This window comes from Bacillus sp. FSL W8-0223 (assembly GCF_038006805.1).
Classification (GTDB): domain Bacteria; phylum Bacillota; class Bacilli; order Bacillales; family DSM-4216; genus Bacillus_O; species Bacillus_O smithii.
On the sequence record NZ_JBBOVX010000001.1, the window covers coordinates 2,504,231 to 2,561,901 of the forward strand.

General features: G+C 41.9%; 64 protein-coding genes (2 of these 64 running past the window's edge). 7 read left to right on the top strand and 57 right to left on the bottom strand.

Annotated elements, in window-relative coordinates; all coding sequences use genetic code 11:
- The 15 genes from recO to NST81_RS12225 form a co-directional block, all read right to left on the bottom strand.
- Positions 1-150: the 5' portion of a DNA repair protein RecO gene (gene recO, locus NST81_RS12155; protein WP_156179249.1), read on the bottom strand. Its footprint begins 627 nt before the window's first position; only the first 150 of its 777 coding nucleotides appear in the window; it begins with the start codon at positions 148-150; its stop codon lies off the left edge, out of view.
- 37 nt (positions 151-187) lie between these two features.
- Complete coding sequence (locus NST81_RS12160) at positions 188-331, bottom strand: YqzL family protein (RefSeq protein ID WP_003355391.1); 144 nt, start codon at positions 329-331, stop codon at positions 188-190.
- A 118-nt stretch (positions 332-449) separates the two neighbouring features.
- Complete coding sequence (gene era / locus NST81_RS12165) at positions 450-1,364, bottom strand: GTPase Era (RefSeq protein ID WP_003355392.1); 915 nt, start codon at positions 1,362-1,364, stop codon at positions 450-452.
- Positions 1,365-1,807: 443 nt separating this feature from the next.
- Positions 1,808-2,206, bottom strand: a complete 399-nt coding sequence (locus tag NST81_RS12170; RefSeq protein ID WP_327796962.1) for a diacylglycerol kinase family protein — start codon at positions 2,204-2,206, stop codon at positions 1,808-1,810.
- On the bottom strand, positions 2,184-2,654 hold the full coding sequence (ybeY, locus tag NST81_RS12175; protein WP_341029990.1) for an rRNA maturation RNase YbeY: 471 nt from the start codon (positions 2,652-2,654) through the stop codon (positions 2,184-2,186). Before ybeY ends, NST81_RS12170 begins: the two co-directional genes overlap by 23 nt.
- Complete coding sequence (locus NST81_RS12180) at positions 2,651-4,777, bottom strand: HD family phosphohydrolase (protein ID WP_048623710.1); 2,127 nt, start codon at positions 4,775-4,777, stop codon at positions 2,651-2,653. Before NST81_RS12180 ends, ybeY begins: the two co-directional genes overlap by 4 nt.
- A 237-nt stretch (positions 4,778-5,014) precedes the next feature.
- Positions 5,015-5,977, bottom strand: coding sequence for a PhoH family protein (locus tag NST81_RS12185; protein ID WP_003355397.1), 963 nt, complete (start codon positions 5,975-5,977; stop codon positions 5,015-5,017).
- A complete protein-coding gene (gene yqfD / locus NST81_RS12190; RefSeq protein ID WP_341029991.1) occupies positions 5,928-7,172 on the bottom strand; it encodes a sporulation protein YqfD in 1,245 nt (414 codons plus the stop codon). The genes NST81_RS12185 and yqfD overlap by 50 nt, the downstream gene beginning before the upstream one ends.
- Positions 7,173-7,182: 10 nt before the next feature.
- Positions 7,183-7,467, bottom strand: a complete 285-nt coding sequence (gene yqfC, locus NST81_RS12195; protein WP_340402387.1) for a sporulation protein YqfC — start codon at positions 7,465-7,467, stop codon at positions 7,183-7,185.
- Between the two features lie 74 nt (positions 7,468-7,541).
- Positions 7,542-7,895: a hypothetical protein gene (locus NST81_RS12200; protein ID WP_048623712.1), complete on the bottom strand. Its 354-nt coding sequence runs from the start codon at positions 7,893-7,895 to the stop codon at positions 7,542-7,544.
- A gap of 20 nt (positions 7,896-7,915) precedes the next feature.
- Entirely contained in the window at positions 7,916-8,914 is a 999-nt protein-coding gene (gene floA / locus NST81_RS12205; protein ID WP_048623713.1) for a flotillin-like protein FloA, read from the bottom strand.
- 18 nt (positions 8,915-8,932) lie between these two features.
- The gene (locus NST81_RS12210; protein WP_003355403.1) at positions 8,933-9,607 is read right to left on the bottom strand and encodes an NfeD family protein; all 675 of its coding nucleotides are present in this window, start codon (positions 9,605-9,607) and stop codon (positions 8,933-8,935) included.
- Positions 9,608-9,916: 309 nt separating this feature from the next.
- Complete coding sequence (locus tag NST81_RS12215; protein ID WP_003355404.1) at positions 9,917-10,363, bottom strand: GatB/YqeY domain-containing protein; 447 nt, start codon at positions 10,361-10,363, stop codon at positions 9,917-9,919.
- A 15-nt stretch (positions 10,364-10,378) separates the two neighbouring features.
- A complete protein-coding gene (gene rpsU / locus NST81_RS12220; RefSeq protein ID WP_003355405.1) occupies positions 10,379-10,552 on the bottom strand; it encodes a 30S ribosomal protein S21 in 174 nt (57 codons plus the stop codon).
- Between the two features lie 260 nt (positions 10,553-10,812).
- The gene (locus tag NST81_RS12225; protein WP_003355652.1) at positions 10,813-12,180 is read right to left on the bottom strand and encodes an ISLre2 family transposase; all 1,368 of its coding nucleotides are present in this window, start codon (positions 12,178-12,180) and stop codon (positions 10,813-10,815) included.
- 470 nt (positions 12,181-12,650) lie between these two features.
- On the opposite strand from NST81_RS12225, the gene NST81_RS12230 reads away from it, so the two are divergent.
- Positions 12,651-13,619 (top strand): DMT family transporter, encoded by a 969-nt coding sequence (locus NST81_RS12230; RefSeq protein ID WP_341029994.1) that lies wholly within the window; start codon positions 12,651-12,653, stop codon positions 13,617-13,619.
- A gap of 68 nt (positions 13,620-13,687) precedes the next feature.
- Here the strand turns inward: NST81_RS12230 and mtaB are convergent, their stop codons facing one another.
- The 11 genes from mtaB to gpr form a co-directional block, all read right to left on the bottom strand.
- Positions 13,688-15,046 (bottom strand): tRNA (N(6)-L-threonylcarbamoyladenosine(37)-C(2))-methylthiotransferase MtaB, encoded by a 1,359-nt coding sequence (mtaB, locus tag NST81_RS12235; protein ID WP_003355410.1) that lies wholly within the window; start codon positions 15,044-15,046, stop codon positions 13,688-13,690.
- 5 nt (positions 15,047-15,051) lie between these two features.
- Positions 15,052-15,810: a 16S rRNA (uracil(1498)-N(3))-methyltransferase gene (locus tag NST81_RS12240; RefSeq protein ID WP_341029996.1), complete on the bottom strand. Its 759-nt coding sequence runs from the start codon at positions 15,808-15,810 to the stop codon at positions 15,052-15,054.
- Between the two features lie 18 nt (positions 15,811-15,828).
- Complete coding sequence (gene prmA / locus NST81_RS12245) at positions 15,829-16,767, bottom strand: 50S ribosomal protein L11 methyltransferase (protein ID WP_341029997.1); 939 nt, start codon at positions 16,765-16,767, stop codon at positions 15,829-15,831.
- A gap of 23 nt (positions 16,768-16,790) precedes the next feature.
- Positions 16,791-17,921, bottom strand: coding sequence for a molecular chaperone DnaJ (gene dnaJ / locus NST81_RS12250; protein WP_003355414.1), 1,131 nt, complete (start codon positions 17,919-17,921; stop codon positions 16,791-16,793).
- Positions 17,922-18,091: 170 nt separating this feature from the next.
- Positions 18,092-19,918, bottom strand: coding sequence for a molecular chaperone DnaK (dnaK, locus tag NST81_RS12255; protein ID WP_048623716.1), 1,827 nt, complete (start codon positions 19,916-19,918; stop codon positions 18,092-18,094).
- A 39-nt stretch (positions 19,919-19,957) separates the two neighbouring features.
- Positions 19,958-20,581, bottom strand: a complete 624-nt coding sequence (grpE, locus tag NST81_RS12260; protein ID WP_445662372.1) for a nucleotide exchange factor GrpE — start codon at positions 20,579-20,581, stop codon at positions 19,958-19,960.
- A 136-nt stretch (positions 20,582-20,717) separates the two neighbouring features.
- The gene (hrcA, locus tag NST81_RS12265) at positions 20,718-21,746 is read right to left on the bottom strand and encodes a heat-inducible transcriptional repressor HrcA (protein WP_048623717.1); all 1,029 of its coding nucleotides are present in this window, start codon (positions 21,744-21,746) and stop codon (positions 20,718-20,720) included.
- A gap of 86 nt (positions 21,747-21,832) precedes the next feature.
- Positions 21,833-22,969 carry a radical SAM family heme chaperone HemW gene (gene hemW / locus NST81_RS12270; protein ID WP_341029999.1) on the bottom strand — a complete coding sequence of 379 codons (1,137 nt, stop codon included), beginning with the start codon at positions 22,967-22,969 and terminating at the stop codon, positions 21,833-21,835.
- A 179-nt stretch (positions 22,970-23,148) separates the two neighbouring features.
- Positions 23,149-24,975 carry a translation elongation factor 4 gene (lepA, locus tag NST81_RS12275; protein ID WP_003355420.1) on the bottom strand — a complete coding sequence of 609 codons (1,827 nt, stop codon included), beginning with the start codon at positions 24,973-24,975 and terminating at the stop codon, positions 23,149-23,151.
- A 325-nt stretch (positions 24,976-25,300) separates the two neighbouring features.
- On the bottom strand, positions 25,301-26,491 hold the full coding sequence (spoIIP, locus tag NST81_RS12280; protein ID WP_003355421.1) for a stage II sporulation protein P: 1,191 nt from the start codon (positions 26,489-26,491) through the stop codon (positions 25,301-25,303).
- 128 nt (positions 26,492-26,619) lie between these two features.
- On the bottom strand, positions 26,620-27,729 hold the full coding sequence (gene gpr / locus NST81_RS12285; RefSeq protein WP_048624500.1) for a GPR endopeptidase: 1,110 nt from the start codon (positions 27,727-27,729) through the stop codon (positions 26,620-26,622).
- Between the two features lie 252 nt (positions 27,730-27,981).
- Between gpr and rpsT the strand changes: the two genes are divergently transcribed.
- Positions 27,982-28,242 (top strand): 30S ribosomal protein S20, encoded by a 261-nt coding sequence (gene rpsT / locus NST81_RS12290; RefSeq protein ID WP_003355423.1) that lies wholly within the window; start codon positions 27,982-27,984, stop codon positions 28,240-28,242.
- 147 nt (positions 28,243-28,389) lie between these two features.
- On the opposite strand, the gene holA is transcribed toward rpsT, so the two are convergent.
- Positions 28,390-29,412, bottom strand: a complete 1,023-nt coding sequence (gene holA, locus NST81_RS12295) for a DNA polymerase III subunit delta (protein ID WP_048623719.1) — start codon at positions 29,410-29,412, stop codon at positions 28,390-28,392.
- A 303-nt stretch (positions 29,413-29,715) separates the two neighbouring features.
- Here holA and NST81_RS12300 point away from each other — a divergent pair, with 303 nt between their 5' ends.
- Positions 29,716-29,847: a YqzM family protein gene (locus tag NST81_RS12300; protein WP_341030000.1), complete on the top strand. Its 132-nt coding sequence runs from the start codon at positions 29,716-29,718 to the stop codon at positions 29,845-29,847.
- A gap of 55 nt (positions 29,848-29,902) precedes the next feature.
- Here the strand turns inward: NST81_RS12300 and NST81_RS12305 are convergent, their stop codons facing one another.
- From NST81_RS12305 to NST81_RS12315, 3 genes are all read right to left on the bottom strand, one after another.
- Positions 29,903-32,200 carry a DNA internalization-related competence protein ComEC/Rec2 gene (locus NST81_RS12305; RefSeq protein ID WP_341030001.1) on the bottom strand — a complete coding sequence of 766 codons (2,298 nt, stop codon included), beginning with the start codon at positions 32,198-32,200 and terminating at the stop codon, positions 29,903-29,905.
- 17 nt (positions 32,201-32,217) lie between these two features.
- Positions 32,218-32,748, bottom strand: a complete 531-nt coding sequence (locus NST81_RS12310) for a ComE operon protein 2 (RefSeq protein WP_040341964.1) — start codon at positions 32,746-32,748, stop codon at positions 32,218-32,220.
- Positions 32,749-32,875: 127 nt separating this feature from the next.
- Positions 32,876-33,523, bottom strand: a complete 648-nt coding sequence (locus NST81_RS12315; protein ID WP_341030002.1) for a helix-hairpin-helix domain-containing protein — start codon at positions 33,521-33,523, stop codon at positions 32,876-32,878.
- An 83-nt stretch (positions 33,524-33,606) separates the two neighbouring features.
- Between NST81_RS12315 and comER the strand changes: the two genes are divergently transcribed.
- On the top strand, positions 33,607-34,428 hold the full coding sequence (gene comER, locus NST81_RS12320; protein ID WP_341030003.1) for a late competence protein ComER: 822 nt from the start codon (positions 33,607-33,609) through the stop codon (positions 34,426-34,428).
- Positions 34,429-34,546: 118 nt separating this feature from the next.
- Here comER and NST81_RS12325 read toward each other — a convergent pair whose 3' ends face one another.
- From NST81_RS12325 to NST81_RS12365, 9 genes are all read right to left on the bottom strand, one after another.
- Positions 34,547-35,299 carry a class I SAM-dependent DNA methyltransferase gene (locus tag NST81_RS12325; RefSeq protein ID WP_341030004.1) on the bottom strand — a complete coding sequence of 251 codons (753 nt, stop codon included), beginning with the start codon at positions 35,297-35,299 and terminating at the stop codon, positions 34,547-34,549.
- Positions 35,296-35,652 (bottom strand): ribosome silencing factor, encoded by a 357-nt coding sequence (rsfS, locus tag NST81_RS12330; RefSeq protein WP_048623722.1) that lies wholly within the window; start codon positions 35,650-35,652, stop codon positions 35,296-35,298. The genes NST81_RS12325 and rsfS overlap by 4 nt, the downstream gene beginning before the upstream one ends.
- Positions 35,645-36,220, bottom strand: a complete 576-nt coding sequence (gene yqeK, locus NST81_RS12335) for a bis(5'-nucleosyl)-tetraphosphatase (symmetrical) YqeK (protein WP_048623723.1) — start codon at positions 36,218-36,220, stop codon at positions 35,645-35,647. The genes rsfS and yqeK overlap by 8 nt, the downstream gene beginning before the upstream one ends.
- Positions 36,210-36,782 (bottom strand): nicotinate-nucleotide adenylyltransferase, encoded by a 573-nt coding sequence (locus NST81_RS12340; protein WP_327796947.1) that lies wholly within the window; start codon positions 36,780-36,782, stop codon positions 36,210-36,212. The genes yqeK and NST81_RS12340 overlap by 11 nt, the downstream gene beginning before the upstream one ends.
- Complete coding sequence (gene yhbY / locus NST81_RS12345; RefSeq protein ID WP_003355436.1) at positions 36,779-37,072, bottom strand: ribosome assembly RNA-binding protein YhbY; 294 nt, start codon at positions 37,070-37,072, stop codon at positions 36,779-36,781. Before yhbY ends, NST81_RS12340 begins: the two co-directional genes overlap by 4 nt.
- Positions 37,059-37,907 carry a shikimate dehydrogenase gene (aroE, locus tag NST81_RS12350; protein ID WP_048624502.1) on the bottom strand — a complete coding sequence of 283 codons (849 nt, stop codon included), beginning with the start codon at positions 37,905-37,907 and terminating at the stop codon, positions 37,059-37,061. Before aroE ends, yhbY begins: the two co-directional genes overlap by 14 nt.
- An 11-nt stretch (positions 37,908-37,918) precedes the next feature.
- Positions 37,919-39,025, bottom strand: a complete 1,107-nt coding sequence (gene yqeH / locus NST81_RS12355; protein WP_003355438.1) for a ribosome biogenesis GTPase YqeH — start codon at positions 39,023-39,025, stop codon at positions 37,919-37,921.
- A complete protein-coding gene (locus NST81_RS12360; RefSeq protein WP_003355439.1) occupies positions 39,022-39,543 on the bottom strand; it encodes a YqeG family HAD IIIA-type phosphatase in 522 nt (173 codons plus the stop codon). The genes yqeH and NST81_RS12360 overlap by 4 nt, the downstream gene beginning before the upstream one ends.
- A 146-nt stretch (positions 39,544-39,689) precedes the next feature.
- A complete protein-coding gene (locus NST81_RS12365) occupies positions 39,690-40,085 on the bottom strand; it encodes a hypothetical protein (RefSeq protein WP_003355440.1) in 396 nt (131 codons plus the stop codon).
- Positions 40,086-40,280: 195 nt separating this feature from the next.
- Here NST81_RS12365 and NST81_RS12370 point away from each other — a divergent pair, with 195 nt between their 5' ends.
- The 3 genes from NST81_RS12370 to sigK all read left to right on the top strand — a co-directional run bounded on the left by NST81_RS12370 (position 40,281) and on the right by sigK (position 41,784).
- Positions 40,281-40,421 carry a sporulation histidine kinase inhibitor Sda gene (locus NST81_RS12370; protein ID WP_340395896.1) on the top strand — a complete coding sequence of 47 codons (141 nt, stop codon included), beginning with the start codon at positions 40,281-40,283 and terminating at the stop codon, positions 40,419-40,421.
- Positions 40,422-40,578: 157 nt separating this feature from the next.
- A complete protein-coding gene (locus NST81_RS12375; protein WP_003355442.1) occupies positions 40,579-40,734 on the top strand; it encodes a hypothetical protein in 156 nt (51 codons plus the stop codon).
- Between the two features lie 327 nt (positions 40,735-41,061).
- The gene (gene sigK / locus NST81_RS12380; protein WP_340395895.1) at positions 41,062-41,784 is read left to right on the top strand and encodes an RNA polymerase sporulation sigma factor SigK; all 723 of its coding nucleotides are present in this window, start codon (positions 41,062-41,064) and stop codon (positions 41,782-41,784) included.
- 268 nt (positions 41,785-42,052) lie between these two features.
- On the opposite strand, the gene NST81_RS12385 is transcribed toward sigK, so the two are convergent.
- The 18 genes from NST81_RS12385 to recD2 all read right to left on the bottom strand — a co-directional run.
- Positions 42,053-42,295 carry a YrhC family protein gene (locus NST81_RS12385; protein ID WP_048623727.1) on the bottom strand — a complete coding sequence of 81 codons (243 nt, stop codon included), beginning with the start codon at positions 42,293-42,295 and terminating at the stop codon, positions 42,053-42,055.
- 269 nt (positions 42,296-42,564) lie between these two features.
- Complete coding sequence (gene mtnN, locus NST81_RS12390; RefSeq protein ID WP_048623728.1) at positions 42,565-43,260, bottom strand: 5'-methylthioadenosine/S-adenosylhomocysteine nucleosidase; 696 nt, start codon at positions 43,258-43,260, stop codon at positions 42,565-42,567.
- Between the two features lie 26 nt (positions 43,261-43,286).
- Complete coding sequence (locus NST81_RS12395) at positions 43,287-43,916, bottom strand: YrrS family protein (protein WP_003355446.1); 630 nt, start codon at positions 43,914-43,916, stop codon at positions 43,287-43,289.
- Between the two features lie 399 nt (positions 43,917-44,315).
- Positions 44,316-44,792, bottom strand: coding sequence for a transcription elongation factor GreA (gene greA, locus NST81_RS12400; protein ID WP_003355448.1), 477 nt, complete (start codon positions 44,790-44,792; stop codon positions 44,316-44,318).
- A gap of 101 nt (positions 44,793-44,893) precedes the next feature.
- Positions 44,894-45,529 (bottom strand): uridine kinase, encoded by a 636-nt coding sequence (gene udk, locus NST81_RS12405; RefSeq protein WP_003355449.1) that lies wholly within the window; start codon positions 45,527-45,529, stop codon positions 44,894-44,896.
- A gap of 4 nt (positions 45,530-45,533) precedes the next feature.
- Entirely contained in the window at positions 45,534-46,811 is a 1,278-nt protein-coding gene (locus NST81_RS12410; RefSeq protein WP_003355450.1) for a peptidase U32 family protein, read from the bottom strand.
- Between the two features lie 99 nt (positions 46,812-46,910).
- Positions 46,911-47,843: a peptidase U32 family protein gene (locus NST81_RS12415; protein WP_003355451.1), complete on the bottom strand. Its 933-nt coding sequence runs from the start codon at positions 47,841-47,843 to the stop codon at positions 46,911-46,913.
- Positions 47,833-48,486, bottom strand: coding sequence for an O-methyltransferase (locus NST81_RS12420; protein ID WP_270583164.1), 654 nt, complete (start codon positions 48,484-48,486; stop codon positions 47,833-47,835). Before NST81_RS12420 ends, NST81_RS12415 begins: the two co-directional genes overlap by 11 nt.
- Positions 48,487-48,692: 206 nt before the next feature.
- The gene (gene mltG, locus NST81_RS12425; protein WP_270583163.1) at positions 48,693-49,802 is read right to left on the bottom strand and encodes an endolytic transglycosylase MltG; all 1,110 of its coding nucleotides are present in this window, start codon (positions 49,800-49,802) and stop codon (positions 48,693-48,695) included.
- Positions 49,803-49,924: 122 nt separating this feature from the next.
- Positions 49,925-50,233 carry a DUF1292 domain-containing protein gene (locus NST81_RS12430; RefSeq protein WP_003355456.1) on the bottom strand — a complete coding sequence of 103 codons (309 nt, stop codon included), beginning with the start codon at positions 50,231-50,233 and terminating at the stop codon, positions 49,925-49,927.
- A gap of 49 nt (positions 50,234-50,282) precedes the next feature.
- Positions 50,283-50,699 carry a Holliday junction resolvase RuvX gene (ruvX, locus tag NST81_RS12435; protein ID WP_003355457.1) on the bottom strand — a complete coding sequence of 139 codons (417 nt, stop codon included), beginning with the start codon at positions 50,697-50,699 and terminating at the stop codon, positions 50,283-50,285.
- 4 nt (positions 50,700-50,703) lie between these two features.
- Positions 50,704-50,967, bottom strand: a complete 264-nt coding sequence (locus NST81_RS12440; protein ID WP_003355459.1) for an IreB family regulatory phosphoprotein — start codon at positions 50,965-50,967, stop codon at positions 50,704-50,706.
- Between the two features lie 62 nt (positions 50,968-51,029).
- Positions 51,030-53,672 carry an alanine--tRNA ligase gene (gene alaS / locus NST81_RS12445; protein ID WP_003355460.1) on the bottom strand — a complete coding sequence of 881 codons (2,643 nt, stop codon included), beginning with the start codon at positions 53,670-53,672 and terminating at the stop codon, positions 51,030-51,032.
- Positions 53,673-54,182: 510 nt separating this feature from the next.
- Positions 54,183-55,253, bottom strand: a complete 1,071-nt coding sequence (locus NST81_RS12450; protein WP_341030005.1) for an AI-2E family transporter — start codon at positions 55,251-55,253, stop codon at positions 54,183-54,185.
- A gap of 219 nt (positions 55,254-55,472) precedes the next feature.
- Positions 55,473-55,604: a YrzQ family protein gene (locus NST81_RS12455; protein ID WP_003355462.1), complete on the bottom strand. Its 132-nt coding sequence runs from the start codon at positions 55,602-55,604 to the stop codon at positions 55,473-55,475.
- A 15-nt stretch (positions 55,605-55,619) separates the two neighbouring features.
- The gene (locus tag NST81_RS12460; protein WP_003355463.1) at positions 55,620-55,808 is read right to left on the bottom strand and encodes a hypothetical protein; all 189 of its coding nucleotides are present in this window, start codon (positions 55,806-55,808) and stop codon (positions 55,620-55,622) included.
- The gene (locus NST81_RS12465) at positions 55,780-56,292 is read right to left on the bottom strand and encodes a PRC-barrel domain-containing protein (RefSeq protein WP_003355464.1); all 513 of its coding nucleotides are present in this window, start codon (positions 56,290-56,292) and stop codon (positions 55,780-55,782) included. Before NST81_RS12465 ends, NST81_RS12460 begins: the two co-directional genes overlap by 29 nt.
- Before the next feature lie 41 nt (positions 56,293-56,333).
- Positions 56,334-57,671, bottom strand: partial view of an SF1B family DNA helicase RecD2 gene (gene recD2 / locus NST81_RS12470; RefSeq protein WP_341030006.1) — the 3' portion only. It continues 1,065 nt past the right edge of the window; 1,338 of the gene's 2,403 nt are visible here — the last part of the coding sequence; its start codon lies off the right edge, out of view; the stop codon is at positions 56,334-56,336.

Sequence of the window (57,671 nt, forward strand, 5' to 3'; positions counted from 1 at the left end):
GGTAATGGCGGAGAGGCGGCTATTCGGTTTTCTAGCCCCTCTCGCCATTAAAGCCATTTTTCCAAATTCTCTTGTAAACAATGTGATGATTTTATTTGATTCGCCATACGGAGTCGATCGTATGACAATTCCTTCACACTTTTGAAACACGTTGAAGGCCATCCTTTCATTGCACCAACGGGCCTTTTCAAGACAACGGAAATTCGGCTTCTGCTAGTTCTTCCTCTTCTTCCAAGCGAGCAGATTGGCTTTCTTTTTCCAACTCTTTGTACAAGAGATACGTATCAATATTACCCGTTTTCGAAAACAGCTTCCAGGTAAAATCCAACATCATAACCCCGCCTTTCTTTGATTGAAACTAGCAAAAATGTTGTGATAATATTTTCCCCCGCCTATACCCGATTTATTAGGTGCAATTTTTTCAAGTACCTTGACAAAAACTCAAGATCTTAATATTCGTCTTCTCGAAAACCATATTCACGTAGAGCAGATATTTTATCACGCCAATCTTTTTGAACCTTTACCCATAATTCTAAAAAGACTTTGGAACCGAGAAGATTTTCAATGTCCATTCGAGCTCGTTTTCCTACTTCCTTCAGCATTCTCCCTTGTTTACCGATAATAATGCCTTTTTGGGAATCTCGTTCTACGATAATCGTGGCCATGATATGCACAAGATCCTTCTCTTCCTCGCGTTCCATTTTGTCAATCAGAACCGCAATCGAATGAGGAACCTCTTCTCTTGTCAAATGCAGAACTTTTTCCCGGATCAATTCCGAGACGATAAAACGTTCCGGATGGTCAGTCACTTGATCCGCCGGATAATATTGAGGACCTTCCGGCAAATATTCTTTAATGGCCGAAAGCAAGCGATCAACATTATTTCCATTAAGCGCGGAAATCGGAAATATTTCCTGGAAAGGATAAAGTTCTTTGTACTGTTCAATCATAGGAAAAAGCTCATCAGGATGTATTTGATCAATTTTATTTAATACTAAAAAAACGGGTGTTTGGATATCTTTGAGCATTTCGATGATATATTGTTCCCCCCGGCCGAGCCCTTCCGTCACATTCACCATAAATAAAATCAAATCTACTTCCTTAAGGGCGTTTACAGCCGTTTTTACCATAAAGTCGCCAAGTTTGTGCTTTGGCTTATGGATGCCGGGAGTGTCGATAAAAATCATTTGGGCATCGTCCGTTGTATAAACTCCCTGAATTCGGTTTCTTGTTGTTTGCGGTTTATCGCTCATAATAGCAATTTTTTGACCGATCACCCTGTTCAGAAAGGTTGATTTACCGACATTCGGTCTACCAATAATGGAAATAAATCCTGATTTATAATCTGCATTAATTGTCGCCATAGTTTTCGAAAATCCTCCACTGTTGTAAGATTCTTAGTATGATGATTTTGAGCAAATCCTTTGTGAAACCAAAGACTTTCGTTTGTAAGCGCTTTAAAAAGCCAAGTCCCCAACCGGATTGAATCACTATCTATATTTTACACCATTTTTTCTCCATATGGAGAGAGAGAAGTGAAAATTTCAGAAAAATTCGTCATTATTGCCTCGTTGATTCAAAAAACCATTTAATTCCACAAGGCTGTTTTTCATTGGCTTACGCTCTCATTTTAACCGACAAATGGCATGATTTCAAATTGGGTAAGTTAAAACTTGGTGTTTTCTCCCCATAACCATCATTTTCAACCAAATGCGTCGTATTTCATGGAAATTCCGTTTCGCTTCCTCTGAACTCCCCACAAATCGCATGATTTGAAAAAGAGCCGCCTTTAGGGCGACTCTTCCATTCATACAAAAAGTCGAAACCATTTCGGTAAAAAGATGATCATGCCGATCACAACAGCAAAAATAGCGTAGACGAGCACCGCCCCCGCCGCTAAATCTTTTGCCTCTTTTGCCAGCGGATGGTAGTCTTGTGTCGCTAAATCCACTATTTTTTCTATGGCGGTATTCACCATTTCCAGCGCGAACATTCCTGCGAATAAAAGTAAGAGGATCATCCACTCCCATTTTGAGAGTTGAAAAGCGAGACCGGCCGCCGTAGTTAAGAATGCCGCCATAACGTGAATTTTAAAGTTCGCTTCTTTCCATGCCGTACCTATTCCGCCAAAAGCGAACGAAAAGGACCGTTTTAATCGATGGACGCTGAAAACGTTCCGATCTTTATCTTTTGAGTCCATATTCATTTAAAATTTCCCTTTGCCGTGAAAACATGATTTTTTCTTCTTCCTCTGTCATGTGGTCATATCCGAGAAGATGAAGAAATCCATGCACCGCTAAAAATCCGAGTTCACGCTGAAAAGAATGGCCATAATCATGAGCCTGTTCACGTGCTTTAGGAACAGAGATAATAATATCCCCTAAAACTCTAGGCATATCTTCACCAATGATTTCCACTTCCTCCTCGTCAGTCTCTTCAAGAGCAAAGGAAATCACATCTGTCGGTTGATCTTTATGGCGATAATCCCTGTTAATTTCTTGGATGCGCTGATTATCGACAAAGGTTACAGACACTTCGCTTTCCTCCTGAATCCCTTCTTTTTCAGACGCAAATTGCAGCAGTTGCTCCACTAATTCCAAATCTTCTTGCTTTAATTCATTCGTTTCATCGATTAAATCAATCATTAAACTCATGTTGCTTCCTCCGTCTGTTTTTTCATTTCCGGATATTCGATCCGCGAGTGAAAAATACCATTTAATGCATCACAAATCGTTTGTTTGACAATTTCCAGTTCTTTTAAAGTAATATCACATTCACTAAACTGCCCGTCCCGCAAACGGTCTTGAATAATATTATGGACGAGGCTTTTTATTTGTTCAACAGTTGGCTGTTTCATCGATCGGACAGCCGCTTCCACACTATCGGCAATGCTGACGATGGCAATTTCTTTTGTCTGCGGCTTAGGACCCGGATATCGAAAATCTTCTTCATTCACTTCGTGGTTTTTTTCAATCGCTTTATAATAAAAATATTTTACCAAAGTGGTCCCATGATGCTGCTCGGCAAAATCCACAATTTCCTTCGGCAGCTTTTCTTTTCGCAGCATAGCCGCTCCGTCCACCACATGATCGATGATCATTTGTTTACTGACCTCAGGAGACAGATGTTGATGGGGATTTTCATGATCCATTTGGTTTTCAATAAAAAATTTTGGTCTTTTTGTTTTGCCGATATCATGGTAATAACATCCCACCCTTGCAAGCAAGCCATTCGCCCCTATCGCTTCACATGCCGCTTCTGAAAGGTTGGCCACCATGATGCTATGGTGGTAAGTACCCGGCGTTTCCATTAAAATCTTTTTCAATAAAGGATGGTTCGGATTCGATAGTTCAATCAGCTTCATCGTCGACAAAACGCCAAATCCACTTTCAATCATCGGCAATAAGCCTAGCGTCAGCACGGCAGACGCTATCCCGGATATAAAAGCAAACAAGGCAAAAAACAAATATTCCTTTCCAGAATACGATCCATTGCCGATTAATTTCAAAAATAAGATGACGAGCACATTGACAATGGACACATAAACTCCCGCCTGTAAAATATTCAAGCGGCGGCGATGCTTCAATAAAAACAAACTTCCCGTTAAACCGCTGAATAATAGATAAATAGCCATTTCGACATGAATGGTTTCACTCGTTCCATTATGAAACATAATGCTCCCGCAAGCCGCCAAAAGAATGGCGACGATTGCTGCTGTCCGCTCATTGATTAAAATGGTAATGAGCATGGAAGAAAGCGCTCCCGGATACAGGAAGCTCAACTGAGCATAGTCGTTATTTCCAATCCAGGCAATGATTTTCATTAACAAAAAAGAAAAAGTAAAAATCATGCCCACTAAAAGCAGATAGCTCTTTTTCTTTTCTGAAGGCAAAGAAGCGGTATGAAAAGAATAAATGAGCAAAAAAACGACAACCAAAACAAAAATAAGGAGTCCAAAAACAGGTTTATAAGAACGTTGGTGATTGATAAGACCCAGCAGTTTTAATTGCCGATAAATGTCCCTGTCAATTAAGTGACCTTCTTGGACGATGACTTGTCCTTGTAAAATCCTTACCGGTTCCACTTCTTCTTGGGCCTGTTCTTTCCGCTCGGAGGTCAACCGGCTGTCATACTCTTCAGTTGGCACGATGGCATAACGTCCAATTTCAACCGCAGCCCGTTTTAAATCTGGGGCCAATGGATTTTTTTCAATCGCTTGTTCGACTTGGTTTTGAAAATCAGTCAAATGTTCCTTGCGAATCCGCTGCTGCAACGTAAACTCCACATTGTCCACAATCGCATTCCGTGTTTTTTCTAGTTCTTCTTGATCGGCGGACAACAACGTTAAAAAAACATCATCGCTAATCGATTTCGTCACATCTTCTGTCACATTTTTCGTCAGTTTATCTTTCAGTTCGGCTAATGGCGCCCGTTCTTCCTTTTGACTTTCTTTTTTTACTTCTTGTATAAAATCAAATATGGAATTCACGAGAGAAACCCGATTGAGAGCAGTATCTTGATTATAGACATAGGCATCTTCCACTTCTTCAGCTGCCTTTTTTCGTTCCTCTTCCGTTTTTTCTTTATCAACGATCGTTTTCGGTGAACGGATTGTTTTATCCGCAACGGAAAACAATTCTACATCATACGTTTCGGGTTTTACATTCATATAAAGGACGACAAACAAAATAATTGTGAGGAGTGTATACATGAGCGCAGCCAACATCGAATAGCTGACAGCAGAGCGTATACGGGTTATCCACTTTTGTACAATCATCGTACATATCCCCCGATCAAGCATCAGGATCTTTTACGGACATCGTGTGATGACTCCTTTAAACGGCGATATCCGACACGTCCATCCACTACCCACCTGATATCAGTAGAATCCAACAATGAAAGCGATGATAGCTTTGTATCAATGAATTTTTAAAAAACCGTCATTCATCTGAAGCAAGGAAACGTTAACAGACGGAACTTGGATAAAGAATAAGCCCGGGTGTCGCCACCGGACTTATTCATCGAAACGATCATAGGCCTCAATAATTTTAGAAACTAATGGATGCCTTACAACATCCGTTTGTTCTAAGTATATAAAACCAATCCCCGGTACATCCCGCAAAATATGTTCAGCGCTAATAAGTCCGGAATGGACCCCTTTCGGGAGATCTATCTGAGTTCTGTCGCCAGTGATGACCATTTTCGATCCGAATCCAAGCCGGGTCAAAAACATTTTCATTTGGGCACGAGTGGTATTTTGAGCCTCATCCAATATAATAAAAGCATCATCCAATGTTCGGCCCCGCATATAGGCAAGCGGAGCAATTTCAATCGTTCCTCTCTCAATCAAGCGCTGCGTATGTTCAACGCCTAATACATCATGAAGCGCATCGTAGAGAGGCCGCAGATAGGGATCTACTTTTTCTTTTAAATCCCCGGGCAAGAATCCTAGGCTTTCCCCTGCTTCAACGGCAGGTCTTGTTAAAATGATGCGTTTTACGAATCCATTTTTGAGTGCATGCACCGCCATCACGACCGCTAAAAACGTTTTCCCCGTTCCCGCAGGTCCTATCCCAAATACAAGGTCATGTTGTCGAATGGCTGAAACATAATGCTGCTGGCCAATTGTCTTGACGCGAATGGATTTTCCTTTCGCATTTTTCGCAATTTCTTTGTCATACAATCCATCGAAGTAATCGATTGTCCCTTGTTTCGCCATTTGTACAGCGTACACAACATCTCTTTGGCTGATGTGGATCCCTTTCCTCATCACATTCAACAGCTGTTTTAAAATGTTGTGTACAATCTCGACTTCTTGTTCTTTCCCTGAAATAAGAATCGTTTCACCTCTTGTAATGAGAGAAACTTGAAATTCTTCTTCCAGCGTTTTTAAATTGCTGTCTGATATGCCGAACAAAGCTACTGCCTCATTCGGATCTTCCAGGATGATTTCCAGATTTTTGGTTTTTTCTGTCATTCGCTTTATCTCCTTGAATGATTGGTTGTCCTTTTGCAATATCTTCAATCACTTGGAAATATACTGTTATCCTAACTTTACCATTCTCTATTCTTCGATGCAAAATTTTTTCGCCCGTAATTTGTGCATCCGACTGAAGATGCTTTCTCAAATCCTTTCTTGCTAATTGATTCGCCTCTTGAACCGCCTGATTCACCGTATATCGGCGTTCCACGATTTTATATTCACGTTTGATCGACTGGCCCCATTCAACTGGAAGTTCCCAACGGAAAAACTTGATAGGATGGCTGCTTTCTTCCAAGGCCGTCAATTTAAATGTTTCCTTCTTCCACCATCCCCAGACAGGAATAGAAAACTTTCCTATTTTCAAAAAATAGCTTCTATTTTCCTTGCCGGTAAAAACTTGAAACGTCGTCTCAAGCGGCAGTTCAACGGATGATTTGTACCACGTTTCTCCCCAAACCTTTCCCTTGGAAGCCACGCTTTTTAGATGTTCTTCGTTGCCAACCCAACCGGAAACAAGCAATTGCCCTTTTTGAACAAACTGATTTCGCTTCACTACAGGCTGTCCTTTCTCAACAAACATTTTAACAATGACAGCTTTCTTTTTCGCTACTAAATTTTGCGGTCCTGTTGTCTTTTTTTCCTTTGGCTCGGTTTTTTCGACTACTTGAAAATGATAGGTTGTCCCGTTTAAATGTACACCAACCCATGTAATTCCTTCCACCCGACTTGTTAACTGGCGTTGAATCGAATCGACGTCATCTATGAAAAATTGCAGTTTTCCTTTTTGAATGCCCATGCTTTTTAATTCTTTCCGAATGGCATGTTCCATTTCCGGACTGGCGCCCGTTATTTCGATCCCCCATACCATATTGGAAAGCACCACCAATATAATGAGAAACGAGAGCACCCCCGCCAACAAGCCGCTGTTTTTCATAAGCTTCTTTCCTATAAACGGACCGCCGCTTCCTTCGAGAAACGTGATTTTTCCTTCGAAATGACGGGCAATTTTACGAAATTCAGAAAGATCCTCCAATTGAATATAGAATATCACCGATTTCGTCCCGGTTTTTTTGGCATTCCAGACAGAAAGGTTGGATCTTATCAAATGATTAAGGAATCGTTCCGTCCCTTGGCCTTCCGCTTTGACCAATACTTTTCCTTTCAAAAACATCGTCCACTGGTTTTTCATCACTATCCCCCTACTGTTCCAAATACAAAACTTGATCCACTCTACCTTCCAGCAAAATTTCTTCCGGCAAAATGGTTTTAATGACAAACGAACTTCCTTTTATTAATAACTGTCCTTGTTTCAGCAACAGCCTAACTTCTTTATCAGAAAAAGATAGCAACCCCCGATGGTTTTCCACGTATATATGGATTTGTCCGATCATCGTAATTCTTGGAAGGTCCATCATGACATCTTCAGGTAGGTCAAGTGTTTTAGCAAACCAGCTTTTTACTTGCTGCCGCCACTTTTTTGCCATAAAAAAAGAACCTCCTCTCATTTCATATGTATGAAATAAAAGGAAGTTTCAGCACTTCTTTTGATCTTTCCCGCCTAGGAAAAATAATTCCTTTTCGCTCTTGGAGGACCAAGAACTTCAGCTAAAATGATCCCCTTAACCAATTCCTTTTCTTGAATGGTCATGGCAGACTGTTCTTCCGCAGCCTCTTTGATTTCAAACGCTGCCCGGGCTTGATGATCTTCTCGTTCATTTCGTTTTGAATGTCGAATGAAATTCGGTTCAAGATCCTTCGCAGCCTTTGCCGACAAAGGATGCGTTTTTTCCGCCGTTCTTTCCTTTTTAATTCGATTGATGGAACGTTTTTGCTGGGGTTTCGCTTTTCTCATGAACATGTTATATAGATAGCTTCCGACAATGATAATCAAAAGTCCGATCATGGTTTCCATCGCGATTCTCCTTTCATCTTCTACGCTTTTCGTGTATCATTCTCTTTTGAATCCCCAGTCAGTTTGCCGATTGATTCTCTCATCCCTGTATCAGCTACGATATTACGAAGATTGAAATAATCCAAAACGCCTAGATTTCCTTTTCTAAGAGCCTCCGCAGTGGCCAACGGCACTTCTGCTTCTGCCTCTACAACTTTCGCTCTCATTTCTTGAACTTTAGCTTTCATTTCTTGTTCGGTCGCCACAGCAATGGCGCGACGTTCCTCCGCTTTAGCCTGAGCAATTTGTTTATCTGCTTCCGCCTGTTCTGTTTGCAGTTCGGCCCCTATATTTTTTCCAACGTCCACATCGGCAATATCGATCGAAAGAATTTCAAATGCAGTTCCAGAATCAAGCCCCTTCGCAAGTACTGTCTGCGAAATCATATCCGGGTTTTCTAATATTTTTTTATGGTCATCAGCTGAACCGATCGTCGAAACAATTCCTTCCCCGACACGGGCAATAACCGTTTCTTCCCCCGCTCCCCCGACAAGGCGGTCAATATTGGCTCTTACCGTAATTCGAGCTTTCGCTTTGACTTCTATCCCGTTCATCGCTACACCAGCAATAAAAGGAGTTTCAATGACTTTTGGATTGACGCTCATTTGCACTGCCTGCAAGACGTCACGGCCGGCAAGATCAATCGCAGCGGCGCGTTCGAAGGAAAGTTCGATATTCGCCCGGTGCGCTGCGATCAAAGCGTTGACGACACGATCGACATTCCCGCCTGCTAAATAATGGCTTTCCAACTGGTTGGTTGTTACGTGTAAGCCGGCTTTCGACGCTTTAATTAACGGATTGATGACACGGCTTGGAATCACCCTTCTAAGCCTCATCCCAATCAATGTGAAAATGCTGACTCTGACTCCGGCCGCCAATGCCGAAATCCAAAGCATAACCGGAACAATGGTCAAAAGTATGGCTAATAAAATAAGTCCAATCACAATCAGGATAAGAACAAACATCATTCCTGGATCCATTCCTATTCCTCCTGCCTTTTATTGTTTTACTTCTCTTACAATAATACGAACGCCTTCCACTTTTACTACCTGAATTTTTTTATCTTTCGCAATATAATTTCCTTCCGTAATCGCATCGATTCGTTCCTCATCTATCAGAATAGTCCCGGATGGACGAAGAGGAGTAACCGAAACACCTGTTTTTCCGATCAAATCATATCGATTCACATGGGAAACATAGCCTTTTTCTGAATCTGTGGAATCGGTCAGGACCATCCTTTGAAAAAGCTTCATTTTTTGGTGAAACACTCTTCTCATGACGATCATCCCCGTCACGGCAACCCCGATGGCGATCAACAGTGAAATCCCCATCCATAATCGATTATCTCCAACCGTCAAAATGCTTACGATCATGGCGGAAAGCCCTAATATTCCGGCTATTCCGCCCGGTAAAAATAATTCAGCGGTTAAAAGAACAACACCCACTAAAAAGAATGCAACGGCTTCATACCCGGCCGTACCAGCAGTAATATGTGCCCAGAAAAAAAACGCAAGAGCCAATATACCTATAATTCCGACAATTCCAAATCTAGGAGTAAAAAGTTCCATGACGAATGCCAAACTGGCAATGCTCAATAAAATGGTCACCATGGCTGGATGGGTCAGAATACGGCTCCACTTCACTGCAAAGCTTTCATGAACTTCATTCGTCATTCCCTTCTCCTTTTCAAACACCAAAACACTCTTCTCTCCGGTAAACGATTTCCCTTGTTGAAGAGTGGATTCCGATTGATTGGCACACACTTCTACAGGCAGCAACAGTAAACAAAGTACGAATAAAAATGATATTCTCGCGATCGCTTACACCTCCACCATTCCCGTTATCTTATTTACGCCTAATACCGAAAAAAGTTTCGAATGATTTTTCATTTATATATGAAAATGGATCAGAAAAAGGAGGTTAAACGCTCAAAATTCGCCCACAAAAAAAGAGAGGCGATCGTCTTCGCCTTTCTTTTTTATTTACGATAAATGTTTCTGAACTAGCTTATTGACAAGAGAGCCATCTGCCTTCCCCTTTACTTTTGGCATTATGGCGCTCATTACTTTTCCCAAATCAGCTTTTGAAGAAGCATTCACTTCAGCAATTGTTTCCGTAACAATTTGCTCAAGTTCATCTTCTGTTAATGGTTTAGGCATATATTCACTCACGTAAGTCAGTTCAGTTTGAATTTTCTCAACAAGATCTTCACGACCTGCATTCTGAAATTCTTGGAGGGAGTCTTTCCGTTGTTTTACTTCGCGAGAAAGGACTGTCAACTCTTCGTCTTCTGCCAACTCACTTTTTCCAAGCTTGATCGCTTCGTTTTGAAGAGCAGCTTTCAGCATGCGAATGACAGAAAGCTTTTCTTTTTCCCTATTCTTCATCGCTTGTTTCATGTCGTGATTTAAACGTTCGAGAAGACTCAATGACTACACCCTCTCTTAATACTTGCGTTTTCTGGCCGCTTCAGACTTTTTCTTGCGTCTTACGCTTGGCTTTTCATAAAATTCGCGTTTTCTGTACTCTTGTAAAGTACCTGTTTTAGATACTTGACGTTTAAAACGACGAAGAGCATCTTCAAGCGATTCATTTTTGCGAACAATCGTTTTTGACATCTCTCTTCCCCTCCCTCCGAACACAGTACGATTACATATTGGTTTATGACCATAACATGTACTATGACATTATAATATATGCTTGTCTTTAGGTCAACAATTCTCTCCTCATGGAGTCAGTCAAGACTTTGTGGGAATTTTTTTGGTTCGCTGAAAATAGATGTAAGTCATAGGTTAGCGAACCATTTTTTTGAATTTCATCCGTAAGCGCTTTCGGACTCTCATCCCTTGCCATGACAGACGAATATGTATACCTTTTTTTACCATCCCTTGAATTCAGACAGGGCATGATAGATCGGAGTCCCGGACGATTGCTGTAAATATGGCACGTTATTCCGCGTTACCTCTGGAAGAAGACGGCGGATGCGTTGTTTCGCCTTGTTCACGATCGTCTGTTTGGTAGATGCCGTTTCCTCCGCCGGATGCGACGATTCTTCTCCTAAACGATGTCCGAAAAGACGAATCCCATCCATCCGGGCAATCATTGCCTTGAAAAACGCCCTGAGTCCCTTGTCTGTCCAACTGCGGCGGTATTTCACCCGATACGCCAGCTGGCTCATCACGCTTTCAGCCCTCCCCATCGGATACATGCCCGTTGTGTCCACTCCTTGCTCCTTCAGCCATTCCCGGTAATCACGGATGCATCCCGGCATCGATTCGATCCGGTGGATCAAGGCAGCCAGCTGTTGTTCTTTCGCTTCGTCCCCCAGCGTGCCGAGGGCGCTGTTCAGTTCCACAAGCAGCTTCTCTTCATCCTGCTTCGCCAGCTTTTGCCGAATCGCCTGCCACCGTGGATGGCCCGAGAGGCATTGGCGCAACTCACGCGCCACGTGGAATCGATCCAATTGGAAGCAGACCCGTCCTTTGAAATACTCCCGGCACGCGGTAATCCATGGAGCGCCGTCCCCGTTGATGACAAGAAGATCCCGACACGGATCATAGGCATATTCGTTCATCAAAAATTCCTCGAAGCCTTCCCACACCTCCCCCTTGCCTTCATGGACGTAATGGCGCTGATTCACGAATTCGATCCGTGAGCCGTTACGCTTCCATCCTTCGTGAACGGTCAGGATTTTGTCTTCCTTGGCCCGTTTTCCCTTCCCTTGGAGAGAGACAAACAGTCCATCGGCCTCCACAAACAGCACCCGTCCATATCGCTGGTCAACCGGGCAGTGCAGCGGAACTTCAGCCTCGAGCACCAACTGGCGGATCGTCTCATGGCTCATCACCGGATACCCGACCATCTGGGCAAGCGTATGAGCCGCTTTGCGATAGGAAGAGCACTCCACAGCCAATCCCATCGCCGTTTCTTCTAGACAAGGGCTGATTGACTGCGATCCATCAAACGCTAAAAAGGAATCAAGCAAAAACGTGTAACGGTTTTGTTCTCGGTCTAAATAGTAGTTTCGCTCAAAGGTAACTTCGCCAAACAAGGTTTGAATCGTGGTGCGTCGTTTGTCTTTCAAGTGGTACCGGCGCTTGTCCCGGGTTTCCGCCAATTGTCGGTCGATGTCCTCCAACAGAGCCGTAAACAGCTCGGTGAAGGCGTTTTGCAAGGCTCGAAACAAATCAAGTTCGATCTCTTTCCATGTCAACGAATTTGTGGTAAGATGTTGTTGAATATTCATGGGACTCTCTCCTCCTGTTTGATGGTGTGAACAATGATCATCTTACCAGGGAGAGAGTCCTTTTTTCATGTTTCCTGCTTGGGATCCTACCGCGCTTTGCTTGGTGGCCCCGATGAGGGGGATTGCGAACCTACGTTCCCAACCCCCTCATCGGGGAATTCTAAGAATTTCTCCCACAAACATTTTACTCACACCTCCTCATGAGGAAATGGATGCCTTAGACAAAATGTTTCTACAGCCACCATTCCATGGCTGGAGAAACAGAATTGAATGATTCCAATCTCTTTTTTCTAAAAAATTGGTTACATAGACAAACTGCACGGAGTAAAATAATCTTCGAGTAGTTTGTTGCGTTCAATTTATCCAAATGGTTCAAAATGGATCAAATTTAGACCATAAGTTTTTTCAGCGGATAAAACCGAAACATTTTGTAAGAATATTCACTCTTTTCCGAAAGGAGGACGATGGGTATGCGTCCGATTCTGTTAGGGGTTTTAGCCGCTTTCTTTTTTGCGTTTACATTCCTATTCAACCGGATGATGGATTTAGAAGGCGGAAGCTGGATATGGAGCGCTTCTTTGCGCTATTTTTTTATGGTTCCTCCCATGATGGTGATCGTTGCTTTCCGCAAGGGTCTTAAAACTCTTTGGCAAGAAATGAAAAAAAAGCCTTATGAATGGCTGTTATGGAGTACGGTTGGCTTTGGCCTATTTTATGCGCCTTTGTGTTTTGCCGCTGCCTATGGTCCTGGTTGGCTGATTGCCGCTACTTGGCAAATAACCATCATTTCGGGTTCACTTCTTGCACCGTTTTTTTACGAAACCGTCCAAACCGCACGAGGCCCCCTCAAGCTGCGAGGACACATTCCCACCCGTGGTCTGGCCATGTCTAGCTTCATTCTGTTAGGGGTGGCTTTTATACAATTCGAACACGCTGCTCGAATTTCAGCTGCCGACGCTGTGCTGTGCATCTTCCCCGTTATGTTGGCTTCCTTTGCTTATCCGCTCGGGAATCGGAAAATGATGGCGGCCGTTTCTCATCGCTTAGACGCTTATCAACGTGTACTTGGCATGACGATCGCGAGCCTTCCTTTTTGGATCGTCCTTTCGTTGTACGGAGCAGCTGTGATCGGACCCCCCAGCCTCGGACAGATCATTCAAACTGGTTGGGTGGCTATATTTTCCGGAGTGATCGCAACCGTTATGTTTTTTGCGGCTACTGATATGGTAAAAGGAAACATGCAAAAATTGTGCGCTGTGGAAGCAACCCAGTCATCGGAAGTGTTGTTCGCCATAATCGGTGAAATGATCGTATTATCCGCTCCTCTTCCTTCTCCCCTGTCTTGGCTGAGAATCAGTTTTGTCGTTATCGGCATGCTTTTGCACAGTTTCTTGTCGCGTCCCAAAAAAGAACAGAACAATGAGACGATCCATGTATAACAAAGGCAGGATACGACGGAACTTGTATAAAAGCAAAAGAGAATGCCTCTAGTGCATTCTCCTTTCTTTTACGCTAAACGCGCAGCTTTTCCAGCGGGAACATCGTCATCAAGGACGCGGACAAACTGTGCTTCGTTGTATGGATAGCCGGCTTTTGTAATCTTCACTTTGACAAGCTTTCCTACCATGTCTTCTGAAGCAGGGAACACTACCTTTAAGTAATTATCGGTATATCCTTCGTACAGCCCGCTTTCTGGGTCTTCTTTATAACGTTCTTCCGGTATCACTTCCAGCACTTCCCCTTCGAACTGAGAAGCGTACTCTTTTGCCAATTGATCGGAAAGCGTAATGAGACGGTGAACCCGTTCATTTTTGACTTCTTCGTCAATTTGATTTTCCATTCTGGCTGCCGGTGTTCCCGTTCTTTTAGAATACGGGAATACGTGGAGCTCTGCGAATTTATGTTCTTTTACAAAGTTATAGGTTTCCATAAATTCTTCTTCTGTTTCTCCCGGAAAGCCCACAATCACATCGGACGTGACAGCTAATCCCGGAAGCGCTTCGCGCAGTCGATTTAACCGTTCCGCAAAAAACTCCATCGTATATTTGCGGCGCATTCTTTTCAACACAGTGTTAGAACCCGATTGCAACGGAATATGTAAGTGACGAACGACGATGTTGGAGCGGTCGATTACATCAATTACTTCATCCGTGAGCTGGCTCGCTTCAATAGAAGAAATACGCAGGCGCTTCAGCCCATGAACTTGTTCTTCTATGTCTCTTAATAGCATAGCCAGATTGTAATCTTTCATATCAGTCCCATATCCGCCTGTATGAATTCCGGTAAGAACAATTTCTTTGTAGCCGGCATCGACAAGCTGTTGCGCTTGGCGAATGACTTCTTTCGGATCGCGTGAACGCATAAGTCCCCTAGCCCATGGAATAATGCAGAATGTGCAAAAATTATTGCAGCCTTCTTGAATTTTTAAAGAAGCTCTTGTGCGATCCGTAAAGGCCGGAACGTCCATTTCTTCAAACACTCGGTTTTTCATAATGTTTTTGACAGCGTTGATTGGCTGCCGTTCCTTTTGATACTTCTCAACAAAATCAAGAATTTTCGTCCGATCTTGAGTGCCGATGACAATATCGACTCCCGGAATTTCCAAAACTTCCGCAGGCGATGTTTGCGCATAGCAGCCCGTGACACAAATAACAGCGTCAGGATTTTTTCGAACAGCACGCCGGATGACTTGACGGCTTTTTTTATCGCCTGTATTGGTCACCGTGCAAGTATTAATCACATAAATATCCGAAATAGAATCAAAATCAACCCGTTCATAGCCTGCACCTTTAAACAGCTGCCAAATGGCCTCTGTTTCATAGTGGTTTACTTTACATCCTAATGTATGGAATGCCACTGTCGGCATGTAAATCACCTCATTAATTCAAAATGATAGGAAATCGCGGATAAAGCATAAAGAGGAGCCGTTTCCGTCCGTAATATTCTTGGCCCTAAGCCGCACGGAATAAACCCTTTTTCAGACAATAAGGAAGCTTCTTCTTGGGAAAAGCCTCCTTCCGGCCCAAATGCGATCAACAGGGTGTCTTTTTGCTTTACATTTTTCAACGTTTCATAAAATTGCCGATGCTCTCCTTCTTTTGCCGCTTCTTCATAGGCAAATAATTTCCAAGTATAGCGGTCAGCCATTTCACATAACTTTTCAATCGAAACGGGCTCGTATATTTCCGGAATGACGGTTCGCTGAGATTGTTCCGCCGCTTCTTTCGCAATTTTTTCCCAGCGGACTACTTTTTTGTGCATCTTCTTTTCATCCCATTTTACGATGGAGCGCTCTGCCATAAAAGGCAAAAAAGAAGAAGCTCCAAGTTCCGTTCCTTTTTGAATGATCAGCTCTAGTTTATCTCCTTTTGGCAATCCGCTGGCCACCGTCACTTGGATCGGCAACTCCTTTTCATCACGGATCCATTTTACTACCGTGGCCCGGGCACAGTCGCTAGAAATTTCGTCCAAAACCGCCAACGCCGTTTGGTTTTGGCGATCAGAAAAAACAGCATAAAAATGGTCTCCGGTTTTCATTCTCATAACCCGCGACAAATGATGAAAATCTTCGCCTTTTATTCTAAATGACTGATCATCCTTTATTGGTTCGTGAATAAAGTAGCGCTGCACGCTGTCACCATCCAATCTCTACATTCGTTTGGCGATGATCGCCACCCAGTCTTCCATCAACATCGTTTCTTCTATCTTAAATCCGCAGTTTGTAAGGACCTCTATCACTTCTTGACGTTTTTTCTGAATAATGCCGGAAGTAATAAAATATCCCCCTGGTTTGACAACCTTTGCAGCATCCTCCGCAAATCTTACAATCACTTCCGCCAATATGTTGGCTACGACAACGTCAGCTTGTTCGGAGACCCCATCCAATAAATTATTTTGCTGCACTGTTACGACGTCTTGGACTTTATTTAATTTCGTATTTAACCTTGCGGCCCGAACGGCCACCTCATCTAAATCGAAGGCCATCACTTTTTCGGCTCCCAATAAGGCAGCACCGATGCTCAATACCCCGGAACCAGTACCGACATCGATCACTCTATCCCCCGGTTTGATGATCTTCTCCAACGCCTGCAAGCACATAACCGTCGTTGGATGGGTGCCGGTTCCAAACGCCATTCCCGGATCTAATTCAATGATCAGTTCATCGGTCGAAACGGGCTTGTATTCCTCCCATGTCGGTACAATCGTGAATTTCTCGGATACTTTGACAGGATTGTAATATTTTTTCCAAGCCGTCGCCCATTCTTCTTCATGCACTTCGCTGATCGTAACCTTATTTTCTCCGATATCAATGTCGAATAAGACAAGATTGTTGATTGCTTGCTTGATCTCTTCTACCGTTTCGCCAAGGAAACTGTTAATGGGAAGATAGGCTTTAATAATAACCCCTTCTTCAGGATAATCATCAGGATTTAGTTGATAAATTTCCCCGAATTGATCTTCCCTTTCTTTCGTCAACTCATAAGGATCTTCAATCACAACACCGCTTGCCCCAGCTTCGTGCAAAATGTTTGAAATAGGTTCAATTGCTTCGTTTGTTGTATGGATACTGATTTCCGACCATTTCATGTTTTGCTTTGCTCCGTTTCTTATTAATCGCGTTTAATTGCCCTTTTCACCTTATCAAACAACGATTCGTGTTGTTCATCTGGAATGGAACCGCCAATCTCCGCAAATTCACGCAATAATTGTTTTTGTTTTTCGGTGAGCTTCGTTGGCGTTACGACTTTCACAATGATATGCTGGTCTCCGACTCCATAGCCGTGCACATTCGGAGCCCCTTTTCCGCGCAGGCGGAATTTTGTTCCTGTTTGTGTGCCGGCAGGAATTTTCAATTTCACCTTGCCATGAAGGGTAGGGACTTCTATCTCGTCTCCCAATGCCGCTTGGGCAAAGGTAAGTGGCATTTCACAATAAATATCGTCTCCGTCCCGCTCGAAAAACTCATGAGGCTTTACATGGAATACAATGTACAAATCTCCAGGAGGACCCCCGTTAACCCCAGGTTCTCCTTGACCGGCCACACGCAGTTGTTGTCCATCGTCGATTCCAGCCGGTATTTTAATATGAATGCGACGTCTTTTTCTCACTTTACCGGTTCCGCCGCAAGTCGAACATTTTTCTCGAATGATTTGACCAGTGCCATCACAATGCGTACATACCCGTCGGTTGACAATGCGTCCAAATGGCGTATTTTGCTCCGTGCTGATTTGCCCGGTTCCGTGGCAATGTGGACAAGTTTCCGGTTTCGTTCCCGGCTTTGCTCCGGAACCGCCGCAAGTATCGCATGTTTCTTCCTTTGGAATTTGAATATCGGTTTCTTTTCCAAAAACGGCCTCTTCAAACGAAATGCTCATGGAATATTGCAGATCGGCTCCTGCTCTTGGAGCATTCGGATTTCTTCTTCTTGAACCGCCCCCGCCAAAAAATGTATTGAAAATGTCTTCAAAGCCGCCAAAACCATCAAAACCGCTGAATCCTCCGCCAAAGCCTTGATTTTGACTTGGATCCTCATGTCCAAATTGGTCATAGCGGGCGCGTTTTTGATCATCGCTTAAAACTTCATATGCCTCTTTCACTTCTTTAAACTTTTCTTCGGCGCCAGGTTCTTTATTGATATCCGGGTGGTATTTCTTTGAAAGTTTTCGATATGCTCTTTTAATTTCATCTTTTGAAGCGTTTTTACTCACGCCTAAAACTTCATAATAATCTCTTTTACTCATACCTAGAACACTCCCGCATCTCACATAAAGAATATTTTATCATTGAATCCAGCCGTTATGCAATGAAATCGTTAGCTGCGGTGAAAGGAAATGTTTGATGCCAATGAAGAAAAAAGCCAAAGCCATGAAGAACACCTGACTTTGACTTTTTTCTTTTCCTCAAACGGCCATTATTTCTTGTCGTCGTTCATTTCTTCGAATTCCGCATCCACTACATTGTCATCTTTTTTCTTGCTGTCATTTCCTTGTTGAGATTGTGCTTGTTGGGCTGCATTTTCATAAAGTTTGATGGAGAGGTTTTGAACGATTTCTTGAAGAGCCTCTTTCTTTTGGCGAATTTCTTCCAAATTATTTTTTTCAATGGCGGCTTTCAAGGCATCTCTAGCTTCTTCCGCTTTTTTCACTTCGCCGGCATCCACTTTTCCTTCCAGCTCTTTCAAAGTCTTGTCAACCGTAAAGACGAGCTGGTCAGCTTCGTTGCGAAGTTCTGCTTCTTCTTTGCGTTTTCTATCAGCTTCCGCATTTTCCTCTGCTTCTTTGACCATGCGTTGAATTTCTTCTTCGGACAATCCAGAGGACGATTTAATCGTAATTTTTTGCTCTTTTCCAGTTCCTAAATCTTTCGCACTAACGTTAACGATTCCGTTTTTGTCGATATCGAAAGTCACTTCAATTTGCGGTACTCCTCTTGGAGCAGGTGGAATATCCGTTAATTGGAAGCGGCCAAGTGTTTTGTTATCCGCAGCCATCGGGCGTTCTCCTTGAAGAACGTGAATATCCACAGCCGTTTGGTTATCAGCTGCAGTGGAGAAAATTTGCGACTTCGATGTCGGAATCGTGGTATTGCGTTCGATCAATTTCGTGAACACGCCGCCCATCGTTTCAATTCCGAGTGAAAGCGGAGTAACGTCCAGCAATACAACGTCTCTCACATCGCCTGTCAAAACTCCTCCTTGAATAGCAGCACCCATGGCCACTACTTCATCCGGATTGACCCCTTTATGCGGTTCTTTTCCAATTTCTTTGCGAATGGCTTCTTGAACCGCCGGTATACGAGTAGATCCCCCGACAAGTATAACTTTGTCGATATCAGCAGGAGTTAAACCGGCATCTTGAAGTGCTTGACGCGTCGGTCCCATTGTACGTTCTACCAGGTGCGCGGAGAGTTCGTCAAATTTAGCACGCGTCAAGGTCATTTCCAAATGAAGAGGTCCTGATTCTCCTGCTGTAATGAACGGCAAAGAGATTTGTGTCGTCGTTACACCGGAAAGATCTTTTTTCGCTTTTTCGGCAGCATCTTTTAAACGTTGCATAGCCATTTTGTCTTTTGACAAATCAATTCCGTTTTCTTTTTTGAATTCTTCCACTAAGTAGTCAATAATCACTTGGTCAAAATCATCGCCGCCAAGATGGTTATCTCCGGCAGTAGCGCGCACTTCAAACACGCCGTCGCCCAATTCAAGAATGGAGACGTCAAACGTTCCTCCACCAAGGTCGTATACTAAAATTGTTTGATCATCTTCCATTTTGTCTAATCCATAAGCAAGAGCAGCCGCAGTTGGTTCGTTGATGATCCGTTCGACTTCCAAACCGGCAATTTTACCGGCATCTTTTGTGGCTTGACGTTGTGCGTCATTAAAATAAGCAGGTACAGTAATAACCGCTTTATCTACTTTTTCTCCCAAATAGTCTTCTGCATAAGATTTTAAGTATTGTAAAATCATTGCAGAAATTTCTTGTGGAGTATATTGTTTTCCTTCAATTTCCACTTTATAGTCCGTTCCCATATGACGTTTAATGGAAATAATGGTATTCGGGTTGGTAATGGCTTGACGTTTTGCCACTTCCCCTACTTGTCTTTCCCCATTTTTAAAGGCTACAACCGAAGGAGTTGTACGGTTTCCTTCCGGATTGGGAATTACTTTCGGTTCACCGCCTTCAAGAACGGCAACACAAGAGTTTGTAGTTCCTAAATCAATCCCAATGATCTTGCTCATGTCTCATACCTCCTAACTTGTTATGTAAAACTTTCCGTCCTATTGATTTACTTTCACCATCGCAGGACGTATCACACGGTCTTTTAATTTATAGCCTTTTTGAAGTTCTTCCACTACGATGTTAGGACCAACCGTTTCATCGTTAGCCACCATGACGGCTTGATGAATATTTGGATCAAACTCTTTTCCAGCCGCTTCAATTTCTTCAAGTCCTTCTTTTTTTAAGGCTTCCAAAACACCATTGTAAACCATCTTCATTCCTTGAAGAAGAGATTTGGCTTGCTCATCAGAGACCGTTACTTGCAATGCTCGTTCAAAATTGTCCAGAACGGGAAGAAGGTCAGAGATTAAGCTTTGGGCTCGATACTTTTCGCTGGCTTGCTTTTCGATATTCACACGCCGGCGATAATTTTCGAAGTCCGCCAACAATCGCAAATAACGATTCTCTGCTTCCTCCAGTTTAGTCTCCAATTCTTTAATTTTTTGATTTTGCTTTTCGATATCTGTTTGATTTTCTTCTTGAACATTCTCCCCAATTTCTGGAGATTCTTCCGATTGTTCCTCGGATTCAGCTACTTGTTCAGAAAGTTCCGGTTTATTCTCAGTTTCAGACTGAAGTTCTTCGTTTTCTTTCTCTTTTGATTCTTGCTCTGTCTCATCCATCGATTGTTTTTTTTCTTCTGTCAATGGATTCACCTCCTTAAAATGGCGGAAAGTGGAAAGACAAAGAAAAAGAGAGCAGCCAGCCTAAAAGCCGGTCACCGCCCGCTATCAACACTCCTCAATATTTCCACCATGTTTAATTTTGATACAATTTTGTCAATACATTACTCAAACTATCGCTAAAAAACTGGAGCAGACTAATGACTCTTGAATATTCCATACGAGTCGGACCTAAAACGGCAATGGTTCCCACATGTTTATCTCCTATAGAATAGGAAGCCGTGATGAGACTGCAATCTTTCATGGCCAAATTTTTGTTTTCTCTTCCAATTTTCACTTGAATGCCGATTGGAATTTGGTTCAACAAACGGGCAATGCCTTTCTCTTGTTCAATCATATCCAGTAATAACCGAATTTTCTCGATATCATGAAATTCAGGCTGATTCAACATATTGGTCTTCCCGCCGAAAAATAATTTTTCATCGGCTGGAAGTTCTACCGCCCTCACCAGCGAGCGAAGAATATCGTCATAATTAGATATATGCTGGCGAAGCAGCGTTGCCACTTCTTTATATATGTGATCCTGCAAATTGTCAAGCGGAACGCCAAATAAACGTTCATTTAAAATATTGACCATTTTTTCTATATCGCCTGAACTGATCGTTTTCGGGAGAGTAAAGGTCCGATTTTCCACATGTCCAGTATCCGTCACAATGATGGCAACCGCCGTTTCCTTATTTAAAGGGACAATTTGGATTCTTTTTAATTTGTTCTCTTTTAATCTTGGCCCCAGCGCAATCGCTGTATAATTGGTCAGCTCTGATAAAATTTTCGCCGACTTTTGTACGATCCTCTCCATTTCATAAATCCTTTCAGCGAAGATGGAGCGGATCATCATAATATCTTGTTTATTGAGCTTCTCCGGATGAAGGAGATGATCAACGTAGTAGCGATACCCTTTTTCAGACGGAATTCTCCCTGATGAAGTATGCGTTTTTTCAAGAAATCCCAATTCTTCCAAATCAGCCATTTCATTGCGAATGGTGGCCGAACTAAAATGGATTTCGCTTTTTTTGGATAAACTGCGCGAGCCGACAGGTTGTGCAGATCGAATAAAGTCATCAATAATTGCTTGCAGAATCAGCAATTGGCGATCTGTTAACACCTTACATCACCTCTGTTAGCACTCTCTTCTATCGAGTGCTAAATCTATTAAATAACTTATCAAAAGGGGACTCCTCTGTCAATCATTTAACTAATGCCAAGAAAAGCTTGGAACACTTCATTTCCCAAAAACCTTCCTTTTTTCGTGAGACGGATAAAATCTCCTTGTACTTCCACTAGTCCTTTGTTTTCCATTTCTTTCGCAGGAGATGAGAAAATCTCCATAAGCTCTATCCCAAATTTATGATGAAAGCGAGTCATTGACACTCCTTCTGTTTTTCGCAATCCTAAAAACATTTCTTCTTCCATCTTTTCTTCTTGGCTGAGACTGATTTCTTCCATAACAGGAAACTGGCCGTTTTCCACCGGCGCCATATATTTTTTCAGCGGCCCGTAATTAGCTCGTCTCTTCCCATTCACATACGAATGTGCCCCAGCGCCAAACCCATAATATTCGCCATTATTCCAGTAAACAAGATTATGCTTGCTTTCATAGCCTTTTTTAGCAAAATTGCTGATTTCGTATTGATGAATTCCATGCCGTTCCATTTCATCCATCAGCAGATCATACATTTCCGCTTCCAAATCCTCGGATGGCAGCGGCAGCCTCCCTTTTTTCATTAAATTGTAATAAACCGTTTTCGGTTCAATGATTAAAGAATACGCTGAATAATGAGGAAGATCGAGTTGAAACGCTTTTTCCAGCGACAACTGAAAATCCTCTTTCTTTTGTCCGGGAAGGGCATACATTAGATCAATACTGATATTTTCAAATCCTGCTTTGATTGCCATATCCACTGTTTTCACGACGTCTTTGCCCGTATGAGTCCGGCCGATTCTTTTCAGCAATTCATCATCAAATGATTGAACTCCTAAACTCAGTCGGTTTACGCCATAATGGTGTAGAATGGCCAATTTTTCTTTTGTTAAGTCATCCGGATTGGCTTCAAAGGTAAATTCTCCTTTTTGGAAAGGAAGAATGTCGCGGATCGTTTTGCAAAGCTCTTCCAGCTGGTCAGCTTCCAGCGCGGTGGGAGTCCCCCCTCCGACAAAGATCGTTTTCAGCTCTCGGGTGGGAAATGCTTCAAGAGTGATCCTCATCTCTTCTTTTAACGCTTTCAAATAGCGTTTAACCGGCTGGCCTTTCAAAAAGAACTTATTAAAATCGCAATAATAACAAATTTGTTTACAAAACGGTATATGGATATAGGCAGACTCGATCATGAAGTCTTCACCCCTTTCCTATTAAAAAGATCCTTGTACACAATCAGCAAAGTCCTTTACACGAAGTTGATCTATAAATAGGTCCAAGAAAAAAAAACGAGAAAGGGAAAGCGGAACTTCGCCTTCCCATTCGATCGTTCGTTTTCTATTTACAAAGAAACTTGATGATACAGTCGCTGTCATTTAGAGTCATCCATTTTTAATACTGCCATGAAGGCTTCTTGCGGTACTTCAACGGACCCTACTTGCTTCATCCGTTTCTTTCCTTCTTTTTGTTTTTCCAGCAGTTTTCGTTTTCGGGAAACATCTCCTCCGTAACACTTCGACAATACATTTTTCCGCATTGCTTTGATCGTGGATCTGGCTATGATTTTGCTCCCGATCGCGGCTTGTACCGGAACTTCAAATTGTTGTCTAGGGATTAAGTCTTTCAGCTTTTCTACAATCACTTTTCCTCTCTCATAAGCAAAATCGCGATGGACAATAAAGCTTAAGGCATCGACTTTCTCCCCATTCAGCAAAATATCCATTTTCACTAATTTCGACGGTTTGTATCCAATAAGTTCATAATCAAAAGAAGCGTACCCTTTTGTACTGGACTTTAGCTGATCAAAAAAGTCATACACAATTTCAGAAAGCGGAATTTCATATATAACATTGACGCGAGTGTCATCAAGATATTGCATATCGATAAACTGACCGCGCTTTGCTTGCGCCAGTTCCATGACAGCACCGACATAATCATTTGGGACCATCATGCTGGCTCGAACATAAGGTTCTTCGATCCGATCGATCTTCTGAGGATCCGGCATATTGGTCGGATTATCTACTTGAACTTCTTTCCCATCCGTCGTATGAACTTTATAAATAACGCTTGGCGCCGTCGTAATTAAATCAATTTTAAATTCACGCTCAATCCGCTCTTGAATAATCTCCATATGCAAAAGTCCTAAGAAACCGCAGCGGAAACCGAAACCGAGCGCTTGTGACGTTTCCGGTTCAAATTGCAAAGCAGAATCGTTCAATTGTAATTTTTCAAGCGCTTCGCGAAGATCATTAAATTTAGCAGAGTCGATAGGGTACATTCCGCAATAAACCATCGGATTTAATTTCCGGTAGCCGGGAAGCGGTTCAGAAGCCGGGTTGACTGCCGAAGTAATGGTATCACCGACTCTTGTATCACCGACATTTTTGATGGAGGCCGTTAAATAGCCGACATCTCCAACCATTAATTCATCCCGAGTGACAGGCTTAGGAGTTAACACACCCACTTCCGTAACCTCAAACTCTTTTCCCGTTGCCATCATTTTAATTTTGTCCCCGACTTTGACCGATCCATCCACTACACGAATATAGGCGATAACCCCTTTATACGGATCATATAAAGAATCGAAAATGAGCGCTTTCAAAGGGGCGTCAGGATCCCCTTCCGGAGGCGGAACCATTTCCACAATCTGCTCCAGTATCTCGTCGATCCCGATACCTGCTTTCGCTGATGCCAGCACGGCTTCCGAAGCATCTAATCCAATGACGTCCTCGATTTCTTGGCGCACTCTTTCCGGATCAGCGGCCGGCAAATCAATTTTATTGATGACTGGGATAATTTCCAAATCATTATCAATGGCTAAATAGACATTGGCAAGCGTCTGAGCTTCAATGCCTTGGGCAGCATCCACGACGAGAATGGCTCCTTCGCAAGCTGCCAAGCTTCTCGAAACTTCATACGTAAAATCGACATGCCCAGGCGTGTCGATTAAATGAAAGATATAGTCTTCTCCGTCTTTCGCTTTATACTTCAATTGAACAGCATTCAGCTTGATTGTAATGCCGCGTTCTCTTTCTAGATCCATCGTATCCAGCAGCTGATCTTTCATTTCCCGTTCCGATAGGGCGTTTGTTTTTTCAAGAATGCGATCAGCAAGCGTGGATTTTCCATGATCGATATGGGCGATAATGGAAAAATTGCGAATATGCTTCTGTCTATTCAGTTTTTCTTCCCGCTTCATACTCATTCACTCCTGTTTATCGGCACACGTACACTATTGTCGATTATAGCAGTCAGATTGCCAAGATTCAATGAAAACCTTTCTTGTCAAAAACGGTCTTCTAATCTTCCTCAATCCGTTCATATATTTGGCTGTTAAAACGGATTTATCCGATTTTAGCTGATGCGGCTATTTCGGATATCGCTCATGTGTTTCGAATATTCACGGCGGTTATCCCTCTCTTAGTGGAAGAAGTATCTTTTTTCCTGCTTGAAAGAACGTTTTTACATAAAGAAGAGGGCGTCATAGCACCCTCTTCTTTTAAAAGCAGTGGATCATATGAATTCTACTGTTTTGAACGCTGAGTTTCGCCGGACTGATTCACTTTTTCTGCTTGCCAATAATAATCGCTGAAGGCATCGGCAAAGGCTTCACATGCTCTAGTGATTTCATCCATTGTATTATCCACTCCTCCCACCTCGATTAAAAATGCTTTGTCCGACAAATCTTGGTTGAATTTTCCGTTTGTGTTTTTGCCTTGCTTGACGATAACCCCTCTTGATAACCCAGGATATTTTTTTTCTAATCGTTTATGAAGCTCCGTGGCAAGGGCAGCATTTTTTTCATAATTCGGATGTTCAGCTCCGATAATAAAAGCGATTTTCGCATAGCTCTTTCCATGAATTCGAGTGGTGGTTGCATTTTTCCGCTGAGAATCACGGTGAATATCGATAAAATACTGTAAATCTCGATGACGTTTCATGGCCGAAGCGACAACTTGCCTTGATTCTTGGTAAGCCAATCCGTAGTCCCATCCACGTTTATTGAGTAAATCGACGATATCCGTCTTATCCACATAAGTGCCAATTCCCTTCTCTTCAAGCTTGCTTTTTAAAATTTCTCCCACTTTTGTGACATTTAGTTTTGAATTTTGCGCAGCATCCGGATCATTCACCCCGTTCAAATATGGCAAGTATGATTCATGGGTGTGGGTAAAATAAAGATATACGGTTTGTTTTTCGTTAGTCGACAGAGGAGGATTCTGTTTCTTTTCGGTCTCGAGATCCTTCGTGTTTTTCAAAGGCGCCTCCTTCTCTTTGCTTAATACTTCTTTTGGCGGTTCCGACTCAATCGGAAGGTTCGTATAGTTTGTCCCCTTTCCGGCTACGAGGATATAACCATCATAAATGGAAAATCCGGGGATTTCCCTGCCTAATAAACTTCGCTGATCTTTCATTTTAATATTCGTCGCAAATTGAAATAACACTTCATTCAGCGAAGGAACGCGGATATCTTTTGGTTCCTCTTTTAAAAACAACTTATTCTCCATCGTAAATAGATGATATAGGACCGCTCCCGATATATTTTTTGTCGCCTTATTCACAGAATTGGAGGATAGCCGGTATTCATTTTGAAACGTTGTTAAAATCCCCACCAAAGAAAAAACGGATAAAAGAGCGGCAAAAAAAGTAAAAGCTGCTTTTACGATAGTCGCAATGTCGATAGACAGGATATAGTGGGAGTTTGTTTTTTTCATCGTTCCACCCTTTCGTTTCAGTCTAGTAATATATCTATGACTTTCATAGAAAAGGTAGAACTTCTCTTTCCCGTTTTGGCAAAATCGTGATGCTATCGATGATTTTGCCCCAAAAAAAGCAGCCGGTTTCAGCGAGTGTAGAAACCGGCGTTATGCTGTCCAATAGCACTATGAAGAGCAGCGTTCAGACCATTAGCAATAATATTGGCAGTGTCCTGAATAAACACGTCCACTTCTTTTGGCGTCACCATTAAATTGTGGCCAAGTGGAGCCAGAACTTCATGAATGAGCTTTCTTTTTTCTTCTTCACTTAAAGTGCCAATCAGCCCTAAAAACATTTTTCGCGGTTCCTCATCGGGAAGGTCTTCCTCTGTTAATTTTTTCTTCTTCCCGAACAGAAAGCCGGCAGGTGCAAGTGCTTTAGAAGGCCGGTCTCCTTCTTTCATTTCTCGTCCGAAATGCTTAAGCATAAAATCAATCGTTTCGCTCGTAATCGACACTGCATCCAAAACAGTCGGCACTCCAATGGCAATAACCGGCACTCCTAAGGTTTGCTTGCTCAATTCTTTCCGTTTGTTTCCGACACCTGAGCCGGGTTGGATGCCTGTATCCGATATTTGAATCGTAGCGTTTACACGTTCAATAGATCTTGAGGCCAGAGCATCAATCGCAATAATAAAATCAGGTTTTGATTTTTCAACCACTCCGTAAATAATGTCGCTCGTCTCAAGCCCCGTCAGACCCATGACTCCTGGAGCAAGAGCACTCACTTCCCGATACCCTTCTTCTACCGCTTCAGGCTGAAATTGAAATAAGTGCCTTGTCACTAGCACATTCTCACAAACGATCGGCCCTAACGAGTCGGGGGTGACATTCCAATTTCCAAGGCCGACTATTAAACAGCTGGCATCTTTAGAAATATGATTTTTTTGCAAAAACTGCGAGAATTCGTTGGCAAAAACGGCGGTTACTTCTTTTTGCAGTTCCGTGTTTTGCTCCCGAATTCCTTGAGCTTCAATCGTTAAATAATGACCGGCTTTCTTCCCGATTTTTTTCTCGCCTTCCTCCGTAATTTCCACATAGGAAATGTGGATGCCATTTTTGTCCTGCTCTTGAACAATGACTCCCTTAAGTTCTGATTTTTCTTTATCCTTCTCCTCAATCATTTCTTTCGCTTCTATCGCCAAATCCGTTCGAACGGCATATACGCTATAATCGATGTTTTTTTCTTTTTCCACTATGATCAGCCCTTTCCGAAACCACCTGTTTTGATTATTTTTCCCATTAGCCAAAGCTTCATTCCTTCGATATTACAAACGAACAGATGTTTTCCGTCATTGGCAAATCGGCTTCGCTTAAAGTTCGCTTTATCAATTCCAGTATTGCAATATCGGCATTCGTTTGATAGAATAACTTTTGTTCTTATTGTTTAAGAAAAGTGAAAGTCGAGTATCTATAAAAATCTCGATCGCTCACAGGAGGTGACAGAGATGCCAAATATTAAGTCTGCAATTAAACGTGTAAAAACAAATGAAGAACACAGAGCGAGAAACGCACAATTTAAATCTTCTATGCGTACAGCGATCAAAAAGTTCGAAGCAGCGGCTGTAAACAATGCCGATAATGCTCAAGAACTTCTCCAAAATGCGGTGAAGCTCGTCGACAAAGCAGCGGCTAAAGGCATTATTCATAAAAATACGGCAAGCCGTACTAAATCCCGCTTAATGAAAAAATTATCTGTCAACGCATAAATAAAAAAGGATGTCAAACGGACATCCTTTTTTATTTTGCACTTTTTATCCATGAAGGTGACTTAATTTCCCCCACAGACAAAATTCCAGTTTTTCAAACTCCGACAAAAGATGGTAGATGGTCCATTCTCGACAGAGGAACACTGCTTATTTTTGATTCCTTCCAAAAAATTTTAATAAAAATAGCTCAATGACCATCTTTTTATCCATCGCGCTTGTTTTCATCGCATAGTCGCATTCTGCCAGCAGATGGATGATCCGCGCCAAATCTTCTTCTGTAAATTTCTGTGCCTTTTCAAGAGCCAGCTTTACACGAAAAGGATGCACCTTCAAAATGGCAGCTATTTTTTGCTGTCCATAACCCTTCCTTGCCAGCTCTTTTACTTGGTAAATAAGCCGAAATTGGCTTGCAATGATAGATAATAATTTGATGGGTTCTTCATTTTGTTTTAACAAATCATAATAAATTTCAAACGCTTCTTCGATCTTGCCGTTCACTATTTTATCCACTAAAGAAAAAACATTTTGTTCGAGCGATTTTGCCGTTAACCGTTCCACCATTCCTGCATCGATAACACTTGTTTCTGTGGCATACATGGCAAGTTTGTCAATCTCGCTGGCCAAAATCATTAAATTCATTCCTGCAAGAGTCATCAGTTGTTGGACAGCAGCATCATCCATTTCTTTGTTTTTGGCTTTTGCGCGTTCTTTTATCCAGATCATGGTTTCTTTCTCATTCAGTTTTTTCGCCTCAAACGTTTCAGCCTTTTCCTTTAATCGCTTTGTGATTTTTTTACGTTCATCCAATTTTTCATAAGGCGCGGCAAAAACGACGATGGAATAAGGCGCCGGTTTTTCAATGTAATCCAACAGCCTTTTTAGGTTATGCTCCACTTTTTCTTTCGACTTCTCCGCCTTTAAAAAAACGGGATTATGTAGCACCACTAAACGCCTTTCCCCTAAAAACGGAAGCGTTTCGGCGTCTTCAATCGCCAACTCGACCGGTGTTTCTTCCAAATCGTACGAGGAAAAATTAAAATCCATTTCTTCTTCGTTTAACGCATATTGAAGCAACTTTTGCTTTAATTCACTCATAAAAAACGTTTCTGGTCCATATACTAAGTAAAGCGGAGAAAATTGTCTTTTCTCAATTTTTTCCCATACATTCATCAGCGTCTATACTCTCCAATTGCTTTTTTATTCATCCATTGCAGATCTATCATAAAAAAGCAATTCCTTTTTGACAAGGGGAACATCTTTTACCCGTTGATGCACCCCTTGCCAAATCTATATAAACGCTGGCAAAAAAGTCCCGGGAACTTTTGTTGGCCAGCGGTAAACCTCGCTGTTTATATTGTCGCCATACAAGATCAAAATATAGGTGTCAACTCTTGTCATAGAAGGAAATTGTTCGAGGAGCTATAGATTTTTTTGTATAGATCGAATATACTGAAAAAAATAGGAGGGGATAGGATGAACGAATTCGAAAAAGATGTCCAGTCAAAGCGCAATGACGCCGTAGATTCTGGTGTAGGTTTTGGGGTTTCGTTTCTTTTCTTCACCATTATCTTTCTGATAGGAGTAACGATTAAAACGATTGGGTAAGTGGATGAAAAGTTCGTCATAAAGGGACGAACTTCTTTTTTTGAACTACTATATGCTATGGAAAATGAGTCTGGAACGTTCCTTTTTCCTTGTAAAATTTGTAGGTGATCTGCCCATTGAGATCTGTGCGAAACACTTTGATATGTTGCTCCTCCAACAAACGGATCACCTCCGGATGAGGATGTCCGTAACGATTTTTCACTCCGGCTGAAATCACTGCGATTTTCGGGTTCACAGCCTCTAGAAATTTTGGGGATGTAGATGTCTTGCTCCCATGATGCCCGACCTTTAATATATCCGCTTTTAAATTCCATTGCTGGACAAGCTCAGCCTCCCCCTCCTTCTCCAAATCTCCTGTAAACAGCCATCTCAATCCGCCTATCTTGGCATACAGCACTAGAGAATCATTATTTCCTTCATAAAATGAATCGTCAGGAGAAAGAAACAAAAAGGCAAAGTTGCCTGTGTTCCATCCTTGCCCCTCTATCCCTTCTGTAACTTTGATTTGTTTTTGGAAAGCAAGCCGAATTATTCTTTTCATGATGGCGTCTTTTTCAGATCCCGGAGTAATGATGATTTCCCGGATATGGACAGAAGGAATGATTTCTGTCGCCGCTCCGACATGGTCATAATCGCCGTGAGTCAAAATCAGTTTATCAATTTCCGTAATTCCTTTGCTTTTCAAATAAGGTACTAAAATATCCCTCCCAACGGAAAATTCCCTGCTTTTTTCTTGCCATTCGTCTCTTTGAAAGGGAAGATGTCCGCCAGTATCGATTAAATAGTTGCCTTTATGAAACGGGAGATGGATGAAAATAGAGTCCCCCTGACCGACATCGATAAAAGTAACTTCTCCATAAGGGCTCATACGCAAGCACATAAGATGGACGACCAATACTGCAGCTAATAAAAGACTTGCCTTTATCATGGAATGATATTTTTCCCACAAAAAAAAGAAGAAGAAAACAGCCCCCATGTACAAAAAAAGAAAGAACTCATTAGGCTTTCCAGTGACAATAGTGGCAAATGGCAGGTTTCCGCAATCTTCAGCAAACTGATTGATTTTGCCGAACAACCATGAAAATGTTTGGACGGGTGGCGGCAATCCTCCAGCAACTTTGAGAAACAAAAAACTGAAAAGAGAAAGCGGCATCATCAAAAAAGAATAAAATGGAACAAAGAATAAATTGGCCGCAAGGGATATAATGGAAATTTCATAGAAATGATAAAGTAGAAGCGGAATACTGGACGCTTGGGAGATCAACGTAATGGCAAATGACTTTCCCAAAGCACTTTTCAATCGGGAAATCAACGGGGAGGAAAGCAAAAGAGAAACGCTCACCATATAGCTCAGCTGTAAACCGATGTGGTACAGCAAAAAAGGATCGTATAAGATGACCAACATAAAACTGGCTCCGATGGCATCTAATGAAGTCCATCCCCTTTTGGTTAGAGAGGCAAGGAGGAGAAAACTCGTCATCAGTACAGATCTTACAACAGGAGGAGATCCTCCGGTCATCACCGCATAAAGAGGCAATAAAAACAGCAGAATCCACGCTGAGGTTTCTCTTGTCACCCCTAGTCGGATCAAAAGATAAAAAAAGGCGCCTGCTATCAATTGGACATGGAGACCGGAAACGGCAAGCAAATGAATAATCCCCAATTTTTGATAAGCTGTCATCAATTCTTCATCTGCTTTGCTTTGATCACCAAATAGAAGGGCTGCCGCTACAGCTTTCATTTCTTGCGGAAATTGATCCATGACTAATTGGATGCCCTGTGCACGCATCTTTTGAAGTCGATCCAAAAACGTCGGTTTTGTGTAGTAGCAATCGTCTAAACGAATGTTGCCGATCGGTTCGATGATCCAATAAATTTGATGATCCGATAAATAGGTTTTATAATCAAAGCTGTTCTCGTTTCTGCTTGTGGATGGCTCCAGTAATTTTCCGGAAAACGAACAAACGAGGGGAGAAACCAATTTTTGCTGGAGAAGCTGTTTTTCTTCTGGAGAATGAAGAGTGTATCGCAATTCAAGCTTTTCTCCATCTTGAGAAATAACACGGGCCTTCAGCTGATCGCCGTCGAAGGTCACATCTTGTTGAAAAGAAACCGTCCAATTCGATTCCGTACCAACATATAAACTATGATGATGACTTGAGCGAATGAAGGTGGCCAAATAAAAAAACACAGACACCGCTAACAGGGAAATGACTACTGTTTTAGGAAGCTTGAATAAAAGAAACAAGCAAATCATCAAAAGAAAAAGACGGACGCTGCCTAAAGAACGAGGCAGTGCCCAAATGCTGCCGAAAAGAGAAAAAACGGCGAAATAGAGAATGTTTCCTTTCATTCCCCACCCCCAATATATTAGCCAAATAAGTCCGTGACCTGCGCTTTTAACTGTTGCAAAGTTTCAGCATCTTCTCCGGATAATTCCAATTTGTCCATCAATGTTTGTACAAGTTTTTTCTTTTCTTCGTTTTTGCGATCAATGATCGGCCATTCAAAGGGAATGTGTTCGACTTTTACCCCCGCTTTTTCAAATAATTCAAGGCTGAAAGGATGGTTGTGATAGCCATTCGCATAATATACGGAGGAAATTCCCGCTTGAATAATGGATTTTGTACACTGCACGCACGGAAAATGAGTGACGTAAATTTCCGCATTTTTCGTCGGCACTCCAAATTTGGCGCATTGCAAAATAGCATTCATTTCAGCGTGAATCGTCCGGATGCAATGTCCTTCTTCCATATAGCATCCGACATCCACACAATGTTCCCCACCAGCAATGGATCCATTGTATCCACCCGCAATAATTCTTTTTTCTCGAACAATAGTAGCTCCGACCGCCAATCTCGTACATGTACTTCTTAGTGACAATAAATGGCTTTGAGCCATAAAATATTGATGCCAAGTGATTCTTGTGCTCACAGCGATGCTCTCCTTTAAATCGACATATTTTTCTGAAGCGTTGCTTTTCTTTCTAGTTTATAGTCAACGAAAAGTTGACGTCAATAATACCGCCTTATTTCACTGTCACTTTATCTTTTAATTTTTCAAAAGTTTTATCTCCGATTCCAGAAATGTTTTTTAAATCTTCGATCTTTTGAAAGGCTCCGTTTGTTTCCCTATACTCAATAATAGATTGTGCTCTTGTTTCACCGATGCCGGGTAAATTTTGCAATTCCTCTGCCGTTGCCGTATTAATATTCACAAGCTGCTCTCCTTGGCCATTTCCACTATTAGCGGGATGAGTGGAAGGAATACTTTGAGAAAGCGTTGTCGATTCTTTTTCCCCGACTTTCGGGATGTACACAACCATTTCATCTTGTAGTTTCTGTGCCAAATTTACTTTCGTTTGATCGGCTTCTTTCCGAAAGCCCCCTGCTTTTTGAACGATATCATAAATCCTGTCATTGGTCGTTGCTTCATAAATTCCCGGTCTCATGACTGCTCCTTTTACATCAATCACCACCGATTGTGGTTTTGTCGCTCCCTCTTCTTTCTCCTCTACAGCTTTTTCAGTCATATTCTCTTTTGTTTCTTCCTTTGGCATCACAATAGACGGTTGGTCCGTTTTCTCCTTATGGCCGGTTTGGTAAAAAAATAAGAGAAGAATCCCAATAGAGGCCGCAATTAAGGCAGGGATACGATATCGCTGTAGCAGTTCCATTTTTGTTCCTCTTCACCTCAAGTCATATTATTTTTTTCAACGCATACATTGTAGGAGAAATGTCATTTAAGGAGGGGCCTCATTTGAAGACAGGAATTATCGGTACGGGAAATATGGGAACCATTCTAGTCGAATCGTTCATCGAATCAAAAGCCCTAGTCCCTTCGGATGTATATATACACAATCGCACTCCTGAGAAATCACTTAAACTTAAATCCCAATACCCTGGATTAAACGTAGCGGCTAATAACCGTGAAGTCATTGAAAAAAGCGACATCATTTTTCTATGTGTCAAACCAAAAGAAATCTATTCGCTTATTGCCGAACACCAGTCGGTTTTTTTAAAAGAAAAATGCGTCGTTTCGATCACTAGCCCCATTACCACGGCCCAATTGGAGTCGCTTCTGCCCTGTTCGTGTATAAGAGCGATCCCCAGCATCACGAACCGGGCTTTGGCAGGTGCTGTATTAGTAACATTTGGAGAAAATTGCCAAGAGGAGTGGAAAAATCAATTTTTACACTTAATTAAGGCCATTTCTCATCCGGTTGAAATAGATGATCGTTGGACAAGGGCCGCTTCGGATATCGTCAGCTGCGGGCCGGCTTTTTTCAGTTATATGACCCGCAAGTTTATTCAAGCTGCGGTGAACGAAACGGGCATCAGTCAAAAAACAGCGGAAAATCTTGCTTCTGAAATGCTAATCGGAATGGGAGAACTATTGAAAAAGAAGATTTACACACTGCAAAGCTTGGAAGAAAAAGTTTGTGTCAAAGGCGGTATAACCGGAGAAGGCATTGCTATTTTGGAGCAAGAAATCGGAGATATGTTTGAGAAGCTGTTTGTCAAAACTCACGCGAAATTTGCAGAAGATATTGCGGAGATCAATCAGCAGTTCGGAGCTTAATATAATGAATTCTTCTTCTACAGATCAATATCCTTCCGCTTTCAAAAATTTTTTAAAAAAGGGGCGCACTCTTTTTTGAGTGACTGCCCCTTTTCCATATAGTTGGTTGGCCTATTGTTTACGAACTTAGCTTTTTACATACGAAAAAAATTCGTTCTGATTGTTCTAGCGGCGGATCATCCGTAAAATCCGCACTAATTTGAAGCACTTGAAAACCGCATTGTTCCAGCCATTTTTGATATTCCGCAATCGGGAAAGTACGCTGAACATGAAATTCGTCAAAACGCTCATATAAGCCGTTTTCTTGCTGCCGCACGAAAAAAGTTAGTTCGTGTTCGACGCTGTTCTCCCGCTCACCGGGAAAACAATTCCAAATATAGGATGCATCCTCATCATTAAAAGCATACGTTTGATGAAGAAAAACATGGTTCATCTTATATAAGGAATGGACGTCAAACATAAAAAGCCCTCCGTCTTCCAAATGTTGATATATTCTTTCAAACGTACGGAGGACATCTTCCTCTTTTAATAAGTAGTTCAGTGAATCGCAGAACATCACTACTCCGTCAAACCGCCCTAACCCTTCTAATTCTCGCATATCTTGCTGAAACAGCGGAACATGAAAGCCGTGCTCGCTTATTTTTTGTTGAGCAACGATCAGCATGGTCTCAGACAAGTCAACGCCTGTTGTTTTCCAGCCCTTTTCTGCAAGCCTTACCGTTAACTCTCCTGTGCCGCATGCCAAGTCCAGTATATGGGCCCCTCCGTTCCCATGTTTTTTCATATGCCTGTCCAAAAATGCAATCCAGGCATCATAAGGAGCATCTTCCATCAAATCGTCGTATATAAGAGCAAAACGTTCGTACGTCATTTTAGAATCTCACTTTGAACGTCAACCGTCGGCGCATCTCCCCACAAACGCTCTAGGTTGTAGTAACTTCGCTCATCGCGGTGGAAAACATGGACAACGACGTCGCCAAGATCAAGAAGAATCCAACGTGCTTCATCGAACCCTTCCATTCTCTTGACAAACAAGCCTTTTTCTTCTACTTTTTCTTTTATTTCTCTGGCAATGGCCTGAACTTGCTTATCAGAGCCGCCATGGCAAATGACAAAATAATCAGCGATAAGGGAAATCCCCTTCATATTTAAAACGACGATATTTTCGGCTTTTTTATCATCCGCTGCCTTAACGGCGGTAAACAAGAGATCTTGACTACTCATTTACTTCCCTCCACTTTTTCACTAGGTGATTGTACGTATCAACCGTATCGGGAAAAACAGGTTGGTTTTTTTTCAAAAGAAACACGATGGTATTTTTTAATGCCTGAATAAGGGCTTCATCTAAGTTTCGTTCCGCCATTTCCCGTACTTCATCCACCCCCGGAAACTGTCTGCCCGGTTCGATGTAGTCAGCTAAATAAATGACTTTATCAAGCACCGTCATATCCGGTCTGCCAGACGTATGGTAGCGAATGGCATCCAAAACTTCTTCGTCTTCAATGCCTGCTTCTGTTTTCGCTAAGTACGCTCCGACAGGTGCATGCCATAATTCAGCATTAAATTGCAGAAGCTTAGGGTCCATTGCTTGTTCAATGATAATTTGTTTCATTTCTTCTTTAGGCCGGAATTTAGCATAATCGTGAAAAATAGCCGCCAATTCCGCCTTCTTCTCATCCGCTCCGTATTTCGCAGCCAGCTTGATGGCTGTCTCCATGACGCCCAATGTGTGCTGGAAGCGATGTTCCGTCAATTGTTCTTTCACAATCTTTAACGCTTTCTCACGTTTCATACAATCGATTCTCCTTTATATAGGCAATCACACTATCCGGCAATAAATATTTCACTGTTTCGTTTTTGGCTATTTTTTTTCGAATCAACGAAGATGACAGCTGAATTTCAGGAACGTCCACGATTAGAACAGGATAAGGAGTATCCACGCTGTAGTTGGGGCGCTTAACGCCAACAAATTGGACCAACTTGCACAACTCTTCAATGCGATACCATTTAGGCAAATATTCAATCATATCGCCGCCGATGATAAAGTAAAATTCCGTCTCAGGCTCTCTTTCTTTCAATAGAACCATCGTATCGTACGTGTACGATTTTCCCATCCTCAAAAGTTCAATTTCTTCAATGGTGAATTTTGGATGATCGGCAATCGCCAACGACACCATAGCCAATCGATCTTCCACACTAACGCTGTCCATTTTTTGTTTGTGCGGCGGCTCATAATTCGGCATAAATCGAACTTCATCCAGACCAAGTGCACACAGCACTTCATTCGCAATAATCAAATGACCGATATGGGGAGGATTAAAAGTACCGCCCAGTATGCCTACTCTTTTCTTCATTTTGGCAGAACGATTTGTTTGTTATTAGAGGATTCTTTGTACAAAATAATGGTATTACCGATCAATTGCACGAGTTCTGCGTTTGTCCCCTTCACCAACTGTTCGGCCACTTCCGATTTATCCTCTTCGCAGTTTTGCAAGACGCTCACTTTTAATAGTTCACGCGCCTCCAACGCATCATTGATCTGTTTCACCATATTTTCATTCACGCCGCCTTTTCCCACTTGAAAAATCGGATTCAAATGATGAGCCTGCGATCGCAAAAAACGTTTTTGTTTACCTGTTAACATGATACCCTCCTAGTTGTTCGAGCACAATTTTCTCCATTCTGTTTGCATCAGGAGCCACGCCCGTCCATTTTTCAAAGGCGGAAACACCTTGATAGACAAACATTTTGATTCCATTTTGGGTGATAGCCCCCTGTTTTTTGGCTTCCGCCAGAAATTTTGTTTCAAGTGGATTATAAATAATGTCCGATACAAATGTTCCTTTCTTTAACAAAGAAAGCGACAACGGCATTTCATCTGTTTTTGGACTCATCCCGATCGATGTCGTTTGAATGACAATCGAATAGTTTCCCATTCTTTGCTCAGCTTCGGAAATCGAAAGAACGTTTGTTTTTGTTTCAAACGGGCACTGTTCAGCAAGACGAGCCGCTTTTTCCATCGTTCTATTCGCAATATCAATCAATCGTACATGTTCAGATGCCAGTGTATAATAGATGGCTCTCGCCGCTCCCCCGGCACCGATGATTAAAATATGATCAAGATGAAGATCTCTGCCCAGTGCTTCTTTCAATCCTCTGACAAATCCATCGCCATCTGTATTATAACCGATCCAGCGATCGTTTTTGCGAACAACAGTATTCACAGCTCCAATCGCTTCCGCCAGAGGATCAAGCTCATCCAATAGCGGAATAATCGCCGTTTTATGCGGAATTGTTACGTTGAATCCTTCCACACCAATGGCTTTCATGCCTTCCACAGCCTTTTTCAGATCATTTGGCTTGACATGGAAAGGATGATAATAAGCCGGTATTCCCAACCTGCTAAAAGCATCGTTATGCATGGCCGGCGACATCGAATGAGCGATAGGATCGCCGATCACTCCATACAGTTTCATCATTCTCCCCACCATTATATTAAAGATTTTCGAATCAATACACTGACTCCTTTTGGCACGTAAGCCGCTACCACTGCACCCGGTTCATGAACCGTTACCCAACCAAGTCCTGAAAAGACAATGTCCGTTTTGGCATCTGTGATTTTGAATTCGTGGCGGATAAGCGGCGGAAAATCATCCAGCTGTTCTTCCCGTGGAGGAACGAGCATTTCACCGACATGCTTTTCATATAACGAGTCGGCTTTTTCCAATTTTGTACGATGAATTTGCAGTTCGTTCGGCATGTAGCAAACAAGCGAGCGACGACCGCCCTTCAGATAATCAAGACGGGACAAACCCCCGAAAAACAACGTTTGTTTTTCATTCAGCTGATATACTTTCGGTTTAATTTCTTTTTTGGGCATGATGATTTTCAAATCACGTTTATCTACGAAATGCGCCATTTGATGGTGGTTTATAATCCCCGGCGTGTCAATTAAAGCACTTCCGTCCTCCAACGGAATTTCGATCTTATCGAGTGTGGTCCCGGGAAAATGGGATGTGGTGATCAGTTCGCCCGACTCACCGCTTTCTTTCAAAATACGGTTGATAAAAGTGGATTTTCCTACGTTGGTGCATCCCACCACGTACACATCTTTTCCCGCGCGGTAGTGTTCGATCATTTCCATTGCTTCCCTTATAAAATGTCCTTTAGAGGCGCTTACCAAAATAACATCAATAGGTCTGAGCCCCAGTTTCTCCGCTTCTTTTTTCATCCAGTTTATTAATCGTTCCCGTTTCAATGATTTCGGAAGCAAATCCTCTTTATTTCCGATCAGCAAAACAGGATTATTTCCGACAAAACGAGGCAGACCAGGCAGCCAACTTCCATTGAAATCAAAGATGTCCACAATTTTTACAATGAGACTCTTAGTCTCGCCAAGCGTATGTAAAATTTTCAAAAAATCATCATCCGTCAACGAAACATCTTGAATTTCATTATAATGTTTCAAGCGAAAGCATCTTTGGCATACCACTTGTTCTTTTTGCAATGCAGAAGGTGGCGTATAGCCTACTTTTTCCGGATCTTCTGTCTGTATTTTCACTCCGCATCCTGTACAATAAATTTCTTGTTCGCTCACCTTTCATCCTCCCATTGTATTAACCCTTTCTTTTTACACACATTCATAATTCTTCTTTCAATCGTTCTATTGATTCTCGTCCAAAATCCGTCTGTTTGAGCAACCGGCACGACTAAAATGGTATAAAATCCGCCGCGGTTTCCGCCTAAAATGTCTGTCAGAAGCTGGTCTCCAATCACAACGGTTTCCTCTTTGCTTATATTCATCCTTTTCAGCGCTTTGCGAAAAGCCTTGCCCATCGGCTTTCTTGCTTTATGAATAAAAGGTATATTCAACGGTTCAGCGAATGCTTTTACACGATCTTCATTATTATTCGAAACGATGGTCACTTGAATACCGTGTTTTTTCATTCTATTAAACCACTCTTCAAGCTCAGGAGTCGCGCTCGGTCGATTCCATTCTACCAACGTATTGTCCAGATCGGTAATAATCCCCTTTATGCCTCTTTTTTTCAAGGTAGCTGGATCAATGTCGAAAATGCTTTTGACTTGTTCATTCGGCAAAAATGCTTTAATCAATTAAGTGCACCTCAATTATGATGTAGATGTCGATATTATCATACATAAATTTCTTCATAGTTTCAAAATAAATTCGTATCTATTATCTGTGCCAACTCGGTCGGAGCTGTCCCAAAAGGCAGTAAAATAACCTAGGGACCCCTTTTTTATCGAGAATTGTTGATGATCGCAAAATTCACTTGCTTTCTGCGGGCGATCCGCGAGCTTTCCCGCAGGAGTCTCGCCCACTTCGCAATCATCACTGTAAAATTTAACTTAGACAATGCAAAAATCGTCTTTTTCATTATCATGTAAGCGCCAAGCCGACACTCCGCCTGCTTCCAAAAAAGAAGGTCCGAAGATAGAGTTTTAAAATGCCAACCGACCATTGAAACTTGATTCTTTATAAGGAAGATCGAATTTTGCCGAACGGCTTGCTTTTTCCATTTCATACATGATTGAAGATGAAAAGAGACTTTGATTTTCAATAAAATATGACCGTTTCGTCGGAAAAACTTTTCGACAAATTCCCTGCATCCCCCATTGTGGATAACTTTATTCACATTTTCCTTCCAGTAAAATAACCCATTATTTCTTTTATGAACAGGTTAACCACAGCTTATCCACTTATCGATGTGGACAATAGAACGCTTGTTCTATTTAGAAAAATCTGCTAAAGTAAAGATACAACTTGAATAACCTACCATGATATGCAGAACGGTTCACAAGTAGAACGTTTCATTGGAGGTGAAAGATGAATGCAACTTTTATCAGATGAGCTTTTAATTGAAACCTATTATAAGGCAATTGAACTCAAGTTAAGTCCTGATTTTATTCGCCTCATTGAAACGGAAATGGATCGTCGAGCTTTGAATCGTAACGTAAAGGTTTCCTCTTAATCCAATTCTTTTTTCTGCCCGTGCCAAAACACCGGGCTTTTTTTTGTTTCTAAAACTCTAATCAAAAATGGCCATTTATGAGCTGAATCATGAATAACACCTTGCCGAAAGGTAATGAATAAAATAAGTAGAAAAAGAAGAAAGAAGGTCTCAAAAGATGAAGGTGATTCAAATTTGCCAAACGTGCAACGGAAAAGGAACCATTCCGAAATTCTATATTTTCAAAGCACATTGTCCAGATTGTGGAGGGAAAGGAAGAATGCCGTGCACCAGTCATGAACAGCGCAAACAGCATCTGCCGCCGCTCTCATGATTTCCTCTTCCTTAAAGGTGCTATTTCTCCCTCTCGTCTTAACATAATGGCTATCGCTTTCATTGAACGCGTAAGTCTCGAAAAAAAATGTCTGTGACCAATCAAGTGCACTTTCGCTAACGTTTTCCGAAAAAGAATATTTTATCCGATTGTTTAGACTTCGACGATTTTTCCGGCGTAAGAAACGAATGCACCGTCCCGGATGGATGAACATCCAATCTGCTGAGGAATTTCATTAAATCGGATGGAGAAAAAACAGGACGTGCAATGATGTTCCCCCATGTGCATATGAATAGAGAATAGGCACACCTTTTGAGGGGGGATGTTATGTTTGGAGTATTTTCAGCCTTTTCGTATTTTTTTAAAGAACTTCTCTTTCTCGTCTCCTATGTAAAAAACAACGCGTTTCCCCAGCCTCTGTCCCCAAATGAAGAAAAAATCTATTTAAAACGGATGGCAGAAGGCGACGAAGAAGCACGAAATTTATTAATCGAGCACAATTTGCGCCTTGTCGCCCACATTGTCAAGAAGTTCGAAAATACAGGGGAAGACCCGGAAGATTTGATTTCTATCGGGACCATAGGGCTCATTAAAGCAATTGAAAGTTATTCAGAAGGAAAAGGAACAAAGCTGGCCACATATGCAGCCCGCTGTATAGAAAATGAGATTTTAATGCATTTAAGAGCATTAAAAAAGACGAAAAAAGATGTTTCTCTTCACGATCCAATCGGGCAAGATAAAGAAGGAAACGAAATATCGCTCATTGACATTTTAAAATCCGAATCTGAAGATGTGATTGATACAATTCAATTAAACATGGAACTGGAAAAAGTAATGAAATATTTACGGATACTTGATGAAAGAGAAAAAGAAGTGATCATCGGCAGGTTTGGATTGAATATGCAGGAAGAAAAAACACAACGGGAAATTGCCAAAGAACTCGGCATTTCACGCAGCTATGTTTCTCGAATTGAAAAGCGCGCACTTATGAAAATGTTTCATGAGTTTTATCGAGAAGAAAAAGAAAAGAAAAAGATGGAGCCTGACTAAGATAAAAAGGAAGAGCCAGGACACCTTAAAGGTATCTCGGCTCTTCCTTTTTAAGCACTATTCGGCTCCAACCTCGAGCGCAATCACGATACCGATAGTCGTCGCAAGAAGCAATCCAAGAATCATTAATGCCATCGAACCACCCCTTCTTACATCTTACACTAAGAGTGCCACAAATATCATATCATTTTTTGTAAAAAGATGGATGGTATTACATATATTGAAAACAGCGAAAATACCTGCACAATATCCGTTCTCTTCAATTTCTTCAGTCATCTTCTTCGTACTCAGTCAATTGAACATGATATTTTTGAGCTTTATAGAAAAAAAGAGCAGACCCTATGATCAAAACCACTGTGCCTGCCATCAGCATATTGGTTTGGATCTCTGTTTTCCCTTCAACCGGCAAAACCACACCTAAATAAAGAAAAACACTTAGCGCCGTCAAAGTACATCCAAACCTTTTGAAATCTACTATTTTCTCTTTTATTTTTTTGCATTGATTTTCCACTCGACCTATACCCCCATACTAAAGTTTGAACGTACAACCGTTAATCTTGATTGTCCCCAGTTGTCTTCACTTCCATAAAAAACATGAACCAAAAACAGCTTTAAGGCACATTCGAGAAATAGCGGCGCAGCCGGATTCGTGTCTTTGAAGGCCGTTCTAAAAGATGGGTTCAAACCCTTTCTTCTACTTTAGCATAGAGGAGTTAATCATGAATTAGTAACTTAAATACAGGTCTGGAAAATCATCTTAAATATAATGATAGTAGCAATCTATTTTAAAGATTCTACCATTTTAACCACTAGTTCAGCGGAATTTCGAGCCGCTTTTTCTAAATACTGATCAAAACTGATATTCGACTCCTTGCCGGCAATATCGGAAAGAGAACGAATGATGACAAAAGGTGTACCAAATTGATAGCATACTTGTGCAATAGCTGCGGCTTCCATTTCAACTGCCTGCAAATCATTCCATTTATGACGGATCGATTCGACGCGATCCGGATCGCTCATAAAAGAATCTCCCGTCGTGATCAGCCCTTTGACAACTTGAACCCCAGTCAATGTTTCTGCAGATCGGGCTGCAGTTTCAATTAAACGTTTATCCGCCAAATACGCGGCAGGCATCTGCGGCACCTGTCCATATTCATATCCAAATACGGTGGCATCAACATCATGATGGCGTACTTCTGTTGAGATCACGATATCTCCTACTTGCAATTCAGGGTTCAATCCCCCTGCCGAACCGGTATTAATCACCACATCCGGCTGATAGTGATAAAGCAACACAGCTGTTGACATAGCGGCGTTCACTTTTCCGATGCCCGATTTAAGCAAGACGACATCTGCCCCTTTTAGCTTGCCGGATGTATATTCGCTGTTCGCTATTTTGTCAGTACTGCTAGATTCGATTTGATTGCGTAAAATCGCCACTTCTTCTTCCATGGCGCCAATGATTGCGATTTTCACCCTTTTTCCTCCTATTCCAACTTGGGTTAGCCTTTATCGTTATGCATCAATTTTTCCACCTGAACAGGCTTCCATCCTTTCCCATCTACCCATTCTATATATACCCGATACGCATCATCTTTACGGCCTTTCGGAGAAACCGTTCCAATGGCCTTATCAGGTCCTTGGCCGCTTATAAACCATACAGTCATGCTGTCTTCGGGAATGCCGGTAGCATAAGAAAGCGCCTTCACCTTTTCTTTCCAGTCGACGGAATTCGTATCAAAAGAAGACACATGTTCTCCGCTTTGCTGAGTGGCGACCGGCTCCCAGTTGGGATCCTTGATCGTCTCCTCGACATTGGGACCGCCGCCTTGTTCAACAATCACTTTTTCTTTTTTCTCTTCCTTTTTCTTCTCTTTTTTCTCCTTCTTCGTATGCTTTTCCTGTTTAGATTCCTGCTTGTCCTTATTATTCACGCTAGCTGTTTCATGCTGGGAAGTTTTCGGCTCATCGCTTGTTTTTTTCGATGTTTCATCATCATTTCCGCCGGAAAAAATAGAAAAAGCTACTAGAATAATTAAAATAATAACCACAACAATCGCCGTATTTAAAATGCGATTCGTTTTCTTTCGTTTCAATCGCTTCTCTGAACGAGACGGATATTGATCATTCATGGAAAAACCTTCTCCTCTCTTAGGGGATTATTCATCATTCTATCATGTTTGCTGATAAAGTGAAACTTCCTCTAGGGCCAACTACCCCTTCCCATTCTTGATCTCCATTGGTACACACTGACGGATGTGCAAGAAACCATCCCTTGCAACATGATGAAATGTACCATATATCCCGTCCGTTGAAAAGTGACTTTCTATTCGTTTTTAACCAAATTCGAAGTCGCTCTTGTACATTATTCTACTATGATGATCCAATTTTTAAAAAAGATTATGTAAATAGCCGAGATCTTCCATATTGTTTTATGAGCCGAAACGCAAAAAGCAACAAAACAAGGGAGAATTCAACTTGAGCTTCATGCATAAAAGGCTGAACGCTTTCGCATTCAGCCCTCCTTTTTCTTATTTTACTGCGACAATTCTTACAGACATTTCCCCGCCCGGTGTTTGCACGGTCACTTCATCGCCTACTTTGCAGCCCAATAAGCTTTTCGCTATAGGTGAATCATTGGAAATTCTGCCTTCAAAAGGATCAGCTTCTGCACTTCCTACAATGGTATAGCTTTCTTCTTCTCCTTCTGGAAGTTCCACAAAGGTAACCGTTTTTCCAAGCGTTACTGTATCCGGATTGTATTCATCATCTTCAATAATTTTCGCATTGCGGATCATCGTTTCAATCGTGTTAATCCGTCCTTCAACAAATGCTTGCTCTTCCTTTGCAGAATCATACTCTGAGTTTTCGGAAAGGTCACCAAAACTGCGGGCAATTTTAATTCTTTCAACTACCTCTTTCCGTTTCACCGTTTTTAAGTATTCAAGTTCTTGTTCCAGTTTTAATTTCCCTTCCCGTGTCATTGGATATTCTTTCTCCGTAGACATGTCCCTTCACTCCTTTTTAAGCTGTCCATCTCTAATTGAAAAAACAACTAGCAATGTTTCGCTTTTCTATTCATATCTATTGTATTTTTTTAAACATGTTATTACAAAATTGATTTTTGTTCAAGAATCGTTTGAATTTTAGTAACCATTAAATCGATGGCTACATGGTTCTGACCGCCCTCCGGAATAATAATATCCGCATACCGTTTCGTTGGTTCGATAAATTGATTATGCATTGGACGAACCACTTGAATATATTGTTCGACCACGGATTCTAAAGTTCGACCGCGCTCTTTTATGTCTCGTGTCAAGCGTCTTATGAAGCGCAAGTCTGGATCGGTATCCACAAAGAGCTTAATATCCATTAAATTGCGAAGCCTTTCATCTTCCAGTACTAATATGCCTTCTAATATAATGACATTTTTCGGTTCTACACGGATCGTTTCGTTAGATCGAGTATGAATGGTATAATCGTAAACCGGTTTCTCGATCGGTTCATAATTAAGCAATTTTTTTAAGTGCTCAATCAATAGGTCATTGTCAAAAGCCAAAGGGTGGTCGTAATTCGTTTTTAATCGTTCCTCAAAAGGCACATCGCTTTGGTCTTTATAATAGGAATCTTGCTCCAATACCAAAATGGAGTGTCCTTTAAAATTATTATATATTGCTTTTGTAACGCTCGTTTTTCCGGAGCCGGAACCGCCGGAAACCCCGATGATCACTGGCTTTTTATCCATCTAGCTATTTTGTCTCCTTTCGCATCATGTTGTATGGATAAAGCGGGCGATCCACCTTAAATCGTACAATCTGCAAAGGATGGCGCGCAGCGTCGATTTCGTTTCCTTCCTCATCCCAAATCGTTCCAATGGTTTGGGTGAAATTTTCGATTTCAGGGCCGAAAAATTCCACTTCGTCTCCCGGACGGAAATGGTTGCGTTGCTGCAATGTCACCATTTGGGTATCCGGATTGTAAGCCAATACCAGCCCCGCGAAATCGAAAGCTGTTTTTTTGCTGTGTGTGCCAAATAATTGTTCTTCATAACCCGGTACTCCCCCTTCAAAAAAGGCAGGAGCCGTTTCACGATTGGCACATTTTTCAAGTTCATCCAGCCATTCTTGTTTCATCGTAAAATGATCCGGGTCCGCGCAGTAAGAATCAATCACTTGCCGATATACACTGACAACAGTCGCAATATAATGAATGGACTTCATTCGGCCTTCTATTTTCAAACTATCAATCCCGAGTTCAATCATTTTCGGAATCGATTCGACTAATTTCAAATCTTTGGCACTCATCGCAAACGGAGCATCTTTTTCAGTAAATAAAGGCTTTTCCTTGTCTCCGTTTAATTGATAGAGGTCGTAATCCCAACGGCAGGACTGGCAGCATCCTCCACGGTTGGAATCGCGTGCTGTCATATAATTACTTAAAACGCATCTTCCTGAATAAGCGATGCACATAGCGCCATGGATGAACGCTTCAATTTCAATATCGACTTTTTGTTTAATTTCTTTAATTTCCTCCGCGCTTGTTTCACGCGCAAGCACAACACGCTCGAGTCCTTGCTCCTTCCAAAATTGGGCAGCTTTCCAATTCGTTAAAGACTGCTGCGTGCTCAAATGTCGTTCCAGTTTAGGAGCAACGCGTCCAGCCGCGTCAATGATTAACGGATCAGCGACGATAATTCCAGCTACCCCTGCATCTTCCAAAGCTTTTAAATACTCTTCTAGTCCGTCCATATTTTCGTTATGAGCATAAATATTGGTTGTGACATAAATTTTAGCGCCGTATTTCTTCGCAAATTCCACCCCTTCTTTTATTTCTTCAAGGGTAAAGTTATCGGCATTGGAGCGCAATCCATATTCCTGCCCTCCGAGAAAGACAGCATCGGCGCCGTAATGGACAGCAATTTTCAACTTTTCCAAATTGCCGGCAGGCGCCAGCAACTCTGGTTTTTTGACGATCACTCGTTTTCCGTCAACAATTTGTGAAATGTTATCTTTCAATATCGTAGACATTCCGATGCCTCCTTTTAAAATATAGACAAAGACTTAAACATCCGCTCCACTCAATCTCCATTGGGCTGTATTCAACTTGGCATTCCCTACAATCCCTAATTAATAAACCGTTTCCTTAAAGAAAAAGCCCGTATCCAATGGACGATGCTTCGGCTGGATGGCCACTATTTGTTCATATAACTGATCTTTCACTTCTTCATAGGCATCCGGATCTTCTGCACATAAATCGATTGCTTTGCGATACAGTTTTGTCACCTCGATGATATAGTCCGGTTCTTTTAGTACGCCGTCGATTTTGAAGCTATCGATTCCTGCTTCTACCATTTCGGTGAGTTCATCGATCATGCAAACATCGTTTGGACTCATAATATGAGTACCGTTTTCATCTTCAAAAATCGGGTATTTATTGTCCCGTTCTTTATCATAAAGGTACATATTTTTGTCTTGGTTTTTATTCTTTATTTCCAACATTTTTCCTTGATACTCAAAGTAATTCTCAAGCAAAGCACGCTTCGATTGGAACATGCAAGTCATACCATGTATTTGAACTTCGATCTCCACTTCGGCATGTTCTTTTGTTTCAATGACGGCATCCATGCTTAATTCACGGGCCAAAACGGCACGCTTTGATCCAAGGCGCCCCCAGTAATTGCAAGTATACCAATTGGTTCCCGTAGTCTCCGTACTCCAATGCAATTTCATATTTGGTGCTATTTCCCGGATTGTCATCAACACCGCAGGATCGCCAAAAACGATCGCATCGCATTTTACGTCCTTTAAAAACAGAATATAATCTTTTAATTCTTCGACTTTTTCATTATGAAAGATGGCATTCATTGCCACATATACTTTTTTCCCTCGCGAATGTGCAAGTTCAACTGCTTTTTTCACGTCATCGCGAGAAAATTCGCCGGCCAGTCTGAGCCCATATCGCTGCTCCCCTATCATAAATGCATCTGCTCCAGCATCGCACAAAGGCAAAATATCTTGAACACTGGTAGGAGTAACGAGTAACTCTGGTTTATTTGCCATCTTTTTCACCTCGATAAATACTGATTGCCAGCCCGTCGCCAACAGGAATGATCATCGTCGAAAAGGACGAATGATTCACCAACCATTGATTATATTGACGGATTTTGGATGCTAATTGGCGAATTCGCTTCTTTGCTATATCCGTTTCAGCTACATGTCCTTTAAAGAGCACATTATCAGTATACACAACACCGTTTTCCGCTAAATACGGTGTGTACATTTCAAAGAACTTTTGATACTGACCTTTTGCCGCATCGATAAAAATGGCATCATAAGGCCCCATCTCGCCTGCTTCCGCTGCCACTTCCAATGCATCGCCCAAAATCACGGAAATGCGGTTCTCTAAACCTGCCCGACGAATAAATTGAATCGCTTGATTGTAGCGGCTTTCATCACGTTCAATCGTGACAATTTCAGACCCGCTGATGGCTTGTGCGATTCGAATCGCTGAATATCCAATCGCCGTGCCGATTTCGAGAATTTTTTTAGGCTTTTGGATTCTCATAAATTGCAGCATCGTTTCGATGCCGGCCGATTCCATAATAGGAACATGTTCTTCTTTCGCCAATTGTTCCATCTCCTGAATGAAAAGCGTTTTTTCAGGAAGGAGCGACTGCCAGTATTGTGCTATCTTTTCTTCCATCTTTCTTCCCCATTCCTGCTAAATGAATTGAAAAGAAGCGAAAATCGATTGACAAGAAAAAGCAGAAAGCCCGAAAGCTTTCCACTCGTCTTTCATTTCGTCTTCTAAAAAGCCTTTTCCCCCGACCGTTGATGCCGAGGAGTACAATTGGCGGAAGTTTAACTTTGTCTAGTTTACCATACTTTTATCATAAATGCTAATAGCTCTTATTTCTTTTCAGCATCGTAGTAATTGGTAATAAATTTTTGTTTTAATCGATTGTGTTCTTCCAACGTTTTAGCATAATAAACATCCCCGCTAGGCGCCGCAAGAAAATACAGGTAATCCGTTTGTTCCGGATTTAAAGCTGCTTCTAAAGAAGATATTCCGGAATTTGAGATGGGACCAGGGGGCAATCCTTTATATTTATACGTATTGTATGGCGAATTCACTTTTAAGTCTTTATATACGACACGACTTTTATGCTTGTTAAGTGCATAAAGCACAGTCGGATCTGTTTGCAGCGGCATTTTTTTGGCCAGCCGGTTATAGAAAACGCTGGAGATTTTACGTCTATCCGCTTTCTTTGTCGCTTCTTCTTCAATAAGAGAAGCCATTGTAAGCAATTGATGAGGGGTCAAATGTTTGACCTTCATGGCTTTTTGATATTGAGATAGGACGCGATCTGTTTTGGCGATCATATCTTCAATGATCGTATCCAGCGGAGTTTTCGGATCATAATAAGCGTAAACAGCCGGGTACAGATACCCTTCTAATGGATATTTTACTTTTGGATTCAAAATTTCCTTTGTCAGCAAATCCGGATATTTTTTGATCAATTGCTGAATAAAAGCACGGTCGTTTAAACGATTCCAGACGGTATTGTAATCATAAGGCGAATGTTTGCTAATCGTTTTGGCAATCTCGCGCAATTGACGTCCCTCTGGTATCGTGAATACGATTTTGGCAAATTCATAAGAATTTCCCTTCTGCAAATCACGTATGATATCATCAAGAGACATGGAGGGCGCAAAATAATAGGTTCCAGCTTGGAATCCTGTTTTTCCCTTCCATTGTATGTAATATTTAAAGGCTTGTTGATTGCGGATAATACCTTTTTTTTCTAGGATTTCTCCGATTTTTGCGGCGCTTGACCCTTGGGGGATGGTCACTTTGACCGGTGTGCGATTTCCCTTATCTACTGGCTGCAGCGACTGGTAGATATAGAAAAAGACCACTGCTGCCAAGGCAACAATGACAGCAAATAGTGATAAAAAAAAGTTTCTTTTTCTTTTTTTTCTTCTATAGTCAGTTAAATCCCAATGAAACTTCGACATTCTCTTTCCCCTTCCGACATAAAACGGGATCAATCGATCATTTTTTCCATCCATCATTATACTACAGAACGTGGAAAAGGGCCGTTCTAAATTTTAGAACGGCCTGAAAAATTCTCCAATGATTATTTTTCGTGTTCGTGTTCATGATTATGTTCGTGCTCTTCTTCTTGATCGAGAAACGTATTCAGCATTTCTTCAATAAGATCCCATTCTTCTTCGGTTTCTACCGGTTCGAGATCACCGGAATTTCCTTCGCTGGGATGAAAAGAAGCGGCAAAAATTTCAATTTCTTCATCATCGGTTGTTTCCGCCGGATAATAGAGCACATAAGATTTGTCAAATTGCTCGGAATCAAATGTAAAAAGCACTTCACATAAAATCTCATTTCCTTCTTCATCTACTACAGTAATATGTTGATCTCCGTGTTCCATCTTTTCACCTCATTATTTATTGAACGGCAGCCGCATTGTTTTCTAACAGCTATTTCAAACTATCCAAATAACCTTGTAGAATCATGACAGCAGCCATTTTATCAATGACTTTTTTTCTTTTTTTGCGGCTCACATCCGCCTCTAACAGAACTCTTTCGGCAGCCATCGTACTCAGCCTTTCATCCCAGAGCACAACGGGAAGAGAAAACTCTTTTTCTAGTTTTTTCGCATACGCTTGAGAAGCTTCTCCTCTCGGGCCGATCGTGTTATTCATGTTTTTGGGCAACCCGACCACAATCTTATCGACTTGATAATCTTCGATTAGTTCTTTTAAACGGTCGAAACCTAGATCGCCTTTCTCTTCATCCACCTTGATGGTTTCAATCCCTTGGGCTGTCCAGCCTAATTCGTCGCTTATCGCAACGCCGACTGTTTTGGAGCCCACGTCTAACCCCATAGTTCTCATATGATTATTCCTCTCGCTGCTTCAAATACGTCTTCACCAATTCTTCAATAATTTCGTCCCGTTCCAATTTTCGAATCAAGTTCCTGGCATCTTTATGCCGGGGAATATAAGCTGGGTCTCCTGAAAGCAAATAGCCAACAATTTGATTAATGGGATTGTATCCCTTTTCTTGAAGAGCGTCATAAACTTGGAAAAGAATTTCTTTCACGTCATGATCAAAAGGCTCATCTGAAAAATGGAATTTCATTGTCTGATCAAAAGAGCTCATTCCCTCGCACCTCGTTTCGGCTTCACGCCTTCAGTCCATTTACCCATATTGTACACTATCTTTTATTCAATGGAAACGGATTTCACCCACTCTTCGACAAAAGCGAGCGCTTCTTCCGTTTTTTCCGGATGTTTCCCGCCGGCCTGAGCCATATCCGGGCGGCCTCCTCCGCCCCCGCCGCAAACAGCGGCCACTTCTTTTACAAGTTTTCCTGCATGGAATCCTTTCGCCACAAGGTCTTTCGTCACGCCAGCGATAAAATTCACTTTTTCTTTTTGAACGGAACCTAAAACGATGATTCCTGACGGCAATTTTTGCTTTAATTCATCTGCCATGCTTCGCAATTGATTCATATCCGACGCATCGACTTTCGCCGACAGCACATTGATTCCATCAACTTGTTTCACTTGATTGATAAGACTGCCCGCTTCTATATTGGACAATTTTGCAGCAAGTGATTCATTTTCACGCTGCAATTCTTTCATTTCTGCTTGAATACTGTCAATTTTCGTCAAAATGTCTTTTGGATGCGTCTTTAATTTTTCAGACGCTTCTTTTAATAACGCTACTTGGCTGTTTAACAGCTGGTATGCTCCTTCACCTGTGACAGCTTCAATCCGGCGGGTTCCAGCACCGATCCCCGTCTCGGAAACAATTTTAAACAACCCGATAACTGACGTGTTCGGCACATGGCAGCCACCGCACAGCTCCAAGCTGTAATCTCCGATGGAGACAACGCGGACAATATCTCCGTACTTTTCGCCGAATAAAGCCATCGCACCTTGTGCTTTTGCTTCCTCCAGTCCTTTATATTCAATTCCGACCGGAAGGCTTTTCCAAATTTTTTCGTTCACAATCGCTTCAACTTTTTCCAATTCTTCTGGACTCACTTGACCGAAATGGGAGAAGTCAAAACGCAGCCGTTCAGGTTCTACCAGCGAACCTGCTTGGTTAACGTGATTTCCAAGTACATCTTTCAACGCCTGATGCAAAAGGTGAGTAGCTGTATGGTTTCGAGTCACGTTTGCACGGGCCGTTTTATCAACTTGAGCGTGAACCAATTGCCCTTGTTCGAGAATCCCTTCATCAATGACGGCGTTATGAAGGTGCTGTCCATTTGGCGCTTTTTGTACATCTTGAATGGTGACCTTCACATGATCAGCTACAAGTACTCCTTTATCTGCGATTTGACCGCCGCTTTCTGCATAAAAAGGAGTCCGATTGAGGATGAATTGGACGGTGTCGCCTGCACTGGCTTTTGAAACTATTTCTCCGTTTTTCAAAATCACTTCTACCACTGCGTCTGTTTCCAGCTGATCATATCCGATAAATTCGCTTTTCGTTGTAATGGATTGCAGAAGAACGTTCTGAGTTTGCATGGAATCGACGTCTTGACGTGCTGAACGGGCTCGTTCCCGCTGACGTTCCATTTCTTTTTCAAATCCTTCATAGTCGATTTTCAAGCCTTCTTCTTCTGCATACTCTTCCGTTAACTCCACCGGGAATCCGTACGTATCATATAGGCGGAAGGCATCTTCGCCGCTAATCGTTTTGTGATTTTGTACTTTTGCCTTACGGATCACCGATTCGAGAATAGAAAGACCTTCATGCAGTGTTTCATGGAATCGTTCTTCTTCATTTTTCACGACTTTTTGAATAAAGGCAGCTTTATCGTTTACTTCCGGATAGTAATCAATCATAATGTTTCCCACAACTGGGACAAGTTCATACATGAAAGGACGATTTATATGGATCTTTTTCGCATAGCGAACAGCTCTGCGCAGCAATCGTCTAAGAACATAGCCTCTTCCTTCGTTGGAAGGCAATGCACCATCTCCAATGGCAAAAGTGACCGTACGAATGTGATCGGCAATCACTTTAAATGCTACATCTTTTTCCGGATCTTTTCCGTAAGTTTCTCCTGAAATTTTTTCAGTAGCTCTTATAATAGGCAAAAACAAATCGGTATCGAAGTTCGTTTCCGCTTCTTGAACAACGGAAGCCATTCGCTCAAGACCCATACCGGTATCAATATTTTTCTTTGGAAGCGGTGTATAAGTGCCATCCGGATTATGATTGAATTGGGAAAATACTAAATTCCATATTTCCAGGTAGCGGTCGTTTTCACCGCCAGGATACAGTTCAGGATCATTAGGGTCGTCTCCATATTGCGGACCGCGGTCATAAAAAATTTCCGAGTTGGGACCGCTTGGCCCTTCGCCTATATCCCAGAAGTTGCCCTCTAAACGAATAATCCTCTCCTCTGGAATCCCAATTTTCTTGTTCCAAATTTCATAGGCTTCCTGATCTTCGGGATGGATGGTAACAGAAAGCTTTTCTTTCTCGAAACCCATCCATTTTGGATCGGTCAAAAATTCCCATGCCCATGCAATGGCTTCTTCTTTGAAATAATCTCCAATAGAAAAGTTTCCAAGCATTTCGAAAAACGTATGGTGGCGAGCCGTTTTCCCTACATTTTCAATGTCATTTGTGCGAATAGATTTTTGAGCATTTGTAATTCGCGGATTTTCCGGTACCACCCTGCCATCGAAATATTTTTTTAAAGTGGCCACACCGCTGTTGATCCACAACAAAGATGGATCATTATTTGGAATGAGTGATGCGCTCGGTTCAATTTGATGGCCTTTTTCTTTAAAAAAGTCCAAAAACATTTGGCGTATTTGGGCGCCAGTTAATTTTTTCATGATATAACCTCCTACATAAACAATTCTGTATGTACAATGAAAAACTAGAGTTATGGATAAAATCGTTTTGCAAGCAAAACGGATGAAAAGAGTCCGGCTAACTGACCAATTGTAGCGCTCTAAAATAAAAAAAGCCCTCCTTCCCGGACAGGGACGAAGGGCTCTTCGCGGTACCACCCTGATTATGGATCCATCGATTCACACAATCCATCTCTTTGGCGCCTTAACGCGGCGTACTACGGCAGTTTTTGCCTGCACTCCGGATTAGCCTTCTGTTATCCTTCATCTGGAATTTCTTTCAGCCCGGGGAAATTCCTCTCTTCCGTGTAATCATCATTACACTCAGATGGTCTATAACATACTCGATCCTTCTTTGTTTTATACCCATTTGAAATTGTTTTTAAAGGAAATGGCCTTATCGATCAATCTTGGTAATTCGTTAATTTGTTCATACAATTGGATTCACTTGTCTATGTCGCATTATAGAAAGTTATTCAATATTTGTCAATGTTATTTATGGGGTTTCCATAAATGCGTTTTTGCATGCACCATTGCCACTTTTACAACGGCCAGAAACGGCACGGCTAAAATTAATCCGGCAATTCCTCCGACTTCTCCGCCGATGATAAGGGCAGCCATGATAAATAAAGGGTGCATGTTTAAGCTTTTGCCGACAATAAACGGGGACAATACATTTCCTTCTAAAAACTGCAGAACCAAAATGATGATGATCACGTAGACGGCCATTTTATTTGAAATGGCCACCGCAATGATAACGGCCGGCACCGCACCGATAATAGGCCCAAAATAAGGAATGATGTCGGTAACAGCTATAATGATTCCAAGCAATACAGGATATTTCATATGAATCATCCAAAAAAGGAAAGCAGCAACCGTTCCGAGCAGCACACAGACTAGAATCTGTCCTCTTATATACCCTCCAAGCGATTCATCCAAATCTTTCAGAAAATAAAGCCCTTTTCTCCGCCACTTTTTCGGCGTTAAATACCAAATCACCTTTTTAACATCATGAAAATCTTTTAACAAATAAAAAGAAACAAATGGAACAACGGCAAACAGCAAAAGAAAATTCAGCATTTTCGTCAACCAACCGATAAACAAAGCCAAAAGATTGGTAAGCCAAGTTTCAAAAGCATGAATTCTCGCTTGAATCTGATCTTGAAGGCCATCCGGCCAAGTGGAAGTTTTTCTTTCGAGATGAAACATCCAATGTTGATATTGAGATACTAACACGGGAGCGTTCTCAGACAACTCGTTCAGCTGCTCGATAATGACAGGAATACCTTTGTAAATGGAATAACCCACTCCCCCGAAAAAGAGGAGATAAATCAGGAAAATAGACAGTCCGCGAGGCAGGCCCGCTTGGTAAAGTTTCTCCACCCACGGATGAAGCAAATAGGTAATAAAAGCCCCTAAGAAAAATGGAAAAAGCCCGGTGAAGATGACTTTTAAAAAAGGCAGCCATACCGGTTTTAAGAGAACAAGCAAATAAAGTGTCACAAAGACCAATAATAAAAAACCCAATTGGTACATCCATTTTATGTATCTTTTAGGATCCATCATCTCATCCCCAACATAGCAAACCATCTACTATTAGGTTGCGAGTGGGATGCTGACTTTATTCGAAGAATCTTTTTCCTAAATCATCCAGCCTGCTGTACTTTTCAACCAAGATTGGTTGGTTTTAAATCGTGACTTGAAGTTTTGAGGGGCTTCAGACTGAATGTTCAAGGAAGATGGAAAGAGAAAGAGATGCAGCGGACTGCATCTCTTTTCTCGCTAAAATAATTTTCTCACCTGTTTTCTGAGTTTCCGTATTTGCCGTTGATTAAGCATGGAGGAACGGCCGGCCCAAGCAGAAGCAGCCACACCGGCTCCAAATCCCAGCAATGAAATCATGGCTTTGTTCATGAAACAAACACTCCTTCAGCTTAGTCGTCGTTGTTTCTCATCGAACAAATCGTCCAAAGAGGTTAAAGAACCATCTTCCTCCACTTGATGAGTGTAAATCATTTGATTGGATACGGTTAACTCAATAAAACAATTCCAGCAATAGTATTGGTTGATCCCTATTTTGCCGATATCTTTACTCTGGCAATTTGGACAAATAAGCATGAAAGCCACCTCGCACACGTTCTGGCGTGACGATAACGGCATCTTTTCCGATCGCAGGGGGTGTATTCGTGCGGATTATTTTGCTGCCTTCCAATAGATCCGAAAAGAAACCATCCGTCAACTCATACCCTACGATCATGCCCAAATTTTCCAGAAAATATACATCTTTCAACCGGCCAAGGATTTCTCCATTTTTATCAAAAAAAGGCGTTCCTTCGATCGATTGTTTATGAAAAAACGTAAAAATTTTATCTGAACAAAATGGAATCAACCGTTCCTTTTTCGTCATGATGCAGTCGACCCCAAAGCATTCTACCGAATCAATCGGCAGCTGCTTTTTCACAGAAAAAAGGGAGACCGTCTTAACTAACAGCGACTTTACCTCGCCTTTTTCCGATATACAAAGATCGCAAACCTCCCCAAGGCGGCTGCCTGTACAGACATCGAAAACAGGCAGCCTGTTTAAGGAAGAAAATGTTCGCAAAAAGTGTCCCACCTTTCCCGAACTATTTATTATTGTGGGACTTACTCCATAAAATCATAAGGGGTAACGTTTTCCATTCCTATCATAGGATTGATTTGCATCCACTCTTCTTCACTCACCGGATAGGAAATGGAATTTTCCTCCTTGCTGTCAGCATCTTTATTAGCCAACGCTTCTGACAGTTTTTGGCGAAGAGTTGTTTTTCTCAACAAACTATCGTTACGTTCAACGCCCCAACGAAACGCTTCTTCTTCGCCGCATAAAATTAAAAATTTTTTGCTTCTCGTCACGGCAGTATATAATAAATTTTTTCGCAGCATGCGATAATAGCTTTTCACAACAGGCAAAATCACGATAGGAAATTCGCTTCCTTGTGATTTGTGGATGGAACAGCAATAAGCATGAGTGATCTGATTCAATTCTTGGCGTGTATAGGTGACTTCATTTCCTTCAAAAGAAACAAGGACCATGTCTTGTTTTTCCGTGTTTTCTTTCGCGTAAAAAATGGAAATGACCTCACCGATATCGCCGTTAAATACATTTTTTTCCGGTTTGTTGACAAGCTGAAGCACTTTATCTCCAATACGGTAGACTGTATCCCCGAAAGCCAATTCTTTTCGAGATTGATCATGATTTGGATTTAAAATTTCCTGCAGCATTTTATTTAAACGGTCAATCCCGGCAGGCCCTTTATACATCGGAGCCAAAACTTGAATATCTTTTGCCGTAAATCCTTTGTTGCGAGCATTTTCCACCACTTGCTCAACAACGCTGGCAATTTGTTGTGTGGAACATTTAATAAACGAGCGATCTTTTTTTTGAACAGCTAGGTCACCAGGCAGTTTTCCCTTTTTGATTTCATGAGCTAATTCAATGATGGAAGATCCGTTTTCTTGCCGATAAATATCCGTAAGCTGTACAGTCGGTATCGTTTTCGAGTCCAGCAAGTCTTTTAACACTTGTCCCGGGCCGACAGATGGCAGCTGATCTTCGTCCCCTACCAGCACGACTTGAACTTCCTCCGGCAGCGCATTAAAAAATTGATAAGCCAGCCATGTATCCACCATGGACATTTCATCAATGATCACTAATTTTCCGTTAATGGTCCGGTCTTGTTCAAAATCGATTCCGGCTTGTCCGTTCCAGCCAAGCAATCGGTGGATCGTTGCTGCCGGCAGGCCCGTTGATTCCGCCATCCTTTTTGCAGCTCTTCCCGTAGGCGCTCCTAAGACGATTGGAAAAGGGTCGTCTTTACTATAATCTTTCGGATCCAAAGATAGACCGTGCAGCTCTGCGTATAATTCGACAATTCCTTTGATTACTGTGGTTTTTCCCGTTCCGGGGCCGCCCGTCAGCAGCAGCATCGGCGATAATAAAGC

Coding starts and splice junctions, on each gene's coding strand:
- NST81_RS12160 (WP_003355391.1), bottom strand. CDS start 331: ATGTTGGATTTTACCTGGAAGCTGTTTTCGAAAACGGGTAATATTGAT.
- era (WP_003355392.1), bottom strand. CDS start 1,364: ATGGCGACAATTAATGCAGATTATAAATCAGGATTTATTTCCATTATT.
- NST81_RS12170 (WP_327796962.1), bottom strand. CDS start 2,206: ATGAATATGGACTCAAAAGATAAAGATCGGAACGTTTTCAGCGTCCAT.
- ybeY (WP_341029990.1), bottom strand. CDS start 2,654: ATGAGTTTAATGATTGATTTAATCGATGAAACGAATGAATTAAAGCAA.
- NST81_RS12180 (WP_048623710.1), bottom strand. CDS start 4,777: ATGATTGTACAAAAGTGGATAACCCGTATACGCTCTGCTGTCAGCTAT.
- NST81_RS12185 (WP_003355397.1), bottom strand. CDS start 5,977: ATGACAGAAAAAACCAAAAATCTGGAAATCATCCTGGAAGATCCGAAT.
- yqfD (WP_341029991.1), bottom strand. CDS start 7,172: ATGAAAAACCAGTGGACGATGTTTTTGAAAGGAAAAGTATTGGTCAAA.
- yqfC (WP_340402387.1), bottom strand. CDS start 7,467: ATGGCAAAAAAGTGGCGGCAGCAAGTAAAAAGCTGGTTTGCTAAAACA.
- NST81_RS12200 (WP_048623712.1), bottom strand. CDS start 7,895: ATGGAAACCATGATCGGACTTTTGATTATCATTGTCGGAAGCTATCTA.
- floA (WP_048623713.1), bottom strand. CDS start 8,914: ATGGATCCAGGAATGATGTTTGTTCTTATCCTGATTGTGATTGGACTT.
- NST81_RS12210 (WP_003355403.1), bottom strand. CDS start 9,607: ATGACGAATGAAGTTCATGAAAGCTTTGCAGTGAAGTGGAGCCGTATT.
- rpsU (WP_003355405.1), bottom strand. CDS start 10,552: ATGTCAAAAACGATTGTTCGCAAAAATGAATCGCTTGAAGATGCTCTT.
- NST81_RS12225 (WP_003355652.1), bottom strand. CDS start 12,180: ATGAATATTCAACAACATCTTACCACAAATTCGTTGACATGGAAAGAG.
- NST81_RS12230 (WP_341029994.1), top strand. CDS start 12,651: ATGCGTCCGATTCTGTTAGGGGTTTTAGCCGCTTTCTTTTTTGCGTTT.
- mtaB (WP_003355410.1), bottom strand. CDS start 15,046: ATGCCGACAGTGGCATTCCATACATTAGGATGTAAAGTAAACCACTAT.
- prmA (WP_341029997.1), bottom strand. CDS start 16,767: ATGAAATGGTCGGAAATCAGTATCCATACAACAAACGAAGCAATTGAA.
- dnaJ (WP_003355414.1), bottom strand. CDS start 17,921: ATGAGTAAAAGAGATTATTATGAAGTTTTAGGCGTGAGTAAAAACGCT.
- dnaK (WP_048623716.1), bottom strand. CDS start 19,918: ATGAGCAAGATCATTGGGATTGATTTAGGAACTACAAACTCTTGTGTT.
- grpE (WP_445662372.1), bottom strand. CDS start 20,581: ATGGATGAGACAGAGCAAGAATCAAAAGAGAAAGAAAACGAAGAACTT.
- hemW (WP_341029999.1), bottom strand. CDS start 22,969: ATGATCGAGTCTGCCTATATCCATATACCGTTTTGTAAACAAATTTGT.
- lepA (WP_003355420.1), bottom strand. CDS start 24,975: ATGAAGCGGGAAGAAAAACTGAATAGACAGAAGCATATTCGCAATTTT.
- spoIIP (WP_003355421.1), bottom strand. CDS start 26,491: ATGAAAAAAACAAACTCCCACTATATCCTGTCTATCGACATTGCGACT.
- rpsT (WP_003355423.1), top strand. CDS start 27,982: ATGCCAAATATTAAGTCTGCAATTAAACGTGTAAAAACAAATGAAGAA.
- holA (WP_048623719.1), bottom strand. CDS start 29,412: ATGAATGTATGGGAAAAAATTGAGAAAAGACAATTTTCTCCGCTTTAC.
- NST81_RS12300 (WP_341030000.1), top strand. CDS start 29,716: ATGAACGAATTCGAAAAAGATGTCCAGTCAAAGCGCAATGACGCCGTA.
- NST81_RS12305 (WP_341030001.1), bottom strand. CDS start 32,200: ATGAAAGGAAACATTCTCTATTTCGCCGTTTTTTCTCTTTTCGGCAGC.
- NST81_RS12310 (WP_040341964.1), bottom strand. CDS start 32,748: ATGGCTCAAAGCCATTTATTGTCACTAAGAAGTACATGTACGAGATTG.
- NST81_RS12315 (WP_341030002.1), bottom strand. CDS start 33,523: ATGGAACTGCTACAGCGATATCGTATCCCTGCCTTAATTGCGGCCTCT.
- NST81_RS12325 (WP_341030004.1), bottom strand. CDS start 35,299: ATGACGTACGAACGTTTTGCTCTTATATACGACGATTTGATGGAAGAT.
- rsfS (WP_048623722.1), bottom strand. CDS start 35,652: ATGAGTAGTCAAGATCTCTTGTTTACCGCCGTTAAGGCAGCGGATGAT.
- yqeK (WP_048623723.1), bottom strand. CDS start 36,220: ATGAAACGTGAGAAAGCGTTAAAGATTGTGAAAGAACAATTGACGGAA.
- NST81_RS12340 (WP_327796947.1), bottom strand. CDS start 36,782: ATGAAGAAAAGAGTAGGCATACTGGGCGGTACTTTTAATCCTCCCCAT.
- yhbY (WP_003355436.1), bottom strand. CDS start 37,072: ATGTTAACAGGTAAACAAAAACGTTTTTTGCGATCGCAGGCTCATCAT.
- aroE (WP_048624502.1), bottom strand. CDS start 37,907: ATGATGAAACTGTATGGAGTGATCGGCGATCCTATCGCTCATTCGATG.
- NST81_RS12370 (WP_340395896.1), top strand. CDS start 40,281: ATGCAACTTTTATCAGATGAGCTTTTAATTGAAACCTATTATAAGGCA.
- NST81_RS12375 (WP_003355442.1), top strand. CDS start 40,579: ATGAAGGTGATTCAAATTTGCCAAACGTGCAACGGAAAAGGAACCATT.
- sigK (WP_340395895.1), top strand. CDS start 41,062: ATGTTTGGAGTATTTTCAGCCTTTTCGTATTTTTTTAAAGAACTTCTC.
- NST81_RS12395 (WP_003355446.1), bottom strand. CDS start 43,916: ATGAATGATCAATATCCGTCTCGTTCAGAGAAGCGATTGAAACGAAAG.
- greA (WP_003355448.1), bottom strand. CDS start 44,792: ATGTCTACGGAGAAAGAATATCCAATGACACGGGAAGGGAAATTAAAA.
- udk (WP_003355449.1), bottom strand. CDS start 45,529: ATGGATAAAAAGCCAGTGATCATCGGGGTTTCCGGCGGTTCCGGCTCC.
- NST81_RS12410 (WP_003355450.1), bottom strand. CDS start 46,811: ATGTCTACGATATTGAAAGATAACATTTCACAAATTGTTGACGGAAAA.
- NST81_RS12415 (WP_003355451.1), bottom strand. CDS start 47,843: ATGGCAAATAAACCAGAGTTACTCGTTACTCCTACCAGTGTTCAAGAT.
- NST81_RS12420 (WP_270583164.1), bottom strand. CDS start 48,486: ATGGAAGAAAAGATAGCACAATACTGGCAGTCGCTCCTTCCTGAAAAA.
- mltG (WP_270583163.1), bottom strand. CDS start 49,802: ATGTCGAAGTTTCATTGGGATTTAACTGACTATAGAAGAAAAAAAAGA.
- NST81_RS12430 (WP_003355456.1), bottom strand. CDS start 50,233: ATGGAACACGGAGATCAACATATTACTGTAGTAGATGAAGAAGGAAAT.
- ruvX (WP_003355457.1), bottom strand. CDS start 50,699: ATGAGAACTATGGGGTTAGACGTGGGCTCCAAAACAGTCGGCGTTGCG.
- NST81_RS12440 (WP_003355459.1), bottom strand. CDS start 50,967: ATGAGCTCTTTTGATCAGACAATGAAATTCCATTTTTCAGATGAGCCT.
- alaS (WP_003355460.1), bottom strand. CDS start 53,672: ATGAAAAAATTAACTGGCGCCCAAATACGCCAAATGTTTTTGGACTTT.
- NST81_RS12450 (WP_341030005.1), bottom strand. CDS start 55,253: ATGGATCCTAAAAGATACATAAAATGGATGTACCAATTGGGTTTTTTA.
- NST81_RS12455 (WP_003355462.1), bottom strand. CDS start 55,604: ATGAACAAAGCCATGATTTCATTGCTGGGATTTGGAGCCGGTGTGGCT.
- NST81_RS12460 (WP_003355463.1), bottom strand. CDS start 55,808: ATGCTTATTTGTCCAAATTGCCAGAGTAAAGATATCGGCAAAATAGGG.